Here is a 48,588-nt window from a genome sequence, read left to right on the forward strand (position 1 = left end):
CAAGCAGCGGTCAGCGCCTCCCTTAAGCCGCATTCTTTTCCCCTTTCTTGGCGGGACAAGAAAGGGGCCCCCGGAGGGACCCAACCTATGGAAGGACAGGGCAATCGGTTTAGGTTAAGGAGAGAATAGATGCCTCTGTAAAATATAATACCAGAAAAAACAGGTATCCGGAAAACCGAATACCTGTTTGGAAAGCATTTGGGATTACACCAGCTCGATGACAGCCATCTCAGCAGCGTCGCCCCGACGCTCGCCGGTGCGGGTCACTCTGGTGTAGCCGCCGTTGCGGTCAGCATACTTGGGAGCGATCTCCTTGAACAGCTTGTGTGCAACGTCTTCCTTGGTGATGAAGGACAGAGCCTTGCGGTAAGCGGCCAGGTCGCCCTTCTTGCCCAGGGTGATCATCTTCTCGACCACGGGCTGCACTTCCTTAGCACGATAGAAGGTGGTTTCCATCTTGCCGTTTGCCAGCAGATCGGTGACCTGCTGACGCAGCAGGGCCTTTCTCTGTGCGCTGGTCTTGCCCAGCTTACGAGTGCCAAACATTCGCGTTTCCTCCTCTTTAAGCGTTAGTTGTTGCTGCCAGAATCTTCACTGGCCAGGGACAGGCCCATCATTTCCAGCTTCTTCTGAACTTCGTCCAGGGACTTCTTGCCCATGTTGCGGACCCGCATCATGTCCTCACCGGTCTTGTCGATCAGGTCGGCAACGGTGTTGATGTTGGCACGCTTCAGGCAGTTGAAGCTCCGGACAGACAGATCCAGCTCATCGATGGTCATGGAGAGCTTTGCATCCGGATGATCGGCCACCTTTTCCACAACCGTAGAACTGCTGGTAACAGCATCGCTCAGATTGGTGAAAACAGTCAGATGGTCGCTCAGGATCTTTGCGCCCAGGGACACGGCATCCTTTGCGGAGATAGTGGAATCTGTCCAGACCTCAAGGGTCAGTTTATCGAAATCGGTTCTGTCACCGACACGAGTGGGCTCCACAGCATAATTCACCTTGGTTACAGGGGAATAAATGGAGTCGATGGGAATCACGCCGATCACGGTCTGGGGTGTCTTGTTCCGGTCAGAGGAAACATAGCCCCGTCCCTGAGAAAGAGTGATCTCCATGTTGAAAGTGGCATCCTCGCCCAGCGTGCAGATATGCAGGTCAGGGTTCAGGATCTCAACGTCCGCGTCAGCCTTGATATCGCCGGCGGTCACTTCGCAGGGACCGACCGCATCGATATGCACGGTCTTGACACCGGGAGTGTGCAGCTTGGGAATGATCCGCTTCACTGCCAGCACGATTTCGGTCACATCCTCGGTCACGCCGGGGATGGTAGAGAACTCATGCTGTACACCCTGGATTTTAACAGAGGTGGCAGCGTAGCCGGGCAGACTGGACAGAAGAATCCGTCTCAGGGAGTTGCCCAGGGTCATACCGTAGCCGCGCTCCAGAGGCTCTACGACGTACTTGCCGTAAGAGGGATCCTCGGCGGAATCAAAGCAGCTGATACGGGGCTTTTCAATTTCTACCATGAATCAAAACCCTCCTTAGATGGGTGGGGAGCAGGCTCCCCACGATAGCTTGCGTACGAACAGGGTCAGAGGATTACTTGGAGTACAACTCGACGATGAGGTGCACAGCGATATCGAAGTCGATATCGGCCTTGGTAGGCATCGCAATGACCTTGCCCTGGAGGGTGTTCTTGTCACGGTCCAGCCACTTGGGGGCAGCAACAAAAGCGTCGTCTTCCTTCAGCTTCTTGAAGAAAGCATTGGAAGCGCTCTTCTCGGAAACAGCGATCACGTCGCCGGACTTCACCAGGTAGCTGGGGATGTTGACCCGGCTGCCGTTGACAGTGAAGTGGCCATGGTTCACCAGCTGCCGGGCCTGACGGCGGGAGTTGGCGAAGCCCAGACGGTAAACCACGTTATCCAGGCGGCGCTCAACCAGGGTCAGCAGGTTCTCACCGGTGTTGCCCTCGGCACGAGCGGCCTTGTCATAGTAGTTCCGGAACTGCTTTTCCTGGATACCATATACGAATTTGACCTTCTGCTTTTCGGTCAGCTGAGTAGCGTACTCAGACTTCTTAGCTCTTCTCTGGCCGCCGGGGTTCTTGTTGGAAGTCTTGGAATAACCCATTGCGGCAGGAGAAACGCCCAGCGTTCTGCAACGCTTCAGCACGGGCTGCATATTCTTAGCCATTTCGCAAAATTCCTCCTATACCTAAATCAGACTCTACGTCTCTTGGGGGGACGGCAGCCATTGTGAGGAATGGGAGTGACGTCCTTAATCATAACAACTTCCAGGCCGGCAGTCTGCAGGGCGCGGATCGCAGCCTCACGTCCCTGGCCGGGGCCCTTCACATAAACCTCAACGGTCTTCAGGCCATGCTCCATAGCAGCCTTGGCAGCGGTCTCAGCCGCGGTCTGGGCAGCGTAGGGGGTAGACTTTCTGGAACCACGGAAGCCCAGTCCGCCGGAGGAAGCCCAGCTCAGGGCATTGCCCTCCAGGTCGGTGATGGTGACCATGGTGTTGTTGAAGGAGGAGCGGATATGTGCCGCACCCTTCTCGACGACTTTGCGCTCGCGACGGCGCTTAACAACCTTCTTAGTAGCTTTGGTAGCCATTTACATATCCCTCCTTACTTCTTCTTGTTCGCAATGGTCTTCTTGGGGCCCTTGCGGGTACGGGCGTTGGTCTTGGTGCGCTGACCGTGAACGGGCAGGCCGCGGCGATGACGCAGGCCGCGGTAGCAACCGATTTCGCTGAGGCGCTTGATGTTCATAGCGGTCTCACGGCGCAGGTCGCCCTCGATGATATAATGATGCTCGATGGCTTCACGAAGCTGTGCTTCCTGCTCCTCGGTCAGGTCCTTCACACGGGTGTCGGGGTTAATACCGGTCTTTTCCAGTACCTCGGCGGCCCGGGCGGGTCCAATGCCGTAGATATAGGTCAGGGCAACTTCGATCCGCTTGTCGCGGGGAAGATCAATACCAGAAATACGTGCCATATTCTTTCAGCACCTCCTATTAGCCTTGTCTCTGCTTATGCTTGGGGTTTTCGCAAATTACCATAACGCGACCCTTGCGCTTGATGATCTTACACTTTTCGCACATGGGTTTAACGGACGGTCTTACCTTCATACTGTTTAACCTCCATATGAGAATGGGTTCTCTTAGTTTACTTGCTTCTCCAGGTGATCCGACCCTGTGTCAGATCATAAGGAGACATTTGAACGGTTACCTTGTCACCGGGCAAGATCTTAATGAAATTCATTCGGAGCCTGCCGGAAATGTGTGCCAGAATGGTGTGTCCATTGCCAATGTCCACTTTGAACATTGCGTTCGGCAGTGCATCGGTTACGATGCCCTCAAGTTCAATTACGTCGTCTTTTGCCAAGTCATTAACCTCCCAGGTTGTTTGCTTGCATGGCCCGGCTCAGGGAAGCCAGGTCTCTTCGTAATTCGCCGTTGAGCACTTTGTCGCCGGAACGGATCTTCTCGGCAACTCTGGTCTCAGATCGAAGTACCTTTTCTACGTGTTTGCGTTTTTTCCGCTTGGGCTTTTCCACAGGTCTGTTCTTCCCGTTGACCAGCGTCACAAATTGGCCGTCGGTGTCAGCGACATAGAACAGTTCTCCCTGATCTCTGCCCGCCGTGGAGATCACCACGTCCGCAACGGATATGGGGTTCTCTGGGTCCATAGTCAAAGTCCTTCGGTGACGGTGAGTATTTCCGGCTCGCCGTCGGTGATGAGTACAGTATTTTCATAGTGGGCTGCCAGCTTGCCGTCGGCGGTAACCGTCGTCCACTTGTCCTTCAGGACATTCACCTCATAGGTGCCTTGGCACACCATGGGTTCGACGGCGATGACCATACCGGGCAGCAGTCTGGGCCCTCGGCCGGGATTGCCAAAATTGGGAACCTCCGGCTCCTCATGCAGCTGCCGTCCTACGCCGTGACCCACGAAAGAACGGACAACTGAAAAACCGTTAGACTCCACGTACGTCTGTACGGCATGGGAGATATCCTGCACGCGGTTGCCCTTTTTGGCGAAAGCAATGCCTTCAAAGAAGGACTGCTTCGTCACATCGATCAACCGCTGTGCTTCGGTGCTGATGGCACCGCAGGCAAAGGTAGCCGCACAATCTCCATGAAATCCCTTGTAGAAAGCACCCACATCCACAGAGACGATATCGCCTTCCTTGAGGATGTATCCGCCGGGGATGCCGTGGATAACCACCTCATTAACGGAAATGCAGGCGCTTGCAGGAAAGCCGTAAAGGCCCAGGAACGAGGGCTTCGCTCCGTGGCTGACAATAAAGTCATGAATGGCCCGGTCAATTGCTTTGGTCGATACGCCGGGCTTTACCAGCTCCCCAGCCAGGGAGCGGGCGGCAGAAGTAATTCTGCCTGCCTCGCGCATGGCCTCAATTTCATGAGAATTCTTGATTGTAATCATGCCTTTGCCCCGATTGCTTTCAGGATCTCCTCGTTGGCGCCCTCAATGGACTGATTGCCGTTGACAGTGTGCAGCCGGCCCAGCTTGGCATAGAAATCCTTCAGCACCTCCGTAGAAGCGTGATAGACCTCCAGCCGCTTGAGCACGGTTTCGGGAGCGTCGTCCTTCCGGATAATCAGCTCACCGCCGCAGCTGTCGCAGATACCTTCAACCTTGGGGGGCTTGGCGACAACATGATAGCTGGCACCGCACTTGGAGCAGACCCTACGGCCGCCCATACGCTGCGCGATATCATGGTCGTCCACCTCGATGGAAACCACATGATCAATACGGACGCCCTTAGCTTCCAGAGCCTCGGCCTGGGCCAGCGTGCGGGGCACGCCGTCCAGGATGAAGCCGTTTTTGCAGTCGGGCTGGGCTACCCGCTCCGCGACGATGCCGAGAATCAGATCATCGGGAACCAGGCCGCCTTCGTCCATATACTTTTTTGCCTCTTTGCCCAGGTCAGTGCCGTTGGCAATGGCCTCGCGAAGCATGTTCCCGGTAGAAATGGCGGGGATTGAGAGCTTGTTGACAAGCAGCTCAGCTTGGGTCCCCTTTCCGGCGCCGGGAGCGCCCAGTAGAATGAGATTCATCCTGCCATACCTCCTCTTAATCCAGGAAGCCCTTGTAGTGCCGCATAAGCATCTGAGCCTCCAGCGCCTTCACAGTCTCCAGGGCTACGCCCACAACGATGATGACGGAGGTACCGCCGATCGCCAGGTTCCGGACACCGCTCATGAGGTTGCCGGCGACGATGGGCAGCAGGGCCACAATGCCGAGATAAACAGCACCAAAGACAACAATCTTGTTGATAACCTTCTGGATGAAGTTGGCGGTAGGTCTGCCGGGACGGAAGCCCGGGATGAAGCCGCCGTTCTTATTCAGGTTGTTGGCAATCTCCACAGGATCGTACTGGATCGTGGAGTAGAACCAGCTGAAGAAGAAGATCATCAGGAAGTACATCACGGCGTAGAACCAGCTGGAAGAGCTCCACACATTGTTATACCACCAGCCGCTGGTCTTGCCGGTGAAGGCGCAGATGGTAGCGGGCAGGGAGCAGATAGACTGTGCGAAGATGATGGGCATAACGCCGGACATGCTGACCTTGATAGGCAGGTTGGTGTTCTGGCCGCCGTAGACCTTCCGGCCGACAACGCGCTTGGCATACTGAATCTGAATCCGGCGCTCAGCATCATTGATGAAAATGATGAACAGGACCAGAGCCACCATGCCGACCAGGACGATGATGATCTGCCACCAGACCATGGAGAACAGGGTACCGATCATACCGGGGATACCGGAGATGATGTTGGCAAACAGGATCATGGAGATGCCGTTGCCGATACCGAACTCGGTGATCTGCTCACCCAGCCACATCACGAAGGCAGAGCCTGCGGTGAAGGTCAGAATGATGACCATGGCGGGCACGAAGCCCTTCTCGGTGACGATGGAGAAGCCGGAAGCGGTGTAGTTGACGAGCATCTGGTGGTACGCCCAGCCCATCAGCAGGCCCAGACCAACGGTGGTATACCGGGTAATCCGGGCAATCTTCTTCTGGCCTTCCTCCCCCTCCTCCTTTGCCATCCGCTCCAGAGCGGGAATGGCAATGGTCAGCAGCTGGATGATAATGGAAGCGTTGATGTAGGGCTGAATGCTCAGCGCGAAAATCGTAGCTCTGCTGAAAGCGGAGCCGGACATTGCGTTGTACAGTCCCAGAATCGTGGAAGACAGCACGCTGTCAAAGTAGTTGGTAAGTGTAGCCGTATCGATATACGGGACAGGAATCACGTTGCCTGCCCGGTAAATCAGCAGAATGAACAGTGTGAAGATGATCTTCTTGCGAAGCTCAGGGATCTTCCACGCATTCTTGAGGGTCTCTAACACTTACACCACCTCGGCCTTTCCGCCTGCCTGCTCAATCTTTTCCTTGGCAGAAGCAGAGAAAGCGGCGGCCTTAACGGTGAGCTTCTTGGTCAGTTCGCCGCCGGCCAAGACCTTCAGGCCGTAGGGGCACTTGGCAATGATGCCGGCCTCCATCAGAGCGGCTGCATCCACAACGGCGCCATCTTCAAAACCGTTCAGCAGGCACACATTGACGGAGGTCAGAGGCTCTGCGAAGATGTTGTTGAAGCCGCGCTTGGGGATACGACGGGCCAGAGGCATCTGGCCGCCTTCAAATCCGGCACGGACCTTGCCGCCGGAGCGGGCCTTCTGGCCCTTATGGCCACGGCCGCCGGTCTTGCCGTTGCCGGTAGCGATGCCGCGGCCCTTGCGCTTGCCCACAAAAGTGGAACCTGCGACAGGAGAGAGTTCATGGAGCTTCATTTCTGTTCTCCTCCTTATTCAACTTCGGTAACCTGCAGCAGGTAGCCGATCTGGGCGATCTTGCCGCGGGTCTGGGTGTTGTCCGGCTGGATGGAAGTCTGGCCGATCTTGCGAAGGCCCAGGCTCGCAGCTGTAGCGATGTGCTTTTCCAGACGGCCATTCAGGCTCTTAACAAGCGTAATTTTCAGGTTTGCCATGTTAATTGCCCTCCTTAACCAACGATTTCTTCCACGCTCTTGCCGCGGATGGCAGCAACCTGCTCAGGAGAACGCAGAGAAGTCAGGCCGGCCATGGTGGCCTTGACAACGTTCTGAGGGTTGTTGGAACGCAGGCACTTTGCGCAGATATTCTTGATGCCGACAGCCTCCATAACGGCACGGACAGCGCCGCCGGCGATAACGCCGGTGCCCTCGGGGGCGGGCTTCAGCAGAACGGTGCCGGCACCGAAGATGCCGATCACATCGTGGGGGATGGTGTTGCCGGCCAGGGAAACCTTGACCATGTTCTTCTTGGCATCGGCGATGCCCTTCAGAATAGCCTCGGAGACCTCAGCAGCCTTGCCCAGGCCGTAACCCACGGTACCCTTGCCGTCACCAACGACCACCAGAGCGGAGAACTTCATAACACGGCCGCCCTTAACGGTCTTGCTGACACGGTTCAGGTAAACGACCTTCTCAATGAGCTCAGGAGCTTCATTGTTCGGAGTCTTATTGTAAGCCATTTGATTTCCTCCTCTTCCTTAGAACTCGAGACCGCCCTCGCGAGCACCCTCAGCCAGAGCAGCAACACGGCCATGGAAAATATAGCCGCCGCGGTCGAAAACGACCTCGCTGATGCCCTTTGCCTTGGCACGCTCTGCCAGGACAGCGCCCACCTTCTTGGCACCTTCGCAGTTGCCGGTGAGACCCTCAAATTCCTTCTCCAGCGTATTGGCGGAAGCCAGAGTAACGCCGTTCACGTCATCGATAATCTGGGCGTAGATGTTCGCGTTGGAACGGAACACGTTCAGACGGGGACGCTCGGGAGTGCCGGAGATTTTGCCACGAACGCGGACATGCCGCTTCAGGCGCATTGCATTCTTATCAATTTTGCTGACCATTTCGGCACACCTCCATTACTTCTTACCACCGGTCTTACCAACCTTGCGGCGGATGACTTCGGTGGTATACTTGATGCCCTTGCCCTTGTAGGGTTCGGGGGGACGCTTGCTGCGGACTTCGGCAGCGAACTGGCCGACAGCCTGCTTGTCAATGCCCTTGATGATGATCTTGTTGGGGGTGGGCACTTCGATGGTAATGCCGGGGATCTCATCCACAAAAACCTCGTGGGAGAAGCCCAGACGCATGACCAGCTGGCTGCCCTTCTTCTCGCAGCGGTAGCCGACGCCGTTGACGTCCAGCTCCTTGGAGAAGCCCTTTTCAACACCCTCTACCATGTTGTGCAGCAGGGTGCGGGTCAGGCCGTGAAGGCTCTTGTGCAGATGCTCCTCATCGGGACGGTCAACGATCAGCTCGTTGCCCTCGACCTTCAGGATCATGTCGGGATGGAAGGTGTAGTTCAGAGTGCCCTTGGGGCCCTTCACGGTAACGTTGTTGCCTTCGGCAATGTCAACCGTGACGTTTGCCGGAATGATAACCGGCTTTCTACCAATTCTAGACATTTCTGAATCCTCCTTACCAGACGAAAGCAAGGACTTCGCCGCCGATGTGGTTTTCGCGAGCCTTCTTGTCGGTCATAACGCCCTTGGAAGTGGAGACGATGGCGATGCCCAGGCCCTTCAGAACCTGAGGCAGCTCCTCGGCGCCGGCATACACTCTCAGGCCGGGCTTGGAGACGCGGCGCAGACCGGTGATGACCTGCTGCTTCTTGGCCAGGTACTTCAGAGTGATGTGAATCATGCCCTGGTTGCCGTTGTCAACCACAGTGTAGGACTTAATGTAGCCCTCTTCCAACAGGATCTGGGCAATCGCCTTCTTCAGGTTGGAAGCGGGGACATCCACGGTTTCGTGCTTTGCAGAATTCGCGTTCCGGATACGGGTCAGCATATCTGCTACGGGATCGGTGATTTGCATGTTAATATCCTCCTTTAAGAAGTTACGGGCTTAACCCGTTAAAGTTTGGGGGTATCCGGGGAATGCGAAGCGCCTGAGCGCTTCCATCTTCCCGGGACTTCCCAAATCTTTTCACATTGTTGTCGACCTAAGCGAGCAGATTACCAGCTGGCCTTGCGGACTCCGGGGATCTGGCCCTTGTAGGCCAGCTCACGGAAGCAGATACGGCAAACGCCGTAGTTGCGCAGGTAAGCATGGGGTCTGCCGCAGATCTTGCAGCGGTTATAGCGGCGGGTAGAGAACTTGGGCTCAGCCTGCTGCTTCAGGATCATAGACTTCTTAGCCATTTACGTAATCCTCCTAATCAAGCGGTGAAGGGAGCGCCCAGCTGGCTCAGCAGCTCTTTGGCTTCCTCGTCGGTGGTAGCGGTGGTGCAGATGCAGATATCCATACCACGGATCTTGTCCACCTTGTCGTACTCGATCTCAGGGAAGATCAGCTGCTCCTTCAGACCAAAGGCGTAGTTGCCGCGGCCGTCGAAGGAGTTGGGGTTGATGCCGCGGAAGTCGCGGACACGAGGCAGGGCCACGTTGAACAGGCGGTCCAGGAACTCGTACATCTTGTCGCCGCGGAGGGTAACCTTCACGCCGACGGTTTCACCCTCACGGACCTTGAAGTTTGCAACGCTCTTGCGGGCCTTGCAGGTGATGGGCTTCTGGCCGGTGATGGTGGCGATATCCTTGCAGATGGCCTCAATTTCCTTGGCATTGTTCTTGCTCTCGCCGCAGCCGACGTTCACAATCACCTTGTCCAGCTTGGGGATCTGCATAACGCTCTTGTAGCCGAACTTCTTGTTCAGAGCAGGAGCGATCTCAGCAACATAACGGTCTTTCATTCTGTTAGCCATAATTCAAAAGCTCCTTTCTCAGATTTCGGCGCCGCACTTGCGGCAGATACGGGTCTTCTTGTCACCGTCCATCTTGTAGCCCACGCGGACGCCCTTGCCGCACTTCTCGCAGTACAGGGCAACCTTGCAGGTACGGATGGGGGTCTCGCGCTTGACGATGCCACCGGTCTCGCCCTGACGGCGGGGCTTGGTGTGGCAGGTAGCGACGTTGACCTTCTCGACAATGACCTTGTTCTCGCTGGGCATAGCCACCAGGACCTTGCCCTTAACACCCTTGTCCTTGCCGGACAGGACGATAACGGTATCGTTCTTCTTAATATTCATTCTTCGGTTCCCCCTTAGATGACTTCGGGCGCCAGGGAGAGGATCTTCATGAAGTCTCTCTCACGCAGCTCGCGGGCCACCGGTCCAAAGATACGGGTGCCGCGGGGATTCTTGTCGTCCTTGATGATGACGGCGGCATTCTCGTCGAAACGAACATAGCTGCCATCCTCACGGCGGACGCCCCGCTTGGTGCGGACGATGACGGCCTTGACGACCTCGCCCTTCTTCACAGTGCCGCCGGGAGCAGCCTTGCGAACGGAAGCAACGATGATGTCACCGATGTTGCCGGTCTTGCGCTTGGAGCCGCCCAGGACACGAATGCAGTGAATTTCCTTAGCGCCGGTGTTGTCGGCAACCTTCAGGTAGCTTTCCTGTTGAATCATTCTCTGCCGACCTCCTTACTTAGCCTTTTCGATAATTCTGACCAGTCTCCATCTCTTGTCCTTGGACAGGGGACGGGTCTCCATGACCTCAACGGTATCGCCGATGCCGCACTCGTTGTTCTCGTCGTGGGCCTTCAGCTTGTAAGTCCGCTTCATGGTCTTCTTGTACAGAGGATGCTGCACGCTGTCCTCGATCGCAACCACAATGGTCTTGTCCATCTTGTCGGAGACAACCTGACCGATTCTGGTTTTGCGGAAAGCTCTGGTATTTTCAGTCATACTTGGTTCCCTCCTCAGACGTTGGTCTCTTTCTCACGAATAATGGTCTTGATGCGGGCAATGTCCTTCTTGGCAGCGGCAAGACGCATGGGGTTGTCCAGCTGGTTGGTGGCATGCTGCATGCGCAGCATGAACAGATCCTTCTTCAGCTCGTCCAGCTTCTTGTTCAGCTCTTCAACAGACAGATTCTTGAGTTCCTTTGCCTTCATCATTATTCACCACCAATCTCAGTTTCTGCTTCCTTGGTGATGATCCGGGTCTTGATGGGCAGCTTGTGCTGCGCCAGACGCAGAGCCTCGCGGGCAACCTCTTCGGAAACACCGCCGATCTCAAACATCACCTTCTGGTTCTTAACAACAGCTACCCAGCCTTCGGGAGCGCCCTTACCGGAACCCATACGGGTGCCCAGGCCCTTCTTGGAATAAGGCTTGTCGGGGAAAATCTTGATCCAGACCTTACCACCACGCTTGGTGTAACGGGTCATGGCAATACGGGCAGCTTCGATCTGGTTACCGGTGATCCAGCCGGGCTCCAGAGCCTGGATACCGAACTCACCGTAGGAAACCTTGTTACCGCGGGAAGCAACGCCGGTCATACGACCACGCTGTACCTTGCGGTACTTTGCTCTTTTGGGCATCAGCATCAGCGGTTACCTCCTTCTCTGCGGGAATTGTTTCTGTCGCCCTGGCGGCGGTCACCGCTGGGCCGACGGTCGCCGTTGCGGCGGTCGCCCTGACGGCGGTCACCATTGCGGCGGTCCCGGCGCTCACGGGGAGCGGGTTCGGGAGCGGCGGCGCGCAGGGTGGTGTTCAGGACCTCACCCTTGTAGATCCAAACCTTCACGCCGATGCGGCCATAGGTAGTGGCAGCCTCAGCGAAGCCGTACTCGATGTCGGCACGGATGGTCTGCAGAGGAATGGTGCCCTCATGATAGCTCTCGGAGCGGGCGATTTCAGCGCCGCCCAGACGGCCGCCGCAGGTGACCTTGATGCCCTTGGCACCCAGGCGGGTGGCCTGCTGCATGGCCTTCTTCATGGCCCGGCGGAAGGAGATACGCTTCTCCAGCTGCTGGGCAATGTTCTCAGCAACCAGCTGTGCGTTCAGGTCAGGAGACCGAACCTCAACGATGTTCAGGTTCACGCTCTTGCCCAGCTTGGCCTCTACGTCCTTGCGCAGATTCTCGATCTCGGCACCGGCCTTGCCGATGACGACGCCGGGACGGGAGCAGTGAATGTTGATCTTCACCTTGCCGTTGGAGCGCTCGATCTCAATCTTTGCGACGCCAGCCGCGTACAGCTTGTTCTTCAGATACTTACGGATGTTGTAATCTTCAACGACCAGGTCGCCGACCTTCTCCTCGCGGGCGTACCAGTGGGAATCCCAGTCCTTGATTACGCCAACACGCAGTCCATGGGGATTAACTTTCTGTCCCATAGCTACCTCCTGATTAAGCCTTCTCGCTCACACCGATGGTGATGTGAGTGGTTCTCTTATTGATCCGAACGAAACCACGACGGGATGCGATGCGGCCGCGCTTCAGGATGGGGCCGGGGTTAGCGATCGCAGTGGAGACGTACAGGTTCTCAGCGTTCATTTCGTGATTGTGCTCGGCGTTTGCCACAGCGCTCTTCAGCAGCTTCGCCATAGGCTCGCAGGCAGCCTTAGAGGTCTGGCTCAGGTACGCGGCAGCGGTCTTCACGTCCTGGCCCCGGATCATGTCGCAAACCAGCTTGACCTTACGGGGAGACATCCGGACGTACTTTACATGTGCAAATGCTTCCATATTCGTACCTCCTTACTTGGCATTGGCGGTCTTGCTGCCAGAGTGACCACGGAAGGTTCTGGTAGGCACGAACTCGCCCAGCTTGTGGCCGACCATATCCTCAGTGATATAGACGGGAACATGCTTACGGCCGTCATGGACGGCGATGGTGTGACCAACGAAGGAAGGGAAAATGGTGGAGGCTCTGGACCAGGTCTTCAGAACCTTCTTTTCACCGGCCTTGTTCAGCTCTTCAACGCGCTTGTACAGCTCAGGAGCTACGAAAGGGCCCTTTTTGATACTTCTGCTCATTTCATTTCCTCCTTACTTGCTGTTTCTGCGCTTGACGATGAACTTGTTGGTGGGGTTCTTGCCCTTCCGGGTCTTATAACCCATAGCAGGCTTGCCCCAAGGAGTGACAGGGCCGGGACGACCGACAGGTGCGCGGCCCTCGCCGCCGCCGTGAGGATGGTCATTGGGGTTCATGACGGAGCCGCGGACGGTGGGACGGATACCCATATGGCGGGTACGGCCGGCCTTACCGATGTGGACATTCTCATGATCCAGGTTGCCAACCTGACCGATGCAGGCGGTGCAGTTCATGCGGACATAGCGGACTTCGCCGGAGGGCAGACGGACCTGAGCCAGCTCGCCTTCCTTAGCCATCAGCTGCGCGGCGGTACCGGCAGAGCGGACCAGCTGTGCGCCGTGGCCGGGCTGCAGCTCCACATTGTGGATCACAGTACCCACGGGAATGTTGGCGATGGGCAGGCAGTTGCCGGGCTTGATATCAGCGGCAGCGGAGGAGACGACCTTGTCGCCGGCCTTCAGGCCGTAGGGAGCCAGGATGTAGCTCAGGGTCTCGTCCTCGTACTTGATGAGAGCAATGAAAGCGGAGCGGTTGGGATCGTACTCAATGCGCTGCACAGTAGCGGGCATGTCCAGCTTCTGGCGCTTGAAGTCGATCACGCGGTACTTACGCTTGTTGCCGCCGCCGCGATGGCGGACGGTGATGTGACCATAGCTGTTGCGACCTGCATTCTTCTTGAGGCTCTCAACCAGGCTACGCTCAGGTTTTGCCTTCTTGTCTACGCCGTCGAAAGCGGAAACGGTCATGTTTCTGCGGGACGGGGTATAAGGCTTAAAAGTATTAATAGCCATTTGCGTTTCTCTCCTTTATTGAGATTGGTTAGACCATGCCTTCGAAGAACTCGATGGTCTTGGAGTCAGCGGTCAGGGTGACGACAGCCTTCTTGTAGGCAGCGCGTCTGCCGGCGGGATAAGCGCCGGTGCGCTTGACCTTACCCTGCATCCGGACAGTGTTGACCTTGGCGACCTTTACACCGAAAGCCTGCTCAACGGCAGCCTTGATTTCGGTCTTGTTGGCGTCCACGTCAACCATGAAGACATACTTCTTATCAGCGACAGACTCCATGGACTGCTCGGTGATAACGGGTCTTCTGATGATGTCATAAACGTTCTTCATTACGCGAATACCTCCTGGATCTTCTGGAGTGCGGCCTGGTCAACAACCAGCTTGTCGGCGTGCAGCACGTCGTAGGTGTTCAGCAGGTTGGCGAAGGTCACTTCGCAGCCGGCGATGTTCCGGCCGGAACGAACGACGTTCTGGTCAGCGGCAGCGGTGACGACCAGGGTCTTGGAGGTGCAGCCCACAGCGTTCAGGAAGGCCGCGAAAGTCTTGGTCTTGGGAGCGTCCATCTTGATCTCGTCGATCACGACCACATTCTGCTCGGAAGCCTTGGCGGACAGAACGCTCTTCAGAGCCAGCCGCTTGGCCTTCTTGTTCAGAGTGTAACTGTAATCCCGGGGCTTGGGAGCAAACACGATGCCGCCGTGGGTCCACTGGGGAGCGCGGGTGCTGCCCTGACGAGCCCGGCCGGTGCCCTTCTGCTTCCAGGGCTTACGGCCGCCGCCGGAAACCTCAGCGCGGGTCAGAGCGCTCTGAGTGCCCTGCCGCAGGTTGGCCAGGTGGTTCTTGACCACTTCGTGGACAACAGCGCCGTTGGGATCAATGCCAAACACAGCTTCGGGCAGTTCGATCTCGCCAACCAGCTTGCCGGACATATTGTAAACATTCGTCTTAAGCATGATTTAAGATCTCCTTTCCTTAGCCTCTTGCGGAAGCCTTCTGGGGATTTCTGCCGGAAGCCTTCTGCGGGTTCTTGCTGATGCCGGTCTCCACGTTCTTGACGCGGTTGTTCTTGACGGTGTTGCGGATGTAAACAAGACCGCCCTTGGGGCCGGGGATGGCGCCGCGGATAACGATCATGTTCAGCTCTGCGTCAACCTTCACAACGTCCAGATTCTCGATGGTAACCTGGTCGCAGCCCATCTGGCCTGCGCCGATCTTACCCGGGAAAATACGGGACTGGTGAGAGGAAGCACCCATAGAACCGGCGTGACGGTGGACAGGGCCGCCGCCGTGGGTCATGGGGGTCCGGCCGGCGCCATAGCGCTTCACAACGCCCTGGTAGCCGTGGCCTTTGGTGATGCCGGTGACGTCGATCTTGTCGCCGGCAGCGAAGGTGTCAGCCTTGACCTCATCGCCGACGTTCATGTCAGCGGCGGATTCCAGCTTGAACTCCTTCAGGTACTTCTTGGGGGCAACGCCAGCCTTCTTCAGGTGGCCTGCCTCGGGCTTGCTCAGCTTGTGCTCCTTGATGTCGCCAAAGCCGAGCTGGACGGCGGTGTAGCCGTCGGTCTCAACGGTCTTCTTCTGGGTAACGACGCAGGGACCTGCTTCCACAACGGTAACAGGAATGACCTTGCCGCTCTCATCGAAGATCTGGGTCATGCCCACTTTTTTGCCGATGATTGCTTTTTTCATGGTTGCGTTTTCTCCTTTTTAGGTTATTGGTTGACAGCGCATTGGGAACGCCGCCAACATGACCCGTCCGCCCGATGCCAGACAGTGCGGGCAGCGGTAAAAGCTCGATAGAATGTCAGGCTCTTACAGCTTTATCTCTATCTCAACGCCAGCGGGCAGATCCAGGCTCATCAGAGCCTCAATGGTCTTCTGGTTGGGGTTGAGGATATCGATCAGTCTCTTGTGGGTTCTGCGCTCAAACTGCTCACGGCTATCCTTGTACTTGTGGACAGCCCGAAGGATGGTGACGACTTCCTTCTTGGTGGGCAGGGGGATGGGGCCGGAAACCTGGGCGCCGTTGCGCTTTGCGGTTTCAACGATCTTTGCCGCGCTGGAGTCGATCAGCTGGTGATCATAAGCCTTCAGCCGAATGCGGATCATCTGGTTTGCCATGTTGTTGTTTCCTCCTTGATGTATCGTACTCAGTTTGCGTAGTGTCTGGGTACGGTCGAACTGGTGTTCACGCCTCCGTGCGTATCACTTCGGGCCATGAAAATAGGCCGACAAGCGCCGACCATTCTCCTGCCCCGGCGATATACGCCAGCGTAACAGAAGCAGTTCAGCCGCCCGATGACCGGACATACTCCGCAGAAGTTACCGCCTTCCGGCGCAATCTCCTGCATCATCGCATAGCTGTGCGCTTATTTCCCGCACAACCTGAGTTATGATACCACTGCTTTCCTGTTTTGTCAAGTTCTTTTTCAGAGTTTTTTACAAAAATTCAGAGAGATTTTTGTTGAAACGGGAGAAAAACACATGTCTGCACGGAATAGACATATGGGGGTGTGCGAACCTCTCTCCCCCACGGAAGCCGTGCTTCCCGGGAGCAACGGGCAGATACACTTCCACTCTCACTATCACTATCATTCTAACAATTACTCTCACTATTACTATAAGCTTGATTTGCTTAAGCAAATCAAGCAATTGCCGCCACAGCGCAGGGAAGCACATAACCTTGCAGCCGTCCCGGTTTTTTCGAACCGGGAACTTCCATTGGCGCAGGACAGGACTGCGGTAATTGTACGAAGCATGGCATATGTGCCGTTCCCTACCGCATTACTTCCAATTTCAATTCGTCCCGAAGGGACACCATAATTGTCAATTATCAATTGTCAATTGTCAAGCAAAAAACGCAGCAGGCCGTTTTGAAGTGACCCTCAAAGCGGCCTGCTGCGTTTCTTACTTATGTTCCCACTCTTTGTATTGAGCGGCCTTTTCGTAGAGTTTCAGATAGCTGTCATACCGGGTTCTTTCAATGTCCCCCGCCTCCGCGGCTTCGCGGATGGCACAGCCGGGTTCTTTTCTATGGGAGCAGTCGTGGAACTGACATTTGCCAAGATAGGGGCCGAAATCCGGGAAGGCGTACTGAAGGTTCTCCTTCAATATAATATCCATCTGGTCCGTATCAAAGGAGGAAAAGCCCGGGGTATCCATGACGAAGGTCTCCGGATCCAGCGTAAACAGCTCCACATGACGGGTGGTGTGCCGTCCCCGGCCCAGCTTCTCGGAGACCTCTCCGGTGGGCAAGGCCAGCTCCGGGCAGAGCGCGTTCAGAATGCTGCTCTTGCCCACGCCGGAATTTCCGGTAAAGGCGGTCAGCTTTCCCTGAAGCGCTTCCCGCAGATCCTCCACCCCAGCGCCCGTTTCGGCGCTGGTGGGAATCACCCGGAAGCCCGCGTGGGTGTAAACGCGGCACAGCTCCTCCGCCCCGTCCAGATCCGTTTTGTTCACGCAGAGAACGCACTCCACGCCCTTATTCCCCGCAATAGCCGCCACCCGGTCAATCAGGAACGGCTCCGTAATGGGGTTGACGTTGGCGGCGAAGATCACCAGAGCATCCACATTGGCCACTGCCGGCCGGACGAAGCTGTTCTTCCGGGGCAGAATCGCTTCTACCATGCCCTTGCTCCCCTGCCGGGTCACCCGGGCCAGATCTCCTGTCAGCGGGGACTGCCCCTCCCTGCGCAGGATGCCTCTGGCCTTGCAGGTCAGCACGCCGTCCGGCAGCTGCACGTCATAAAACCCGCTGAGGGAGCGGATAATGCGTCCGACTTCTGTTTTCTCAGCCATCAAATGTCACTCTCTGGGTCACGTATTTCTCTCCGTTGATATAGAGGTCGTATTCCTTGGTGCCGGACCCCGTCAGGGTCAGGTAGTAGTCCGTACAGCCCGCCGGAATTTTTTCATCCTCCACAATGACGCTGCCGTCCTGCAGAATGGTCAGCAGGTATTCCTCATCCCGTCTGGGAATGGAGAAGCGGACAGACACGGTGGTCTCCGTCTTCTCCGTGGTCTCCGTAGTGGCTTCCGTCTCGGTGGGCTGGGTCACGCCGCTCTCATCGGAAAGGCTCAGCACGATCTCGTCCCCAAGTTTCAGCTGGGTGCCCTTCTTCACGGACTGGGCAACCACCTCACCCTTGGGCCGGTCGCTGCGGACGGTTTCCGTGCGGATATTGGCAAAGCCCAAATCCGTAAGCTGCTTTTGGGCGGTCTCGCTGTACAGGCCCACCACATTGGGCATTTCCGCGGAAGCAGGACCGGAGGAGATGTAGACGACCACATTCTGCCCATCCTCCAGTACGGTGCCCACCTTGGGATCCGTCCGGGTCACATTGCCCTTGGCCACATAGTCGCTGGCCTCGGTCTGCTCCACGATGCGGATATCCCGAATATCCTGCAAAAGTTTCAGAGCCGCCTCCCGGGTCATATCCACCACATTGGGCATCGTCACGCTCTCCGGGCCGGTGCTGACCCAGATGCTGACGGTCTGGCCTTCGGTCAGCTTTGTGCCCTTGGCCGGGTCGGTGCGGATGACCTTTCCTTCTTCAACGGTGTCGCTGGCCTCCTGACGGATCAGAGTCCGGAAGCCCTGCCCCTGCAGGAAGGACTCCGCCTCCGCTTGGGTCACATCCGTCAGATCCTCCATGACCTTCTCCGCAGGCTCCTCGCCCAGGCTCACGGTGATAACGATCTCCGTGCCCTTGGTGACTTTACTGCCGCCCGCCGGTTCCTGTGCCATGATCTGGCCCTTGGCATAGTTGCTGTCATACTGCTGGGGTTGGAATCGGATGGTAAAGTCCGGATACCGGTCAGCGAGGTCATCGGTATACTCCGTACCCACAAGATAGGGCACTTCCACCAGTTTTTTATCCTTGTTCAGCAGCGCTCCGTTGAACACGGCAATGAGGAACGCGCCGATGGCGACGATAGCCACCACGCTGCACACGATCACCGCAATGGTAGCGATGCGGTTCCGCTCCTCCCGCTTGCGCTGTTCTTCCTTTTTGCGCTGCAAAGCCGCCCGGCGCATGGCCTCGGTATTCTGGCTGACGGTCTGCCGTCTCTGCTCCTGCTGCCGCCTTACCTGTTGGGTCTGCTGGGGCAGCCGTCCGGTTGTCTGCCGCTGGGGAGGCTGGGGATTGCTGCTTCTGGATGCCGCCACCCGCTCGGCGGTAGTCGCCTTGGGGTAGGTCTGGGGCATGCCCTTGATGGCGATGGGATGCTCTGAAGGCGCGGATGCCTTATACTGGAAGTCAACGGAGGGATTCTTTCGGAATTCCTCCATATCCTGGATCATCTCCGTGGCAGAGGCGTACCGGTCCTTGGGATCCAGAGCCATGCCCTTGAGGATGATTTGCTCCAGGCCCACGGGGATATTGGGATTCAGTGTGGAAGGTCTGGGCGCTCCGCCGTTGATATGCTGAATGGCCACCGCCACAGGGGATTCCCCGTCAAAGGGCGGGCGGCCTGTCATCATCTCGTACATGACCACGCTGAGGGAGTAGATATCGGACCGGGAATCCGTATAGCCGCCCTTCGCCTGCTCCGGGGAGATATAATGGACGGATCCCAGTGCCTCCTTGGTCAGGGTGTTGCTCTTGCTCATGACCCGGGCAATGCCGAAGTCCATGACCTTCACGCTGCCGTCTTTCAGCACCATGACATTGTGGGGCTTGATATCCCGGTGGACGATGCCCCTGCTGTGGGCGTGCTCCAGACCCTTGGCGATCTGCATGGCGAAATGCAGGGTTTCCTTCCAGTTGAGAACGCCCTTGACCTCCATATACTGCTTCAGGGAAATGCCGTCGATCAGCTCCATGACGATGTAGTTCGCCGCGTCCGAGGACGAAACGTCAAAGACCTGAACGATATTGGGGTGGCTCAGCATGGCAACGGCCTCGCCCTCCGCCCGGAAGCGGCGGCGGAACTCCTCATCCCCCGAGAATTCGTCTTTCAGAATTTTTACGGCCACCTGCCGGTTCAGCCGGTGGTCCAGCGCTTTATATACCACGGCCATGCCGCCGGTGCCGATGACCTCCAGGATCTCGTACCGGTCATCCAGCAGCCGTCCAATATATTGATTCACGTTGGCACTGCTCCTTTCAAATCGATACCAGAATGCTGGTCACATTGTCGGGGGATCCCCGCAGCTTGGCGATATCCAGCAGACGCTTGCAGCATTTTTGTTTGTTGACCCCGTGGACGACCTCAAAGAGCATCTCCTGATCGTCCAGCATATTGCTCAGGCCGTCCGTACACAGCAGCAGGTAGCTGCCCTTTTCCAGTTCCTGCCGGTAGAGGTCCGAGATGATCGTTGGCTCCGTACCAACGGCCCGGGTGATCAGATTCTTGCCCGGGTAGGTCTTGGCAGTCTCCGGCGTCAGTTCGCCACGGTCCACCATCATCTGCACCACGGAGTGGTCCTTGGTGATCTGCCGGATACTGCCGTTGGAAATGCCGTAGCACCGGCTGTCGCCCACATTGACGATGGATGCCTGATTTTTTCGGATCAGGGCCGCCACAAGCGTGGTGCCCATTCCCTCGAACTCTTCAAATTGATTGGCCTGATCATAGACCGTGAAATTGGCCAGCTTCACGGCGCCGCGCAGAATCATATCCGTCTTGTCCCAATCGGCAGCGCTGGACCAGCTGCGCTTGACCTCCTGAACGAACACATCCACGGCCAGAGAACTGGCCACATTGCCGGACTTGGCGCCTCCCATGCCGTCGCAGACCACGCACAGCAGCGCCCCCCGTCCCAGTTTTTCAATATGAAACGCGTCCTGATTCTGTTTCCGGACGCACCCAACATCTGTCAGGCCCCAGCCCTGCATAGAAAACACCTCTCTTTTTCAATTGACAGTTGACAATGGACAATTGACAATTATGCGCGGCGCGGAGAGCCCCTGTGAATCCTTTCACCGGTTCCGCATCGGTCTCGTAATTTGAATCAATTTCCCGGGACTGCACGAAAAATTGTCAATTGTCAACTGTCAATTGTCAATTTTTATTTCGCTTGTTCTTTTGTAAATTTCCGTCTCAGCTGTCCGCAGGAAGCGTCGATGTCGCCGCCCAGAGTCCTGCGGACTGTAGCCGGGATGCCGCCGTCTTCCAGAATCTTCTGGAAAGCCGCTACAGCCTCCCGGGTGCTTGGCTTCAAGGGACTTTCCTCCACATGGTTCAGAGGAATCAGATTAAAATGGCAGGGCAGACCCTTCATCCGCCGCAGCAGCTCTCTGGCGTCCTCCGGCCGGTCGTTGACCCCGTTTATCATGGCGTACTCAAAAGAAATGCGCCGGGAAGTGGCCGTATAGTACCGGCGGCAGGCATCCAGCAGTTCCTGACTGGGATAGGCTCTGTTCACCGGCATAATGGTATCGCGGACGGCATCATTGGGCGCGTGGAGGGAGACAGACAGGGTAAGCTGCAAATTGCGCTTTGCCAGCTCATCGATTTTCGGCACCAGACCGCAGGTGGAGAGGCTGATGTGCCGCATGGAGATATGCATTCCCTCCGGGCTGTTCACCAGCTCCAGAAAACGCATTACATTGTCAAAGTTATCCAGCGGCTCTCCGATGCCCATGAGTACAATATGGGAAATGGGCTGGCCGGAATCCACCTGCGTGAACAGGACCTGGTCCAGCATCTCAAATGGCTCCAGCCGCCGGACCAGACCGCCCAGGGTAGACGCGCAGAAGGCGCAGCCCATGCGGCAGCCGACCTCCGTGGAAATACAGACCGTATTGCCATAGTGATAGCGCATGAGCACCGTTTCCACGCAGTTGCCGTCGGAGAGCTGCCAGAGGTACTTGATGGTGCCGTCTCTCTGGGATTCCTGCTTCCGGACTACCTGGGGCGCATGGATGGGATAGTCCCCCGCCAGCCGCTCCCGCAGGGGCTTGGGGAGATTGGTCATCTCGTCATAGCCGCGGACGCCCTTATGAAGCCAGGTATAGATCTGCTTTGCCCGAAAGGCAGGCTGTCCCATCTCTTTGAAAAGCTGGGTCATCTCCCCCAGGGTCATGGATTTCAGATTCATGATTTCCTCCGCATTCTGGAAATAAAGAAGCCGTCCGTATCGTGCCGGCCGGGAAGCAGGGTCAGATACCCCGTTTCGTTCCCCGGAAACTCCTCCGGCAGGGGCAGCTTTTCCAGGATAAACTCCGGGTGGGCCTTCAAAAAGGCATGCACCACATCCTCATTCTCTCTGGGAAGCAGGGTGCAGGTGGAATACATCAGGATCCCGCCTTTTTTCACATACCTTGCCTGATTCCAGAGGATCTGTTTCTGCAATTCCGGCAGGGTTTCTGTTTCCTTCAGATCCCGGTATCGGATATCCGGTTTTTTCCGGATAATGCCAAGGCCGGAACAGGGGGCGTCTACAATCACAGCGTCAAAATGCTCTTCCCAATTTGGGACAAAGACGGAGGCATCCTGCAATTGGGCCTTCAGATTGGAAATCCCCAGCCGGGCAGCCCCGCTTTCGATCAGCGGAATCTTATGGGCGTGAACATCGCAGGAGGTGATGCTTCCCTGCCCGCCCATGGCCATGGCCGCCGCAAAGCTCTTGCCGCCGGGGGCGGCGCAGCAATCCAGCACGGCCATGCCCGGTTTCAGTTCGGCGCACAGCACGCTGAGCCTGCTGGCCGGGTCCTGGACATAGTAGAATCCTTCCCGAAAAGAGGGCAGCTGTTCCAGACTGCCGGTGCCGGAGAGCACCAGGCAGTTTTCCATCCAGCAGTGCGGACGGCTCTGAACGCCCTCCGCTTCCAGACGTTTTACAAGGCTGCCCATGTCCGTTTTCAGGGTGTTCACCTGAATTACGGTATCCGGTGCTTCATTATCCGCTTTCAGCACCGATTCCAGCGTTCCCTTTGGAAGGGCGGTCTTCAGCAGCGCCACCAGCTCCGCCGGATGGCTGTATTTGTCTTCATAAGAAGTGGGTTCTTTCAAAACACCCTTGGTGCGGACCGCATTGCGCAGCACACCGTTTACCAGTTTATCACAGCCGGCCGGGCCGTATTTTCTTGCCAGACGAACGGACTCGTTCACCGCCGCGCTGTCCGGAATCTTATCCAGCTCATAGATCTGGTAAAGACCCAGGTGCAGAATATCCCGCACCGCCGGGTGGAGCTTTTTCAGAGAGCCCTTCAAAAGCTGGGCAAGGTAAAAATCCAGTTTTCCCCGGTTCTGCACCACGCCATAACAAAGTCTGGTGGCAAGCGCCGCGTCCCGGGCATCCAGAGCGTCCCGGCGGATGTACTTTTTCAGCACGGCATTGCTCCAGCCCTGCTCCATCCGGCAGGCGATCAGCGCGTTCAGCGCCGTTTCCCGGGCGCCCATTTAACCTTCCAGCGGATGGCCCCGGAAATAATCCGGCGCGTTCATCCGCTTGCCGCCCTCGGCCTGCAGGACCCGAATCTCCACAGCCCCTTCGCCGCAGGCGATCCGCAGTCCCGTCTTTGTCAGGCCCAGTTTTTCGCCGGGCTTACCGCTGCCGGAGACCACCCGAGTCTCGTGGACCTTAAAAATCTTTCCCTGCAATTCCATGGTCGCCACGGGCCAGGGCTGTAAGCCCCGGACATGGTCGTGGACCTGCCGGGCGCTCTTCGTCCAGTCAATGGGGCACATGGTCTTTTCCAGCATGGGGGCATAGCTGACTTTGGTCTCATCCTGCTTCCGGGCAGGCAGCTTTCCGTTTTCGGCAAAGCGGGTCAAAGTTTTGCTCAGCAGGTCTGCCCCCAGCACCGCCAGCCGATCCAGCAGTTCTCCGGCGGTCTCATTTTCGCCGATGAGGGTCTTGGAAACGTCAATGATGTCTCCGGCATCCATCTCCCGGACCAGATACATGGCGGTGACGCCGGTCTCCTTCAAGCCATCCAGCACCGCCCACTGGTAAGGAGCGGACCCACGATAGGCGGGCAGCACGCTGGCATGGATATTGATGCAGCCCAGCCCCGGCACGTCCAGCACCTTCTGAGGCAAAATCCGGCCATAGGCCACAACGGCGCAGATATCCGGCTTCAGGTCCCGCAGCTGCTGAACCGTTTCTTCCTCCCGAAAGTTCTCCGGCTGGAACACCGGAATCCCGGCAGCCAGTGCCGTCTCTTTCACAGGAGAAGCCGTCAGCTTCATGCCCCGCCCCTTGGGCCGGTCCGGCTGGGTATAGACGCCCACGACCTCGAAGCCCTCCGTCAGAATCTTTTTCAGACAGGTGGCCGCGATGTCCGGGGTTCCCATAAATACCACGCGCATACTCAGGCCTCCTCGTTCAGCTCTTCGTCGGTCAGATAGCGCTCCATGATCTCCGTATAGACAATGCCGTCCAGATGGTCCAGTTCATGACAGAAGCACCGGGCCATCAGCTCCTCACCCTCTACCTCGAATTCATTGCCGTCCCGGTCATAGGCCCGGACCTTGGCGTAGTTGGGCCGCTTGACAATGCCGTACTTGCCGGGGACGCTGAGGCAGCCCTCGCTGCCTACCTGCTCGCCGCTGGTTTCCAGCAGCTCCGGATTCACCAGCTCCAGTATTTCCTCCCCGGTGTCCACAACAACGACCCGGCGAAGAATGCCCACCTGGGGAGCCGCCAGACCCACGCCATTGGCGTCCACCAGCGTCTCCTTCATATCGTCCAGCAGCTTGTGCAGCTTCTTGTCAAACTTCTCCACCGGGCGGCAGACCTTGTGCAGGCAGGGTTCCTTCACCGTCATGATTTTCCGAATTCCCATTTCTTTTCTCCTTATCCTTCAAAACCGTTCACATCAATATAAGCGCTGACGCCCCGCATAGCCATGTCCTTTCCGAACGCGGACAGCAGATACGCAAGCGCCGCGCGGATATTCTTATCCAGACGGCACCGCAGGGTCAGCCGGTAGCGGTACTGATAGTTAATCTTCGGTACCGGGCTGGGGGCCGGGCCTAACAGCTCGTAGCCGCCCAAAGTGCCCTGTCTGCCCAGAGCCAGCAGACTGTCCCGGAATTTGGCAGAACCCAGCAGCACCTGAGGCTCCTGCAACCCCTGAAAGGCAATCAGCACCTGGTCGGCAAAGGGGGGCGCGTGCTGCACCTGCCGCAGCCGAATTTCCAGATCATAAAACCGATCATAGTTCTGCTCTGCCGCGAGACGAATCAGTTCATGGCTGGGGGCCATGGTCTGAATGACCGCCCGGCCCTCACAGTCGCCCCGGCCTGCCCGGCCTACCACCTGTGTCAGCATATCAAAGGTGGTCTCCCCGGCCCGGAATCCTCCGGTAAACAGGCTCAAATCCGCGTCCAGCACTCCGACGAGGGTCACGTTGGGCAGATCCAGGCCCTTGGCAACCATCTGCGTGCCGAGCAGAATCTGCTGCTCTCCCCGGCGGAACCGGGAGAGAATGGCCTCGTGGGTGTTGGTGGCGCTGACGGTGTCCGCGTCCATGCGGGCCACTTCCACATCGGGGAACAGCTCCGCCAGCTCCTGCTGCACCCGCTGGGTGCCTGTGCCCAGGGTCTTCAAAGGGCCGCCGCATTTGGGGCAGCGGTCCGGCACCGGCATGGAGTAGCCGCAGTAGTGGCACAAAAGGCGGTTGTTGGCGCTGTGGTAGGTCAGCCGCTCGCTGCACCGGGGGCACTCCGGGGCCTCCCGGCAGTCCACACAGACCAATGCCCGGCTGTTTCCCCGGCGGTTGAGAAGCAGAATCACCTGCTTGCGCGCCGCCAGCGTATCATGGACGGCCTGCCGCAGGGGGTAACTCAAAGTACCGTCATTTCCCAGCTTCAGTTCTTCACGCATGTCCACAATCCGGGTCTCGGGAAGCGGGCGGCCATTGTAGCGGTTTTGCAGCCGATAAAGCCGGTAAGTTCCCTGCTTCGCGTGGTACATGCTCTCTACGGACGGGGTGGCCGAGCCAAGAAGCACCAGCGCCCCCTCCTTCACGCCCCGCCACATGGCCACCTCCCGGGCGGCATAGCGGGGCGCGTTTTCAGACTTATAGGAATGCTCCTGCTCCTCATCCAGAATGATAAGTCCCAGCTTTTCGCAGGGGGCAAACACGGCGCTCCGTGTCCCCACAATCACCCGGGCGCTTCCCTCTCTGGCACGCTTCCACTGGTCGCACCGTTCTCCGTCGGAGAGGCTGGAGTGGAGCACCGCCACCTGATCGCCGAACCAGGCGGCCATCAGTCCCAGAAGCTGGGGTGTCAAAGCAATCTCCGGCACCAGAAGGATGGCGCTTTTGCCCTCCTCCAGCGTCTGCATGATCAGGCGGATATAAACAGAGGTCTTACCGGATCCGGTAACGCCGTAGAGCAGCGCCACGCCGGGATCTTCCTCCCGGGACTGGGCCAGAAGTCCCTCAAAGCAGCGCTGCTGCTCCTCATTCAGGACCAGCGGCTTTGTGACTCTGGCCGGTTCAATCTCCCGGCACCGCAGCACCGGGCGTTCGGACAGTTCCACATACCCCAGCTTTTCCAGCCGGGCAACAGTCTGAGAAGATGCCCCCGTGTAATAGCAGATGTCCTTCACGCTGGCACAGCCAACGCCGCAGAGCAGCCGCAGAACGCTTCTCTGCATGGCCGCGCCCTTGGGGCGGCTCATGGCAAACTCCATGGCCTGCTCCGCCGGGACTGCCAGCGCGGCAATTTTTTCCGTCCGGTCAGAGGTCTTCCGCAAAAGCTCCGCCTGGGCGGTGATCCATTTCTTCCGGGCGAGATAGGCAAGTGCCTCCCGCCGCCTGTCCCCATCCGGGACACAAGCGCTGAGTGCCGAATCCCGGCACGCACCGCCCAGATCCCGCATGGTCTCCAGGATCTCCCGGGCTCCCTCCTTGCGGATGACGGCGCTTTCCCAGCTCCGGTCTTCCGTCAGGGTAAAGGTATCCCTCTGGCGGAACCAGAGTCCCGCCGGGAGCATCGCTCTGGCAGCATCGTAAAAGGTGCAGAAGCAGCGCTCCCGCAGGAACGCCGCCAGCCGCAGCTGCAAAGGGGTCAGCAGCGGGGTCTCCTCCAGGCACTGGGCAACGGCCTTGAGTTTTTCCTCGCTGCCTTCTCCCACCGTCACCACGATGCCTTCGGCGGCGGTATTGCCCCGGCCAAACGGCACCTGGACCCGTTGGCCGGGCTGGAGCGCCATTCCTGCCGGAATGCGGTAGGAATAGAGCTTATCGATGGCAAAATTCGCCGCCGAAACGGCAATTCCCGCAACCATACCCATTCCTCCCGTCTCCGCAGGGCAGCGCTTAGTGCTTGTACTCTTCCTTGATGGTGGCGCTGAGCTTTCCGTCCGCGACCTCCTGGATGGCCATGGTCACAGGCTTCTCCGGCAGGTCCTCATGGAATTCCTCGGCCTCCGCAGCGATCTGGCGGGCCCGATGGGCAACCAGATTCACCAGCAGGTAACGGCTCTCAACTTTCGTCAGCAAATCAGCAACAGGTGGATACAGCATAGTTTTGATTCCTCCAAAAAACAGTAACTACAATCTATCTTTCACGCCGCAGGGGGCGATGCCCACATCGCCCCGCCTCCGGGCGCCCCATGCATTCCGGGCACTTTCGCAGTGTCCCGGGACGATGTGGGCATCGTCCCCCGCGGAATATTTACTTCTCGATCAGGCTTAGAATCTCTTCCGCGCAGCGCCCGGCGTCGTCGTTGACCACCACATGGTCATACCAGGTCCGCTGCGCCATTTCCCATTTTGCCCGCTCCATGCGGATGGCGATCTGGTCCTCCGGTGTGTCGTTGCGGCCCCGCAAACGGCGTTCCAATTCTTCCACAGAGGGCGGCATGATAAACACCAACTCCGCTTCCGGGTAGTTGTTCTTCACATTTCTGGCGCCCACCGGCTCGATGTCCAGCAGCACATGGCCCTTGGCCCGCTTCTCTTCGACCTGCGCTCTGGGCGTGCCGTAGAAATTCATGTTGTGCTCGTCGTATTCCAGCATTTCCCCCCGGCGGATCATCTCCTGGAAGCGCTCCCGGGTCACGAAATAATAGTCCTTCCCATCTACCTCGCCGGGTCTGGGAGGCCGGGTCGTTGCGGAGACGGAAAAATAAAGATCCTTCCTCCGGGCCATCATCTTCTTGACCACCGTTCCCTTGCCCACGCCGGAGGCGCCGGAAATCACGATCAGTTTACCCACTTACTCTCTCTCCTCTTCATCTGCCGCCTCAGAGTCTGACCACCGCGCGGTCAGACTTTCCGGAGTCAGCGCGGACAGAATTACATGATCCGTGTCCATCAGAATGACGGACTTTGTCTTTCGGCCGTAGGAAGCGTCGATCAGCATTCCCCGGTCCTTGGCCTCCTGCATAACGCGCTTGATGGGCGCGGAATCCGGCGCCAGAATGGAAAGCACCCGCTCCTGGGAAAGCATGCTGCCGAAGCCGATGTTCAGAAGCTTCATATTTCCCGCTCCTTACTCAATGTTCTGCGTCTGTTCCCGGATCTTTTCCAGCTCGGCCTTGATTTCCACAACCACCCGAGCCAGGCGTACATCCGAGCACTTGGAGCCGATGGTGTTGGCCTCCCGGTTCATCTCCTGCAGCAGGAAGTCCAGCTTCCGCCCGATGGGACCGCCGGCATCCAGCATGGTATTCATCTGGTTCAGGTGGCTGCGCAGCCGCACCGTTTCCTCGTCCACAGCGACCTTATCGGCAAAGATGGCTGCCTCGGTGAGGATGCGGCTCTCATCAATGGCGGTATTCGCCAGAACCTCTTTGAGCTTGGCCTCCAGCCGGGCCCGGTAGTCCGCCACTGTCTGGGGGCTGCCCGCCTCCACCTGCTCTACCAGAGAGAGGATGGTCTCCCCTCTTCCCCGCAGGTCCGCAGCCAGCGCCGTACCCTCGGCGCGGCGCATGGCGTCGAAATTCGCCAGAGCCTTTTGGACAACGCTCAGGAAATCCGCCAGAAGCTGCTCCTCATCCACAGGGGGCTTGTCCAGCAGGAACACATCCGGAAGTCCCGCCAGCATGGAGACCGTGATCTCTCCCGCCAGGCCGTACTCCTGCCGCATCTGCCGCAGGACTGCCAGATAGCCTTCCGCCATGGGCTTATTCAGGCTCACGGCGGTCTCCTGGGCGCCCTCGCTGCGGACGGACACAAACACATCCACCTTCCCCCGGGAAATGGAAGTTTTTACCGCCTGTTTGACGGCGTCCTCCCCGAAGGACAGGTTTCTCGGCAGCTTTACCGTGCAGTCCAGGTAGCGGTTGTTGACGCTTCGCACTTCAACCGTGAACTCCCTGCCGTTTACCGTCTCCACGGCACGGCCGTAGCCGGTCATACTTTTCACCATGGTCATGCTCTCCTTCTATTTCACCGCTTTTGAACACGGCAAATCATTTCTCTGCCAAATCGATCTTTGCGGAAACAGGCTCCGCCTTCAGAGTCCCCAGAGCCTTATAGTCATCGCTGATGCTGACCGTCGCCTTGAATGTGGAGGTGCCCACCTCCGCGCCGGTGAAGTCCACAATAACCGCCACATCCTCCGGGGTCACCGTGGAAATCAGCGTCGTGGGGCCCCGCAGGGTAACGGTGAGCTTTTCCGTGATCAGCTCCACTGACAGCCCCTCGGGAATATTGATGCTCTGGATGTTGGTAACGGTCAGCTCCTTGGTAGCCAGACCGTGGAAGGACACGTCCGCCGTGACCTCCGTAATACCGGTCAGATTGGTGATTCCCTCGGGCAGGGCGATGGCGAAGGTCAGACTGGTCGAGCTCTTGGTGATGTCCGCCAGATTGATGGTGCCGATGCTGAGGGTATCGCCCAGGTTCTCCAGAGCCGCCTCGCTGCCGGAAACCCGGATGGTCTCGGCACTGAGCTTGACAGTGGTGTTATCCTCGTCCGCGCCGCCGCCGGGTACCAGATTATAGGTCAGCCGCAGATCCTTCACCCGCCGGATGGACACATCCAGGCGGATCTGCTCCACATCCGTGGTAATCAGCCGGGCATCTACAGGCTTTCCCTGATCGTCACAGAGGGTGTAATTGTAGCTCTCGCTGATGGATTCCCGCCGTCCGTCCAGATCCACGGAGATGGTGGCCATGGCAATGGAATTGACCACGGACTCCGGGCCCGTGACCGTGACCTCCGGGTGATCCAGCGTCTTATTCTCCCGGTCGATCATAAAGCCCTCGGCGGTGGAGCCTACCCAGACCACCTCCACCGGCACGGTCTTGCTGACGCGCTTGACCACAGTCACATAGATCGTGTCCGGCTCCTTGGTCTCAATAACGAAGGCATTGCTGGCTACCTCACCGGGGAAAGTCGGGGTGGAATAGTTGATGGGAATCTGGGTGCCGGGTTCCCGGATTTTCGAAAGATCCGCCTTAATGGTAATGTTCGCGGAATTGACCTTGCTCAGGTCCGAACGGTTGCCGGACAGGCGCAGGTTCACCGTATTGGAGGAGACCGCCGTGACCATCAGGCCGTTTTCATTCAGGACGGATTCCCCCTCCCAGACGATGGGGATGTTGTAATAGGTATCCGAGGAGCCGGGACTTACCGTGGTGATGACGTACAGCCAAAGTCCGAAGGCAATGGCCAGGGACAGCAGCATATATCCGATTTTACGCTTCATGATCCTGGTCCTCCTTTCCGGGTCTTGCCAGCTTCTGCCGCAGGATCTGACCGATGTTCCGGTTCTCCTGCTGGTTCTCCTCAGGACACAGGGCATTGTGCAGCAGCTTTTCCAGCGTCTTGGGGGCCAGATGGCGCTTGAGCATGCCGCCCATGGCTACGGAGATGGTGCCGGTCTCCTCAGAGACAATGACCACCACGGCGTCGGAATTCTCACTCATGCCCACGCCCGCGCGGTGCCGGGTGCCCAGATCCGCCGCCAGCCGGTCGCTGGTGGACAGGGGCAGCACGCATCCCGCCGCCTTGATCTTGCCCTCCCGGATAATCATGGCCCCATCGTGCAGGGAAGCCTTCGGGAAGAAGATATTCCGGATCAGCTGCTCGGAGACCCGGCCGTCAATGGTCGTGCCGGTTTTCACATAGTCGTCCAGACTGGCCTCCCGGGTGAAGACGATCAGCGCGCCCACCTTTTCCCGGCTCATGCAGTCGCAGGCAGCCACAGTCTGGCTGATGACCATATCCATCTCCGCCACCGGCTTGACCCCGCCGAACAGAGCCCCCAGGCGGACGCTTCCCAGATGGTCCAGCATCCGCCGCAGCTCCGGCTGGAACAGGACGACCAGTGCCAGCAGTCCGATGGACAGGAACTGATTGATGAGGAAACTCAGGGTATACAGGTGCATCACGTCCGTCATGGCCGCGATGACCACCACCACGATCACAGCCCGGGCCACACGCATGGTACTGGGTGTACGGATCAGGGGCAGCAAACGATATATAATAAACGTGACAACTAAAATATCCAGGTAATCGGACCACTGCATCCGCATGACCTGCTGCAATAAGCTGTGCAATGCTTCCATGCTCGAACCCTCTTTTATGTCAACTTTTTCAGATCGCACACGACCTTATGGTATACTTATCTATTATCCGGTTTATTATAGCGGATTCTTCCCCGGTTGGCAATAGATATTCTGCATAAAATTCTTTCCGGCGCCGTGTCCTCTTTCTCCCCTTTTCGGCATCCGAAACCGGGCTTTTCCCTCCATTCTCTCTCATTCCGCCCCAAACACGAATTTTCCCGGGAAAGCGGACCCTTCCCGGGAAATGTAAACTTTCCGTGCTCACGCGCCCAGTGCCCGCAGCAGAGCGTTTGTCTGGGCCGGGGACGCGTCGTGGCCGAAGCTGATCCGGACGGTGCCTTTTTCCAAAGTCCCGGCGCTTTCATGGGCCAGAGGCGCGCAGTGGAGCCCCGCCCGGACGGCGATGCCCCGGCTGCCCAGAGCCTCCGCGATCTCCTCGCAGTCAGCTTTTCCCTGAAAAGAAAGCGTCATGGCCTGATGCGGCCCTGTAAACACCCGATAGCCCATCTCTTCCAACGCCCTCCCGCAGGCCATGGTCTGGCCATGGCCCCGGGCAAAGATTTTCTCCGGGGTCATACCGCGGACCAGACGGATGCCCGCCGCCAGTCCCGCCGCCCCGGGCACATTCACAGTCCCCGCCTCCAGCCGTTCCGGCAGGTCCTCCGGCATGGTTTTCTCCCGGGACAGGGTGCCGGTGCCGCCGAAAAGCAGGGGTTTTCCGGGGTCGCCGCAGAGCAGAAGGCCCGTACCCTGGGGGCCTAACAGGCCCTTGTGGCCGGGCATGGCAATGAATTCCGCCCCCAACGCCCCAAAATCCACCGGCAGGCTCCCGGCGGACTGGGCGGCGTCCAGAACAAAGGGGACGCCTGCCGCCCGGCATTCCGCCGCCATTTCGTTCACCGGCAGGATATAGCCGAACACATTGGACACATGGGTAAATACCGCTCCGTCCACCCCCTGCCGCAGCTCCCGCCGGAAGGAATCCAGAAGTTCCTCCCAGCAGAACAGCCGCCGTCCGGCGATTTTCACCTTGCAGCCCCGGGCGTACAGGGGTCTTGTAACCGCGTTGTGCTCAAAACCGGAGATCAGCACCCGGCTTCCGTCCCCGAACAGACTGCCAATGGCAATATTCAGTCCGTGGGTGCAGTTGGCCGTCAGCACCACCTGCTCCGGTTTGCAGGAAAACAGCGCCGCCGCCTGCTCCCGGCAGTCAAAAACGATTTCCGCCGCCGCCATGGCCGCTTTGTAGCCGCCCCGGCCCGGGTTTGCCGCCCGAACCATGGCCTCCTCTGCCGCCCGGACCACCTGGGGCGGCTTGGGAAACGAGGTGGCCCCGTTGTCCAGGTAGATCATAGGGCAATCTCCTGGTATTTTCCGTTTTCCAGCACATAGACCCTTCGCCAGCTCACCCCGTCCTGCCGCAGGGCATCCACCGCCCTGTAGATGTTGGCACCGCGCAGAGTCAGGCCGTAGCCGCAGCCCTGCTGCTCCATCCACTTGGGCGTCCGGCTCAGGCTGCCGGAAATCCCCCGTCCCCCAAGGCTTCGCTCCCCCCGCTGGGCGTAGGTCACCGAGCGGAAGGTAATCAGATATTGCTTCATAAAAAATTCCCTCCCGGGCACATTCTATGCCCGGGAGAAATATTTTGTCATTTTTCTTCCAGCAGGCACACCGCATGGCAGGCCATGCCCCGGCCCTCGCCGGTAAAGCCCAGATGCTCCTCGGTGGTGGCCTTGACATTGACCCTGTCGGGATGGATGCCCAGCCGGGCGGCAATGTTTTCTTTCATGGTGTCAATATAGGGCCGCAGCTTGGGCCGCTGGGCGATCATGGTCACATCGATGTTCCCCACCCGGAAGCCCGCGGCACGGATTTTTTCGCCCACACATTCCAATAGCTTTCCGGAATCCGCCCCCTTGTACCGGGCATCCGTATCCGGGAAATGGAGACCGATGTCCCCCAGCCCCGCCGCCCCCAGAAGGGCATCCATAACGGCGTGGAGCAGCACGTCCGCATCGCTGTGGCCGTCCAGCCCCAGCTCATAGGGAATGTTCACCCCGCCCAGAATCAGATTCCGTCCGGGAACCAGGGCGTGTACATCATAACCGTGTCCGATTCTCATGGCTTTTCCTCCAACAGCAGTTCCGCGATTTTCAGGTCCAGGGGGGTGGTGACTTTCAGGTTCCGCTCCTCCCCCTCTACCAGCCGGATTTTCATCCCCAGACGTTCCACGGCGGAGCAGTCATCCGTTACCTCTGCCCCATCGTTCCGGGCCTTTTGCAAGGCTCCCCGCAGCAGGTCAAAGTCAAACACCTGGGGGGTCTGCACCGCCCGGAGCGTGCTTCTATCCGGGGTAGATTCAATCAGGCCGCTTTTCTCCACCTTGATGGTGTCTTTTACCGGGATGGCCGGTGCCGCCGCCCCGTAGCTGTGTGCCGCACGGACGGTCCTGTCGATAAGCGCCGGGGTCACCAGCGGCCGGGCCCCATCCTGTATTGCCGCCAGCTCCATGCCTTTGGACAGGGCGTTCAGCCCCAGCCAGACGGATTCCTGCCGGCTCCCACCGCCAACCACCACAGCCTTTACCTTGTCCAACCCGGCGCACAGGTCCGAAACAGGCATGATCAAATTCTCCCGGGTAACGATAACGATCTCCCGGATGGCGTCCGTCTCCTGAAAGGCCCGGACCGTCCGCAGGATCACAGGTTCACCCCTCAGGGGGGCCATGACCTTATCAATGCCCCCCATCCGGGAAGCGGAGCCAGCCGCCACGATCACCGCGCCGCAGCGCTTCAGGGGCAGCACTTTCCGCATGCCCTGAGAAATCCGGGTCAATTCCATGGTCACAGCTCCTTTACAAGTTTCTTAAAGTACTGGCCCCGAACCATGAAGTTCTTAAACTGGTCAAAGGCTGCGCTTGCAGGACTCATCAGCACCACATCCCCCGGCTCTGCCACCTGGGCCGCTGCCAGAGTGGCCTGGGTAAAGTCGCCGCAATCCACGATTTCCGGCACACCGGGCCGGTACGCCGGTGCGTTTTCCACCGCTGCCCGAATTTTAGGGCCGGTGGCACCGCCCAGAAACAGCTTTTTCACATGGGCGCAGATTTCCGGACCCAGGACATCATAGGGGATATGCTTGTCGTAGCCCCCCGCAATGAGGATTACCTTTTCCGGGAAGCTGCGCAGACCCGCAATGGTCCGGCTGGGAGAGGAGGCAATGGAGTCATTGTAATACCGGACCCCGTCTTTCACCCGCACCAGCTCAATGCGATGCTCCACCCCGCCAAAGTTCCGGGCAACCTGCCGGATGGCGTCGTCGGTGGCCAGCCCCTCCACCAGGGCAATGGCCGCCATGTAGTTTTCAATATTGTGGGTGCCGGGAATGAGGATTTCTTTGGTTTCCAGCAGCCGCTCCCCCCGGCGGTAAATCACGCCGTTTTCTTCCCAGACGCAGTTGGTTTTCTGCTTTCTGGAAAAGAACCGGGTTTCCCCGTTGCCCCGGAGAGAAGCGGTAATGGCATTGTCGGCATTCAGCACCAAAATGCCTGTTTCATCCTGGAACCGATAGATGTTCTTTTTGGACTCCACATATTCTTCCATGTCCTTGTGAATATCCAAATGGTTGGGGGCCAGATTGGTGATGAGGGCCCGCTGGGGACTGCGGCGCATATCCATCAGCTGGAAAGAACTGAGCTCCACCACCGCAAAGTCCTCTTTTTTCATCTGGCGGCACAGGGGCAGCAGGGGCGTGCCGATATTGCCCCCCAGCCACACGGTTTTCCCGGAGGCTTTCAGCATTTCGCTGACCAGAGTGGTGGTGGTGGTTTTTCCGTCAGAGCCGGTGACGGCAATGAGATTGCAGGGGCAGACCTCAAAAAACACTTCCATTTCCGAAGTCACCTGGGCCCCCCGCTGCCGCAGGGCCTCAATGGCCGGATTGTTGGGGTGCATGCCGGGGGTGCGGAACAAAATCTCTGCCTGCACCCCTTCTAGGTAATCAGGCCCCACATGGAGCTTGCAGCCCAGCTTTTCAAGCTCCAATACCTCCTCGTCCAGCTCTTCCCGGGGGGTTTTGTCACAGCCCGTTACCTGGCAGCCGAATTCCAGCAGCAGTCGCACCAGGGGCCGATTGCTGACCCCCAGGCCCAGAACGGCAATGGACTTGTCCCTGAGTCCTCCAAAATAGTTTTCAAAAGCATCCATAACGATACCCGCCTTTTCTCCAATTCTATGTTCAATAGTATATCCCACCGGAAAAGATTTTGCAAGATGTTTGACAATTGTCCATTCTTAGAGTACAATATGTTCGCGACTGGGCTGGACAGCCGCGGATGGGTACCGAAAGGTCCCAGATGAGGAAAGTCCGGGCTCCATAGGGCGAGGATAACAGGTAACGCCTGCCGGGGGTGACCCCAGGACAAGTGCAACAGAGAGATACCGCTGGCCGGTTTCAAACCGTCAGCAAGGGTGAAAAGGTGTGGTAAGAGCGCACCCAGCCCATGGCAACATGGGTTTTATGATGTAAACTCTATCCGGAGCAACACCGTGTGGGGGACAACAGGCTTGCCCGGCCGTCCCCAAGAGGTGGCTTGACCCTGCGAGCGATCACAGGGCTAGATAGATGGCTGTCAAAACAGAACCCGGCTTATAGGCCCAGTCGTACCAAAAAGCTGTCCCGAAGCGGAACGTTTGTGTTCCCTCCGGGGCAGCTTTTTCTTTTCTTAGGTTTACGGTGTCGGAACAGGCAGCTTGGTGCCGTCGGCAAAGAGAATGTAGTCTACACTGTCCAGGTCAAGGGGTTTCGCAAAAGCCTGATTCAAAACATCCACCTCGGTGCCGTCTTTCAGAACCGCCTTGTTACCGGTAGAGCCGAGCCAGAAGAAATCCGCATAGGTTTTCTCTCCCACATCTGCCGTCAGGAGAATGCAGTTGCGGCGCAGCTTGACGGAAGTCACCGGGAAGGACTCTAGCGCAGCTTTTCCGGTTTCATCATAGCTCACGGCGGCTTTCATCGTGATGGGCTTTTGTACCAGTTCTAGTTCCCGGTAATCCCCGTTTTCACCGTCAAAGGAAATGGGGATCATCCACTCTCCCTCGGCCAGCGTGTCCCGGATGATACCGCTTTCCGCGTTCCAGGCGGAATACACAATATCAACGAGATACAGATTCCAGGTCGTTCCGGCTGTGAAGGGGGCGCTGCCGCCCTCCATAGCACGGTTCCGGATCAGCAGCAGGTCCGCCGTATTGCTTTTTCCGTCTCCATCGTCCACCGGCTCAATGCTGAAAGCCCCCATAGCCTCGACGCCATTCTCGTCCACCAGCGTATCCTCGGCAAAAATGAGATTGCCATCGGTCGGAAATGCCGTCCCCTCCGGGGCGGCGAGGCTCAGCAGGATCCGCGCCACATAGCCGTCAGTCTCCACGCCCTTCAGCGTCAGGGTATAACCGTTCTGAGTGGCCTCCCGAGGAACCGCGCTCTGGGCGTCCACATCGGCTTGCGTGAGGATTCTGGGCTGAACGGAAAAGTCTATGGCGTCCGCCACCAGCTCCAGCTGTCTGTCCGTCATGCGCACAAATTCAGAGGAGAACACACCGTAGTCTTCTTCGCTGAGATGCTCAATATTGGCATTAAACACCAAGGCCATCATCGCCTCGCCCCGGTCGCAGAGGACCAGACCGGTCTCCTGGCTGGGGGAATGGAGGATCAGCACCTGGCTTCCGGAAGCGGTTGTATAATTCTTCTCGATCCAGTCGCCGCTGTCCGTGATCGTCAGATAGTCCCGGCTGAAGCAGTCCTTCCGGTTCCAGGCAAGCGTGCCGGGACTTCTCAGAACCTCATACCCCTTATCCTCCGGGAATGCAAAGTCCATGTTCAGCCAGAAATTGCCCGTATCATAGCAGCCGCCGCCATTGATGTTTACGCTGATGTCCGGGTTGCTGCGGTCAAAGCGTTCCACGTCCAGAGCGTCGCAGAGATTCCGGTTCGTGCGGAATTCCAGGAGCTTCCCCTCCGGCTTCAGGCCGTACTTCTCTGCCAGCTCCCGGGCCTTGGCATTCATAACATCGCTGTAGGTTTCCCAATAGTCCTCTGGCACCGTGCCGTTTTCGGCCATTTTTTCCACGTTGGCGGTGTATTCCTCCTGGAAAACGTAGAAGTCCGCGCAAGCCTTGTAGGCGTCGGAACCTTCCAGCCCCGCCAGGGTCAGGGTGGTGGTATTCACCGTGTGGGGGGCCTTCACGTACACCCCGTCCACCAGAGAATAGTCCCGCTGTTCCGTTCCCGCGCTGATTTTGATCTTTTCCAGATTCAGCACATAGGCCACCGCGCAGCCCACCAGCAGAAGCGCCGCGCCAATCAGTGCCGCCGCCAGCAGAGGCCGCCGGATGGCGCGGCGGGGTCTCCCGTTCTTTCCCGTGTCCGTGGAAAACTGTCCGAATTCCGCGTTTTCCACAAGATCGTCACCAATATATTGCAGTCCAAAAAGCATGTTTTTCCCGTTCATACCTGAATGCCCTCCTTCGCAAGATAGGCGGATAGCCTGTTTTTCGTCCGATTCAGCCGCATGTGCACGGCGCTTTCGCTGATGCCGTACCGGGCAGCGATTTCCCCGATGGTGTCCGCGTACCAGAATCTGCGCAGAAATACCATCTGATTATCCGGCGTCTGGGTCCTCAAGAAAGCGTCCAGCAGCCTGCCCAGCTCCCGGGCGTCCAGCTCATTTTCCCGGGCTGTATCCGGAATGCAGCTCTCCATCTCCTGGGTCAGGGCCACAATTTCCGCCTTTCGCTTCTGGGCGTTTTTCCAATCCAGCTTTTTAAGGGCGAAGTTCCGGCAGATTTTGGCGATATAGGCATAGAAATGGGTAGGCCGCTGGGGCGGAATGGTATTCCACGCCTGCAAATAGGTATCGCTGACGTTTTCCTCCGCATCCTGATCGTTTTGCACGATCCGTTCCGCCAGACAGAACAGCCGCCGCCCATAGGCCGCGTCCGTGTGCCGGATGGCGTCCTGATTTCTGGCGAAGAACAGCGCGATTATTTTGTTGTCGTCCATTTGAGATCACCTCATTCGTTTTTGTTCCTCACCCTGATAGACCGATTTCATAGTCAAAACCTCACACCCCATAATGGTTTTTCTTGCATTTTTTGCCGGAACCCGCTATACTGAGCCTATCGATCAAGACAAAGAAGGTTTTTACACTATGAATATGGATTTCAAGCGCAAGCTGACCATTCCTTATGACCTAAAGCAGGAATATCCCGTCACCGCCGATATGGCCCAGGTATTTGAGCGGCGGGACCGGGAATTGAAGGATATTCTGGGCGGCCGGGATCACCGGCTGGCCCTGATCATCGGCCCCTGCTCGGCAGACCGGGAGGACAGTGTGCTGGATTATATCTCCCGGCTGGTGCCTATTCAGGAGAAAGTGGCCGACAAACTCCTGATCATCCCCCGGGTCTATACCAACAAGCCCCGGACCACCGGCGCAGGCTACAAGGGTATGCTCCACCAGCCGGACCCCAACGCCGCCCCGGATATGCTGAAAGGTCTGATTGCCATCCGGGAACTGCATATGCGGGTGCTGCGGGAGACGGGCTTTTCCTGCGCCGACGAAATGCTCTACCCGGAAAACTATAAATACCTGGACGATGTGCTGGCCTACGTTGCCGTAGGGGCCAGGTCTGTAGAAGACCAGCAGCACCGGCTCACCAGCTCCGGCATCTCCGTTCCCGTGGGCATGAAAAACCCCACCGGCGGCGACCTGTCCGTGATGATGAACTCCATCAACGCCGCCCAGCATGGCCATACCTTTATCTACCGTGGCTGGGAGGCCACCTCCCGGGGAAACCCCTACGCCCACGCCATTCTCCGGGGCTACACCAACAAGCACGGCGACCCCCGGCCCAACTACCACTACGAGGACCTGCTTTTCCTCCACAAACTCTATGAAGAACAGGGCCTCCAAAACCCAGCCGTCATCATCGACGCCAACCACGCCAACTCCGGTAAAAACCCCTACCAGCAAGGCCGAATCATCCGGGAAGTCCTGCAAAACAGAACCTATGATACAGGCATCCACGCTCTTGTCAAGGGCTTCATGGTAGAAAGCTACATAGAAGACGGCAACCAGAAGGTTGACGGCGGCACCTACGGCAAATCCATCACCGACGCCTGCCTAGGCTGGAAAAAAACGGAACGGCTGATTTACGACATTGCGGAAATCGTTTAGGGGTTTCCGTCCGTTGGCCTTTCTCAAAAGCATCGTCTTTTATCGTCCATATAAGGAACACGGTGTACCACCTCAAAATCGGTACACCGTGTTCCTTTTTAATTGTCAAATTGATTCATTTCCTGACTGGGAACTTCCATGCTCAGAGGAAAGCCATCATCTGTCACGCCGTCTATTTTCAAGGATTTTCACATACTGCGCCATTTCATCCCGCAGTTCCGGGCTAAAGTCCGCCAAATCGTCCAGTGTGATGGCATCATCTCGCAATAGGCCCATGATGTTGTCCCGCAGCCAACTTCTGCGCATATTGGCCTGAACGCCGGGATTCTGCTTGTCGCTGTTGATCCGTTTTTCCAATGCCCGGAATCGCTCGGATGCCCGTCCGTCAGAGTCCAGGATGCTTCTGTATTCATCCAGCAGCTTTTCCATATAGGCTTCCTGCCAACCCGGAAGTCTTTTCCGAAACAGCTTCCAGTCCGATTCCAGGCAGTCTACATTTGGGTATTCTCCCATGATATTTCCTCCTTGGCGAAAAAGCCTTTCCCTTATTTGTACAGGAGTTTTCCGATTTTCTCCACAATTTCGCCGGACTGTTCCGTCAGCGATCCGTCATCGGTCAGGATTGGGACATCCAGCACCGCTTTTACAGAGCCTGCATTGCTGGCGGCGGCCATGATGACCTTTTTGGATTCCGGGGAATAGGTGCGGTAATCTGTTCCTTCCTTTGCGATAATATCCTCCATTTGCCAGACCAGCGGCAGCAAATAGGTATCCAGATGGGCCAAAAGGCTATAAAACAGGTACGCACGTCTGCGGATGGCGGAACACTGGTCGGAGGCGGCATGCAGTGCTTCCATGATTTCCTCTGCCTGGGCCTTGTTGATCAATGCCTGGTCCAGCTTCTCCTGGGATTTTGCGCCGGTGATCAGCCCCATAACCAGGAGCGCAGGACCTGCCACCAGACCGCCCAGGACCATCATACCGCCCGCCATTCCCAGGCCACCGGCTGCCAGGGAACCGCCGCCGAAGAAAGCAAGGGTTGCATTGGTGGCGGCGGCACCGCTCAAGGAGGCAATGGCCGTTCCGGTAGAAGCCGCCGCAAAGGTTTGGGCCGCACCGTAGGCACCGATGGCCGTAAGGGCACCACCGGCTGCTCCGGCTGTCACGCCTCCGGCAACCTGAATGGCAAAATTGCCCAGTTCTTTGAGTTCCTCAAAATCTTTCTGATCGATGTGCAGCTTTTCCAATTCCTCCAGGCCCACCGAAGAAGTAAAATCAATGTTCTTGATTTTCTCAAAAGCAGACACAAAAGAGGTTACCGTACCGGCGAGAATTTGCAGCTTCTCCTCACCCAGCTTTTCAAGGGACCGGGCAACCGCTCCTCTTTGCTGCTCCAGACGCTTTCTGGCGTTGTCCACGCCCTCGTTGGCTGCGGTATTGATTCTATTGGCATTGGTGTTATCCACAACGGCCTTTACAGTTTTCCCCGCCCCGGCAAGACCCGTGGCGGCGGCGATTCCAATAAACAATAATGGCAACGGCATAATTCTCCCTCCTATCAGTCCCCAATCAGGTCATGGACGGCCTGTACAATGGCGGCATTTCGCTCGGCCAGTTCCGTCAGCACAGGTTCTACCGTGCCAAAGGGTCTGTCCGTATTTTTAAGCCACTCCATTTCGTTTTCAATGGCCAGCATGGCCCGGAGCGCATGTTCCATTTCCGGAGCAATGCTCTTGTCAATTTCCAGATGTCTGGCAATATAACGGATCAGCTTCGCTTCCTCCTCCTGATAGCAGCTGTCGCTTTGGGCAACCACCAGAAGATTCCACAGCAGCAGCTTCACAGGCACCGTTGCCCCGGAAGCATGAAGCGATTCCTGAATCACATCCCGGACAACATCATGGAGTTCTTCCCGGTAGTTCTCTGTATCCAGCTTTTCCACAAGGGCTGTGCATTCTTCCACAGTCTTCTCCTGATACTCCGGGAAGTGTTCATCCAATTCGTTCCCGATTTCCTGAAGTTGGCCAAGCTCCTGTTTGGAAATGTCCCCATCGGCAGCCATCATCATACACATCAGCTTGACGGCACCCTGAGCGGTGATAAACCCTCGGGCCTCCTCTTTTTTCCTGACGGCCTGGGAAACTGCCTGAACCGTTTCATCGGTTTTCTGTTTGAAGTATTCCGCCGCGTCTTTTCCTTTGGTCATCACATCACCGGCGGCTGTCTTTATATCAAATCCTTTCACCGCATCCTGGGCTTTTTGCGCGCCGGTTTTCAGCTTATCCGCAGAATCATTGACCAGCTTCTTAAAATCAAATTTTGCCATTGCTCCCCCTCCTATAGTACGAACGCCGCATCTCCATCCATCAATGCGTCAAATTCATTCTGATTGCGGAACTGAACATGGTAGTTCAGGATTTCCTGAATCGTTACATTTCCACGGATAAATCCCTGTGCATCCCCATCCAGAATAGCCCGGTCCATTGCGGCGATACCCGCATTGAACGTCTCCGCATGGATATACAGGCAGTCGGAGACGGCAGCATTCATTTTCTCCCGGTAGGCCCGCATCTGCGCAACGCTTCTGGCGCATTCTTCTTCAATGCGCAGCCGATTCTCCCGCATGAGGGCCGCATCCTGCAAGGATGCTTTCAGGATTTTATACGCCGCCGCAGAGGCATAGAAAGATACCAGCAAAGCACTGACGCCTGTTGCTTTTTCTCCCAATGCGCCCTGGATCTGTTCCTTTATTTCGGCGGGGTCAATGCCCGCCGCCCGGAGAAAACTGTCCCTTATTTCCCCAACGCCGGACTGGTTCAGGCGACTGATAAAATCCTCCTCTCTGATTTTTCCATGGCAGTAATCGGACACCGTTTTTTCCAGAGTTTTTGCAACCTCTACAATTTTCCGGGCAAGTTCTTCTGTCCCCTCCTTGGAAAAATCCAGTTCCTCCTGCTGCTCAAGGCCGGTCTTCACGGCAAATACCCCAAAGGCATTCAAATAAACCTCCATCGGTTTTTTGTACTTTTGGGCCAACTGCTTTGCCGCCCTGGCTGCCGCCTCTTGCCGATGCTCTTTTTCCTCCCAAACGGAAACAACCAGAGAAATCAGCTCATTCACTTCCAGTTTGGGCATACATTTTTCAGCCTCTCCCATAGCCGCCGCATTCCCCTGTCTGGCCATATCAAGAATTGTTGCCGCGCTTGCATTCATAAACCGTTCCTCCTATTCAGCAAAACCGCCGGGTTTTCTCTTGCTTCATAGTATAAACTGTTTTCTTTGCGAATGCAATAGCATGGAATTTCAAAGATCACTCTGCATTGCCCGGGTTGGCCGGGAGAGGACGGGCGGGCGGATTTGCGAAATTGCGCAGGGGGTGTATTTCCCGCTTGACAGTGTATATTCTCCGCTGTATAATCGCATAAAAACCTGGCGACAGAGAGAAGGATGAGGAACCATGAACACACCCATTGATATTACCGGCATCACCTTGCACACCCCCCGCATGACCCTGCGGCCCTGGCGGGAGAGCGACCTGGAGGACTTTTACGCCTACGCGAAAGTAGACGGCGTGGGCCAGATGGCCGGGTGGACGCCCCACAAGAGTATCGAAGAATCCCGGACCATTCTGAATAACTTTATCGCCCATAAGAAGACCCTTGCCCTGGAGTATGAGGGCCACGTCATCGGCTCTTTGGGCATCGAGGAATATAACGAAGAACATTATCCGGAGCTTGCCTGGCTCCGTGGCCGGGAGCTGGGCTATGTGCTCTCCAAGGACTACTGGGGCCGTGGGCTGATGCCTGAGGCCGTGAAAGCCGTAACTGCCTATCTGTTTGACACCGCCGGATTGGACTTTCTTCTGGTAGGGCATTTTGATTGGAACCGTCAGTCTGCCCGGGTCATCCAAAAATGCGGCTTCCGGTATATCAAAAACTGTAACTATGAGACCCGGTACGGCACCGTTGAAAATTCTGAAGAATCCATTCTCTATAATCCCAAGGGCCGCCGTCTGCTGGCCCACAAGGGCAGCCAAACCATGGAAACGCCCCGTCTGCTCCTGCGCCGGGCAGAGGAAAGCGACGCGGAACCCATGTACCGCAACTGGGCTTCCAGCCCGGAGGTGACGAAATTTCTGACCTGGCCGCCCCATGCCAGCCTGAATGTTACAAAACAGGTTATAAACAGCTGGATCGATGAATGCTCCTCCCCGAAGAACTACAACTGGATGATCGTCCTCAAATCCCTGGGAGAACCCATTGGGAACATCACCGCCCGCCAAGTGGATGATAAAATCGGCTCCACCGAAATCGGCTACTGCATCGGGGAACACTGGTGGCACTGCGGCATCATGTCCGAAGCCCTGGAGGCCGTTCTGGGTTTTCTCTTTGAGGAAGTGGGCTTCAACCGCATTGAGTCCCGCCACGACCCCCACAATCCCCACTCCGGTGATGTCATGCGCAAATGCGGCATGATCTACGAAGGCACCGCCCGGGAGGCGGACTGGAACAACCAGGGCCTGTGCGACACCGCACACTACGCGATCCTGCGCCGGGAATGGCTGGCCCGTCACTGATTTGCCATGGAAAACCAGGAGAGCGGTTTCATATCCATGGCCAGAGGGGTGTATTGACTGCAGATTGCCTTTGCCTCTAATGTGGATATGGGCGTCCAAAATCCGGCGTTCTTCGGATTTCGCCTCACAACGGACACCCTGCCTTTGGCTAAGTCTTCCCGCTGCCGAGTGACTTCGGGACTTTCACCCTGGAGAACGTGCGCTCATCGGGCGCATCAAAAAATCAGGCTGTCGCATTCGTGCGACAGCCTGATTTAACATACGTCTTCGGCAAATGAATTAGTTCTGATCCAGTGCGGACTGAATTTGTTTCATTAGTTGCTCATAGTTGGATTGATCATTGATTCCACCCATGAACGGTTCGCCAATGATATTTCCGTCTTTATCTACAAGAACCGTTGTCGGGAACGCCATAATGTTTCCTGCATATTTTCCAACTGTCGAATCGGAATCGACAGTCAGGTTTTTGTAGGAAGCTCCCTGAGCCTTCAGAATTTCCTTCGCCTCTTTGATTCCATCCTGATTGTTATCTAATGTATCTGTATTGATACCAACAACTTCGCCGCCCATTTTCTTAATTTCATCATTTAATTCATTCAGTTTGGAAAGCTCTTCGACACAGGGCTTGCATCCGCTGAACCAGAAGTTTACAACCGTAACTTTATTTTGTGCGAAAAGGCTTTCATCTACATCGTTACCGTCCAGATCTTTCCCTTTGAAATCCTGGAACACACCTGCAGCGTCAGCTGAGTTGGAGGAGCTGCTGCCGGAAGAATCCGATGCGGCAATTTCTTTTTCAAGTTTCGCAATTTCCTCTTCAATGCCTCGAATTGTTTCAACGTCTTTACTCAGAGTTGCGTATTCTTCTTCGGAGAAGGAGTCTTTGTTTGATTCAATTATATTTGCAAGAAAGTCCGCATAGTTTTCATTCAAGGTATCATCGTCCATGTTCTTGCTCATGAAGCCAAATGCTTTGTTCCATGCATTTTGGTGATCCGCAAAGATCTGGTTCTCCTGTTGGTAGAGGTCGTCCAGCTTTTCTTTCGCCTCAGCCAAACTGCCTGAAGTTGCGGAAGCATCTTCCTGCCTCTGGCTTTCAGTTGCCGCGGAACCGGATGAAGTTCCGCACCCCGTGAACGCAAGAAGAATGAGAATGGCAAGAGATGCCGCGATTGCTTTTTTCATTGCGTTTGCTCTGCTTGTTTTGCTTTTCATGATTTTTAATCTCCTTTTGAATCGTTTTAACTTCATTTTCGCTTACTTTTTGTCAGCCTGTTTCCTGCTTGAAAATCCGTAATGATAGCAGATTGCGTTTGTAGGACAGGCCTTCATACATGCTCCACATCGAATACACTCCGGGTGATTTGGTGTGTCTACTACATTTACATCCATTTTGCATGCACGGCTGCATTTCTGACAGCCAACACATTTTTCAGAATCTACCCTGATTTTAAGAAAAGATACTTTGTTAAACAGCGAGTAGATGGCGCCAAGTGGGCAGATCCACTTACAGAATGGACGGTAAAACAGAATGCTCAGGATGATTACAAGCACAAGGATTGTAAACTTAAACGTAAATAAGTGTCCGAGTGCCCCACGGATCCCCGAATTAGCAAGTGACAGTGGAATTGCGCCCTCAAGTACGCCTTGTGGGCATATGTATTTGCAGAAGAATGGATCTCCCATACCCAGCGAATTGGTTGCAAGTGCCGGAAGTAGTATAACAAAAACGACCAGAATCGCGTATTTCAGATACCGCAGGGGTTTTAGCTTCGCGGTAGACAGTTTCTTACCGGGAATTTTATGCAGCAGATCCTGAAACCATCCAAACGGGCAGAGAAAACCGCAGATAAATCGTCCTAACAGAACGCCCAGCAAGATAAAGAATCCGGTGATATAGTAGGTGAACTTGAATTTGGATGAACCGACTACGGCCTGGAAAGCCCCAATCGGGCAGGCGCCTGTGGCAGCCGGACAAGAGTAGCAGTTCAGCCCGGGGACACATATTGTTTTTACCTTTCCCTGATAAAGTTTCCCCTTAAACAGATTAGGAATATGAGGATTGGTCAGCAGTGTTGCAGCTGCCTGAAACCATCCGCGGAAGCGAACCAGGAAATTCTTGTTTGATTTCTTATCCAATTCCGACACACTCCATACATAGTTTTATTGCCTTACTGAGTACAACCGCAGCTTCTCCGCGAAAAATGCCAACAAGGAAAAATATAAAACCAGCTGCAAGTAGGATAATCTGTGCCGCTTTTTCTGATTTCATCAAGATACCCCTTGTTACCGTAAATAGTAACTGCTCCTTTCGTTTTTTTTGCCCGAAGTCGGCCTATTGACCGCTCGATGGTTGTATTATATAATATGGGGTGTAAATTCCCTGTTAAGAAAATGGAGAAAAAACAAATTGAGATTATTAATTGTTGAAGACGAGAAAAAATTATGTGAAATGATTGCGAAAAGTCTGCACCTGGCAGGTTATGAAGTGGATATGTGTAATGACGGAGAGCAAGCACTGGATATGATCTATGCGGAACTGTACGACCTGATCGTGCTTGATCTCAATCTGCCCGGGTTGGATGGGATGGAGATTCTGCGGGAACTTCGCAAAGAAAACGAAGAGACAAAAGTATTAATCCTGTCCGCGAGAAGCCAGATTGCGGATAAGGTAGAGGGACTGGATTCCGGCGCAAATGATTATATGGAAAAACCATTTCATCTGGAGGAGCTGGAAGCTCGCGTGAGAAGCCTGACGAGGAGAAAATTTGTACAAAAAAACATCTGCCTGAAATGTGGAAATCTTCGATTTGATACGAGAGAAAGGGTTGCGTATGCAAAAGATAATCCGGTTGCGTTGACGAGAAAAGAAAATGGAATTTTAGAATATCTCCTCTTAAATCAAGGAAGACCGGTCAGTCAGGAAGAACTGATTGAGCATGTCTGGGATTCTTCTGTGGACAGTTTTAGCGGTTCAATCCGGGTGCATATGTCTTCTTTGAGAAAAAAATTAAAAGCAGGACTCGGATATGATCCAATCGTAAACAAAATCGGCGAGGGCTATAAGATAGGAGGAGATAGCAAAGCATGAAAAAAATATCACTCCAATGGAAATTAACACTTCTTACTACAGTGTTGATTACAATATTATGCGGATTTCTTACCTTTTTCCTATATAAAAACGGAGTCTATTATTTCGATACGCTTCAGGAGTCTGTCACGGAGCAGGGCGCAGCGCCGGAAGCGCTGTACATTGATATTCCGGATGATGCGTGGGATGACTTTGTGGCACAGTTTTCCATGAAGGTTTATAACTCTAAATCAGATTATAGAAGCAGAAGCCTTCTGATTACTGTTATTGTAGCGCTGATTGGCGGCGCAGCGACATATTTTATCAGTGGACGGGCCTTGAAACCACTCCGGGAATTTTCAGAGACAGTGGAAAAGGTTCAGGCACAGAACCTGACAGATTATACAATCGAAGAGAATAAGATTGCAGAGCTGGACAGACTTCGCAAATCTTTCAATAAAATGCTTATGCGGCTTTCAGTATCATTTGAGACGCAGCGTCAGTTTACGGGAAATGCGGCACATGAGTTACGTACTCCGCTGGCATTAATCCAGGCACAACTGGATCTATACCATGCAGCAGAACATCCGGAGAGTACAACAGCGGCAGAAGAGACAATTCAGATGGTAACGGAGCAGAATGAACGTCTTAGCAAGTTGGTCAGAACGCTTTTGGATATGAGTGAATTACAGACAGTGGCGCGAAATGACAGAATTGAGCTCCATGGTCTGATTGAGGAAGTGCTGACAGATTTGGAACCGCTGGCACAGGAAAAAAACATTGAATTGATACAGAAATCACATAGGGGAGGAGAAAAGGCAGATGAAGAATTATTCTTGACAGGGAGTGATATTCTGATTTACAGAATGCTATATAATCTTGTGGAAAATGCCATTAAATATAATCAAAAAGATGGAACCGTTACGGTATCTGCAATAAAGGAGAAGAACGAAGTTGTTCTAACAGTTTCCGACACAGGAAACGGAATTGATGAAGCATTCAGAAAGCAGATCTTTGAACCGTTCTTCCGTATAGATAAGTCAAGAAGCCGGGAACTTGGCGGTGTGGGGCTTGGACTTACAATGGTACGAGAAGTTGTACGGGTTCATGACGGTACGATTGAAGTTTATGCAAATAAGAATAAGGGGACGACATTCGAAGTGAAAATGCGTTTAGGGGCGGAAAAATAAGTATATCGATAAGCGCTCAATAATCACCCGCCAATAAAACACCGCCCGAAATTCGGACGGTGTTTGCTCAGAAGCCATTTTTCACCCAAATGCCCCAAAACGGCCTTGCTTCAATCATGCCCAAAAGTTAGAAAAATCCCGGTATTCAAAGCGAATACCGGGTATTTCTCTGGCTCCCCCTGTATGGTAAAGATGGACTCGCTTTGCTGCGGCAAAGCCCACGGCGGTTGCAACACTCCGGTGGAGTGTTGCTAAGAGCCGCCTTTCGAGTCCAACAGGGGGGAAATACAGATTACCAAATTTATGGGCACACAAAAAACAGAGGGGCTGTTAGAAAACTCCCCCTATCAGCACAGTAGCCAGTGCCACCCGGCACTGGCTACAAAAAGTATTAAGAAAC

At 56.2% G+C, this 48,588-nt stretch carries 64 protein-coding genes and 1 other RNA gene; 5 read left to right on the top strand and 60 right to left on the bottom strand.

Annotated features, from left to right (window positions below; translation table 11 throughout):
• Positions 1 to 204: 204 nt before the first annotated feature.
• The 51 genes from rplQ to murD form a co-directional block, all read right to left on the bottom strand.
• Positions 205 to 546, bottom strand: a complete 342-nt coding sequence (gene rplQ, locus KQI10_RS06170; protein ID WP_216566537.1) for a 50S ribosomal protein L17 — start codon at positions 544 to 546, stop codon at positions 205 to 207.
• Between the two features lie 23 nt (positions 547 to 569).
• Entirely contained in the window at positions 570 to 1,529 is a 960-nt protein-coding gene (locus KQI10_RS06175) for a DNA-directed RNA polymerase subunit alpha (RefSeq protein ID WP_216566538.1), read from the bottom strand.
• Positions 1,530 to 1,602: 73 nt separating this feature from the next.
• The gene (rpsD, locus tag KQI10_RS06180; protein WP_216566539.1) at positions 1,603 to 2,199 is read right to left on the bottom strand and encodes a 30S ribosomal protein S4; all 597 of its coding nucleotides are present in this window, start codon (positions 2,197 to 2,199) and stop codon (positions 1,603 to 1,605) included.
• A gap of 26 nt (positions 2,200 to 2,225) precedes the next feature.
• On the bottom strand, positions 2,226 to 2,624 hold the full coding sequence (rpsK, locus tag KQI10_RS06185) for a 30S ribosomal protein S11 (protein WP_216566540.1): 399 nt from the start codon (positions 2,622 to 2,624) through the stop codon (positions 2,226 to 2,228).
• A gap of 14 nt (positions 2,625 to 2,638) precedes the next feature.
• Positions 2,639 to 3,007 carry a 30S ribosomal protein S13 gene (gene rpsM / locus KQI10_RS06190; protein ID WP_216566541.1) on the bottom strand — a complete coding sequence of 123 codons (369 nt, stop codon included), beginning with the start codon at positions 3,005 to 3,007 and terminating at the stop codon, positions 2,639 to 2,641.
• Positions 3,008 to 3,026: 19 nt separating this feature from the next.
• The gene (gene rpmJ / locus KQI10_RS06195; RefSeq protein ID WP_021886689.1) at positions 3,027 to 3,140 is read right to left on the bottom strand and encodes a 50S ribosomal protein L36; all 114 of its coding nucleotides are present in this window, start codon (positions 3,138 to 3,140) and stop codon (positions 3,027 to 3,029) included.
• A gap of 37 nt (positions 3,141 to 3,177) precedes the next feature.
• Positions 3,178 to 3,396, bottom strand: coding sequence for a translation initiation factor IF-1 (infA, locus tag KQI10_RS06200; RefSeq protein WP_216566542.1), 219 nt, complete (start codon positions 3,394 to 3,396; stop codon positions 3,178 to 3,180).
• Between the two features lie 4 nt (positions 3,397 to 3,400).
• Positions 3,401 to 3,700 carry a KOW domain-containing RNA-binding protein gene (locus tag KQI10_RS06205; protein ID WP_216566543.1) on the bottom strand — a complete coding sequence of 100 codons (300 nt, stop codon included), beginning with the start codon at positions 3,698 to 3,700 and terminating at the stop codon, positions 3,401 to 3,403.
• A gap of 2 nt (positions 3,701 to 3,702) precedes the next feature.
• Positions 3,703 to 4,458: a type I methionyl aminopeptidase gene (gene map / locus KQI10_RS06210; RefSeq protein ID WP_216566544.1), complete on the bottom strand. Its 756-nt coding sequence runs from the start codon at positions 4,456 to 4,458 to the stop codon at positions 3,703 to 3,705.
• The gene (locus KQI10_RS06215; RefSeq protein WP_216566545.1) at positions 4,455 to 5,093 is read right to left on the bottom strand and encodes an adenylate kinase; all 639 of its coding nucleotides are present in this window, start codon (positions 5,091 to 5,093) and stop codon (positions 4,455 to 4,457) included. Before KQI10_RS06215 ends, map begins: the two co-directional genes overlap by 4 nt.
• 16 nt (positions 5,094 to 5,109) lie before the next feature.
• Positions 5,110 to 6,384: a preprotein translocase subunit SecY gene (secY, locus tag KQI10_RS06220; protein WP_216566546.1), complete on the bottom strand. Its 1,275-nt coding sequence runs from the start codon at positions 6,382 to 6,384 to the stop codon at positions 5,110 to 5,112.
• Positions 6,385 to 6,825 (bottom strand): 50S ribosomal protein L15, encoded by a 441-nt coding sequence (rplO, locus tag KQI10_RS06225; protein WP_216566547.1) that lies wholly within the window; start codon positions 6,823 to 6,825, stop codon positions 6,385 to 6,387.
• A gap of 14 nt (positions 6,826 to 6,839) precedes the next feature.
• Positions 6,840 to 7,022 carry a 50S ribosomal protein L30 gene (rpmD, locus tag KQI10_RS06230; protein ID WP_216566548.1) on the bottom strand — a complete coding sequence of 61 codons (183 nt, stop codon included), beginning with the start codon at positions 7,020 to 7,022 and terminating at the stop codon, positions 6,840 to 6,842.
• A 14-nt stretch (positions 7,023 to 7,036) separates the two neighbouring features.
• Positions 7,037 to 7,546 carry a 30S ribosomal protein S5 gene (rpsE, locus tag KQI10_RS06235; protein WP_216566549.1) on the bottom strand — a complete coding sequence of 170 codons (510 nt, stop codon included), beginning with the start codon at positions 7,544 to 7,546 and terminating at the stop codon, positions 7,037 to 7,039.
• Positions 7,547 to 7,564: 18 nt separating this feature from the next.
• Positions 7,565 to 7,924 (bottom strand): 50S ribosomal protein L18, encoded by a 360-nt coding sequence (gene rplR / locus KQI10_RS06240; RefSeq protein WP_216566550.1) that lies wholly within the window; start codon positions 7,922 to 7,924, stop codon positions 7,565 to 7,567.
• 15 nt (positions 7,925 to 7,939) lie between these two features.
• The gene (gene rplF, locus KQI10_RS06245; protein WP_216566551.1) at positions 7,940 to 8,485 is read right to left on the bottom strand and encodes a 50S ribosomal protein L6; all 546 of its coding nucleotides are present in this window, start codon (positions 8,483 to 8,485) and stop codon (positions 7,940 to 7,942) included.
• 13 nt (positions 8,486 to 8,498) lie between these two features.
• Positions 8,499 to 8,897 (bottom strand): 30S ribosomal protein S8, encoded by a 399-nt coding sequence (gene rpsH, locus KQI10_RS06250; protein ID WP_216566552.1) that lies wholly within the window; start codon positions 8,895 to 8,897, stop codon positions 8,499 to 8,501.
• Positions 8,898 to 9,037: 140 nt separating this feature from the next.
• Positions 9,038 to 9,223 carry a type Z 30S ribosomal protein S14 gene (locus KQI10_RS06255; protein ID WP_216566553.1) on the bottom strand — a complete coding sequence of 62 codons (186 nt, stop codon included), beginning with the start codon at positions 9,221 to 9,223 and terminating at the stop codon, positions 9,038 to 9,040.
• A 17-nt stretch (positions 9,224 to 9,240) separates the two neighbouring features.
• Positions 9,241 to 9,783, bottom strand: coding sequence for a 50S ribosomal protein L5 (rplE, locus tag KQI10_RS06260; protein WP_216566554.1), 543 nt, complete (start codon positions 9,781 to 9,783; stop codon positions 9,241 to 9,243).
• A gap of 18 nt (positions 9,784 to 9,801) precedes the next feature.
• Positions 9,802 to 10,107 carry a 50S ribosomal protein L24 gene (gene rplX, locus KQI10_RS06265; RefSeq protein ID WP_216566555.1) on the bottom strand — a complete coding sequence of 102 codons (306 nt, stop codon included), beginning with the start codon at positions 10,105 to 10,107 and terminating at the stop codon, positions 9,802 to 9,804.
• 14 nt (positions 10,108 to 10,121) lie between these two features.
• The gene (gene rplN / locus KQI10_RS06270) at positions 10,122 to 10,490 is read right to left on the bottom strand and encodes a 50S ribosomal protein L14 (protein ID WP_216566556.1); all 369 of its coding nucleotides are present in this window, start codon (positions 10,488 to 10,490) and stop codon (positions 10,122 to 10,124) included.
• Positions 10,491 to 10,505: 15 nt separating this feature from the next.
• Positions 10,506 to 10,769, bottom strand: a complete 264-nt coding sequence (gene rpsQ / locus KQI10_RS06275) for a 30S ribosomal protein S17 (RefSeq protein WP_216566557.1) — start codon at positions 10,767 to 10,769, stop codon at positions 10,506 to 10,508.
• A 14-nt stretch (positions 10,770 to 10,783) separates the two neighbouring features.
• Positions 10,784 to 10,978, bottom strand: coding sequence for a 50S ribosomal protein L29 (rpmC, locus tag KQI10_RS06280; protein WP_216566596.1), 195 nt, complete (start codon positions 10,976 to 10,978; stop codon positions 10,784 to 10,786).
• Positions 10,979 to 10,980: 2 nt separating this feature from the next.
• Positions 10,981 to 11,412, bottom strand: coding sequence for a 50S ribosomal protein L16 (gene rplP / locus KQI10_RS06285; protein WP_216566558.1), 432 nt, complete (start codon positions 11,410 to 11,412; stop codon positions 10,981 to 10,983).
• Entirely contained in the window at positions 11,412 to 12,203 is a 792-nt protein-coding gene (gene rpsC, locus KQI10_RS06290) for a 30S ribosomal protein S3 (protein WP_216566559.1), read from the bottom strand. Before rpsC ends, rplP begins: the two co-directional genes overlap by 1 nt.
• Positions 12,204 to 12,216: 13 nt before the next feature.
• Positions 12,217 to 12,552, bottom strand: a complete 336-nt coding sequence (rplV, locus tag KQI10_RS06295) for a 50S ribosomal protein L22 (protein ID WP_216566560.1) — start codon at positions 12,550 to 12,552, stop codon at positions 12,217 to 12,219.
• Between the two features lie 12 nt (positions 12,553 to 12,564).
• Entirely contained in the window at positions 12,565 to 12,843 is a 279-nt protein-coding gene (gene rpsS, locus KQI10_RS06300) for a 30S ribosomal protein S19 (protein ID WP_216566561.1), read from the bottom strand.
• Positions 12,844 to 12,855: 12 nt separating this feature from the next.
• Complete coding sequence (gene rplB, locus KQI10_RS06305) at positions 12,856 to 13,692, bottom strand: 50S ribosomal protein L2 (protein ID WP_216566562.1); 837 nt, start codon at positions 13,690 to 13,692, stop codon at positions 12,856 to 12,858.
• Positions 13,693 to 13,720: 28 nt separating this feature from the next.
• The gene (rplW, locus tag KQI10_RS06310; protein WP_216566563.1) at positions 13,721 to 14,017 is read right to left on the bottom strand and encodes a 50S ribosomal protein L23; all 297 of its coding nucleotides are present in this window, start codon (positions 14,015 to 14,017) and stop codon (positions 13,721 to 13,723) included.
• A complete protein-coding gene (gene rplD, locus KQI10_RS06315) occupies positions 14,017 to 14,640 on the bottom strand; it encodes a 50S ribosomal protein L4 (RefSeq protein ID WP_216566564.1) in 624 nt (207 codons plus the stop codon). Before rplD ends, rplW begins: the two co-directional genes overlap by 1 nt.
• 19 nt (positions 14,641 to 14,659) lie before the next feature.
• Positions 14,660 to 15,379 carry a 50S ribosomal protein L3 gene (rplC, locus tag KQI10_RS06320; RefSeq protein WP_216566565.1) on the bottom strand — a complete coding sequence of 240 codons (720 nt, stop codon included), beginning with the start codon at positions 15,377 to 15,379 and terminating at the stop codon, positions 14,660 to 14,662.
• A gap of 123 nt (positions 15,380 to 15,502) precedes the next feature.
• Entirely contained in the window at positions 15,503 to 15,811 is a 309-nt protein-coding gene (gene rpsJ / locus KQI10_RS06325; RefSeq protein ID WP_216566566.1) for a 30S ribosomal protein S10, read from the bottom strand.
• 786 nt (positions 15,812 to 16,597) lie between these two features.
• Positions 16,598 to 17,488, bottom strand: coding sequence for a ribosome small subunit-dependent GTPase A (gene rsgA, locus KQI10_RS06330; RefSeq protein ID WP_216566567.1), 891 nt, complete (start codon positions 17,486 to 17,488; stop codon positions 16,598 to 16,600).
• Entirely contained in the window at positions 17,481 to 19,784 is a 2,304-nt protein-coding gene (pknB, locus tag KQI10_RS06335) for a Stk1 family PASTA domain-containing Ser/Thr kinase (protein WP_216566568.1), read from the bottom strand. Before pknB ends, rsgA begins: the two co-directional genes overlap by 8 nt.
• Positions 19,785 to 19,800: 16 nt before the next feature.
• Positions 19,801 to 20,532 (bottom strand): Stp1/IreP family PP2C-type Ser/Thr phosphatase, encoded by a 732-nt coding sequence (locus KQI10_RS06340; protein ID WP_216566569.1) that lies wholly within the window; start codon positions 20,530 to 20,532, stop codon positions 19,801 to 19,803.
• A gap of 173 nt (positions 20,533 to 20,705) precedes the next feature.
• Positions 20,706 to 21,737: a 23S rRNA (adenine(2503)-C(2))-methyltransferase RlmN gene (gene rlmN, locus KQI10_RS06345; protein ID WP_216566570.1), complete on the bottom strand. Its 1,032-nt coding sequence runs from the start codon at positions 21,735 to 21,737 to the stop codon at positions 20,706 to 20,708.
• Positions 21,734 to 23,041: a 16S rRNA (cytosine(967)-C(5))-methyltransferase RsmB gene (rsmB, locus tag KQI10_RS06350; RefSeq protein WP_216566571.1), complete on the bottom strand. Its 1,308-nt coding sequence runs from the start codon at positions 23,039 to 23,041 to the stop codon at positions 21,734 to 21,736. The genes rlmN and rsmB overlap by 4 nt, the downstream gene beginning before the upstream one ends.
• On the bottom strand, positions 23,042 to 23,953 hold the full coding sequence (fmt, locus tag KQI10_RS06355; protein WP_216566572.1) for a methionyl-tRNA formyltransferase: 912 nt from the start codon (positions 23,951 to 23,953) through the stop codon (positions 23,042 to 23,044).
• Positions 23,954 to 23,955: 2 nt separating this feature from the next.
• Positions 23,956 to 24,429, bottom strand: coding sequence for a peptide deformylase (gene def, locus KQI10_RS06360; RefSeq protein WP_216566573.1), 474 nt, complete (start codon positions 24,427 to 24,429; stop codon positions 23,956 to 23,958).
• An 11-nt stretch (positions 24,430 to 24,440) separates the two neighbouring features.
• Positions 24,441 to 26,885: a primosomal protein N' gene (gene priA, locus KQI10_RS06365; RefSeq protein WP_253285180.1), complete on the bottom strand. Its 2,445-nt coding sequence runs from the start codon at positions 26,883 to 26,885 to the stop codon at positions 24,441 to 24,443.
• A 31-nt stretch (positions 26,886 to 26,916) separates the two neighbouring features.
• A complete protein-coding gene (gene rpoZ, locus KQI10_RS06370) occupies positions 26,917 to 27,123 on the bottom strand; it encodes a DNA-directed RNA polymerase subunit omega (RefSeq protein ID WP_216566575.1) in 207 nt (68 codons plus the stop codon).
• Between the two features lie 151 nt (positions 27,124 to 27,274).
• Positions 27,275 to 27,817 carry a guanylate kinase gene (gmk, locus tag KQI10_RS06375; protein ID WP_216566576.1) on the bottom strand — a complete coding sequence of 181 codons (543 nt, stop codon included), beginning with the start codon at positions 27,815 to 27,817 and terminating at the stop codon, positions 27,275 to 27,277.
• Positions 27,818 to 28,081, bottom strand: coding sequence for a DUF370 domain-containing protein (locus KQI10_RS06380; protein WP_216566577.1), 264 nt, complete (start codon positions 28,079 to 28,081; stop codon positions 27,818 to 27,820).
• Positions 28,082 to 28,093: 12 nt separating this feature from the next.
• Entirely contained in the window at positions 28,094 to 28,978 is an 885-nt protein-coding gene (locus KQI10_RS06385) for a YicC/YloC family endoribonuclease (protein WP_371818371.1), read from the bottom strand.
• A 37-nt stretch (positions 28,979 to 29,015) separates the two neighbouring features.
• A complete protein-coding gene (locus tag KQI10_RS06390) occupies positions 29,016 to 30,257 on the bottom strand; it encodes a YbbR-like domain-containing protein (protein WP_216566578.1) in 1,242 nt (413 codons plus the stop codon).
• Positions 30,247 to 31,119: a diadenylate cyclase CdaA gene (gene cdaA / locus KQI10_RS06395; RefSeq protein ID WP_216566579.1), complete on the bottom strand. Its 873-nt coding sequence runs from the start codon at positions 31,117 to 31,119 to the stop codon at positions 30,247 to 30,249. Before cdaA ends, KQI10_RS06390 begins: the two co-directional genes overlap by 11 nt.
• 261 nt (positions 31,120 to 31,380) lie before the next feature.
• Positions 31,381 to 32,472, bottom strand: coding sequence for an aminotransferase class V-fold PLP-dependent enzyme (locus tag KQI10_RS06400; protein ID WP_216566580.1), 1,092 nt, complete (start codon positions 32,470 to 32,472; stop codon positions 31,381 to 31,383).
• Positions 32,469 to 32,720: a DUF3343 domain-containing protein gene (locus tag KQI10_RS06405; protein WP_216566581.1), complete on the bottom strand. Its 252-nt coding sequence runs from the start codon at positions 32,718 to 32,720 to the stop codon at positions 32,469 to 32,471. Before KQI10_RS06405 ends, KQI10_RS06400 begins: the two co-directional genes overlap by 4 nt.
• A 47-nt stretch (positions 32,721 to 32,767) precedes the next feature.
• Positions 32,768 to 33,241, bottom strand: a complete 474-nt coding sequence (gene ispF / locus KQI10_RS06410) for a 2-C-methyl-D-erythritol 2,4-cyclodiphosphate synthase (protein ID WP_216566582.1) — start codon at positions 33,239 to 33,241, stop codon at positions 32,768 to 32,770.
• On the bottom strand, positions 33,238 to 33,960 hold the full coding sequence (gene ispD, locus KQI10_RS06415; protein WP_216566583.1) for a 2-C-methyl-D-erythritol 4-phosphate cytidylyltransferase: 723 nt from the start codon (positions 33,958 to 33,960) through the stop codon (positions 33,238 to 33,240). The genes ispF and ispD overlap by 4 nt, the downstream gene beginning before the upstream one ends.
• Positions 33,961 to 33,962: 2 nt before the next feature.
• Positions 33,963 to 35,324: a UDP-N-acetylmuramoyl-L-alanine--D-glutamate ligase gene (gene murD, locus KQI10_RS06420; RefSeq protein ID WP_216566584.1), complete on the bottom strand. Its 1,362-nt coding sequence runs from the start codon at positions 35,322 to 35,324 to the stop codon at positions 33,963 to 33,965.
• 106 nt (positions 35,325 to 35,430) lie between these two features.
• On the opposite strand from murD, the gene rnpB reads away from it, so the two are divergent.
• Positions 35,431 to 35,785, top strand: an RNA gene (gene rnpB / locus KQI10_RS06425) — RNase P RNA component class A.
• A gap of 63 nt (positions 35,786 to 35,848) precedes the next feature.
• Here the strand turns inward: rnpB and KQI10_RS06430 are convergent.
• A complete protein-coding gene (locus KQI10_RS06430) occupies positions 35,849 to 37,624 on the bottom strand; it encodes a hypothetical protein (protein WP_216566585.1) in 1,776 nt (591 codons plus the stop codon).
• Positions 37,621 to 38,175 (bottom strand): RNA polymerase sigma factor, encoded by a 555-nt coding sequence (locus KQI10_RS06435; RefSeq protein WP_216566586.1) that lies wholly within the window; start codon positions 38,173 to 38,175, stop codon positions 37,621 to 37,623. Before KQI10_RS06435 ends, KQI10_RS06430 begins: the two co-directional genes overlap by 4 nt.
• 148 nt (positions 38,176 to 38,323) lie before the next feature.
• Here KQI10_RS06435 and KQI10_RS06440 point away from each other — a divergent pair, with 148 nt between their 5' ends.
• The gene (locus tag KQI10_RS06440; RefSeq protein WP_216566587.1) at positions 38,324 to 39,352 is read left to right on the top strand and encodes a 3-deoxy-7-phosphoheptulonate synthase; all 1,029 of its coding nucleotides are present in this window, start codon (positions 38,324 to 38,326) and stop codon (positions 39,350 to 39,352) included.
• Positions 39,353 to 39,508: 156 nt separating this feature from the next.
• On the opposite strand, the gene KQI10_RS06445 is transcribed toward KQI10_RS06440, so the two are convergent.
• Genes KQI10_RS06445 through KQI10_RS06460 form a run of 4 tightly spaced genes read right to left on the bottom strand, consistent with a single transcriptional unit; the run spans position 39,509 to position 42,565 of the window.
• A complete protein-coding gene (locus tag KQI10_RS06445) occupies positions 39,509 to 39,865 on the bottom strand; it encodes a multidrug transporter (RefSeq protein ID WP_216566588.1) in 357 nt (118 codons plus the stop codon).
• 32 nt (positions 39,866 to 39,897) lie between these two features.
• Positions 39,898 to 40,896 (bottom strand): hypothetical protein, encoded by a 999-nt coding sequence (locus KQI10_RS06450; RefSeq protein ID WP_216566589.1) that lies wholly within the window; start codon positions 40,894 to 40,896, stop codon positions 39,898 to 39,900.
• Positions 40,897 to 40,910: 14 nt separating this feature from the next.
• Positions 40,911 to 41,678: a TerB family tellurite resistance protein gene (locus KQI10_RS06455; protein WP_216566590.1), complete on the bottom strand. Its 768-nt coding sequence runs from the start codon at positions 41,676 to 41,678 to the stop codon at positions 40,911 to 40,913.
• Between the two features lie 11 nt (positions 41,679 to 41,689).
• Positions 41,690 to 42,565, bottom strand: coding sequence for a hypothetical protein (locus tag KQI10_RS06460; RefSeq protein ID WP_216566591.1), 876 nt, complete (start codon positions 42,563 to 42,565; stop codon positions 41,690 to 41,692).
• A gap of 244 nt (positions 42,566 to 42,809) precedes the next feature.
• Here KQI10_RS06460 and KQI10_RS11935 point away from each other — a divergent pair, with 244 nt between their 5' ends.
• A complete protein-coding gene (locus tag KQI10_RS11935; protein WP_371818372.1) occupies positions 42,810 to 43,928 on the top strand; it encodes a GNAT family N-acetyltransferase in 1,119 nt (372 codons plus the stop codon).
• Positions 43,929 to 44,207: 279 nt separating this feature from the next.
• On the opposite strand, the gene KQI10_RS06475 is transcribed toward KQI10_RS11935, so the two are convergent.
• The 3 genes from KQI10_RS06475 to KQI10_RS11690 are packed head-to-tail and all read right to left on the bottom strand — an operon-like array spanning position 44,208 to position 46,200.
• Positions 44,208 to 45,143, bottom strand: a complete 936-nt coding sequence (locus KQI10_RS06475; protein ID WP_216566592.1) for a TlpA disulfide reductase family protein — start codon at positions 45,141 to 45,143, stop codon at positions 44,208 to 44,210.
• Positions 45,144 to 45,185: 42 nt separating this feature from the next.
• Entirely contained in the window at positions 45,186 to 46,067 is an 882-nt protein-coding gene (locus KQI10_RS06480; protein WP_216566593.1) for a 4Fe-4S binding protein, read from the bottom strand.
• The gene (locus tag KQI10_RS11690; protein ID WP_253285181.1) at positions 46,060 to 46,200 is read right to left on the bottom strand and encodes a CD1871A family CXXC motif-containing protein; all 141 of its coding nucleotides are present in this window, start codon (positions 46,198 to 46,200) and stop codon (positions 46,060 to 46,062) included. Before KQI10_RS11690 ends, KQI10_RS06480 begins: the two co-directional genes overlap by 8 nt.
• Positions 46,201 to 46,338: 138 nt before the next feature.
• Between KQI10_RS11690 and KQI10_RS06485 the strand changes: the two genes are divergently transcribed.
• Positions 46,339 to 47,019 (top strand): response regulator transcription factor, encoded by a 681-nt coding sequence (locus tag KQI10_RS06485; RefSeq protein WP_216566594.1) that lies wholly within the window; start codon positions 46,339 to 46,341, stop codon positions 47,017 to 47,019.
• Positions 47,016 to 48,188, top strand: a complete 1,173-nt coding sequence (locus KQI10_RS06490; protein ID WP_216566595.1) for a cell wall metabolism sensor histidine kinase WalK — start codon at positions 47,016 to 47,018, stop codon at positions 48,186 to 48,188. The genes KQI10_RS06485 and KQI10_RS06490 overlap by 4 nt, the downstream gene beginning before the upstream one ends.
• Positions 48,189 to 48,588 lie beyond the last annotated feature (400 nt).

Source organism: Pseudoflavonifractor sp. MSJ-30, assembly GCF_018918045.1.
Lineage (GTDB): Bacteria > Bacillota > Clostridia > Oscillospirales > Oscillospiraceae > Faecousia.

Excerpts from the sequence above, each read along its gene's own strand:
- rplQ (WP_216566537.1), bottom strand. The coding sequence starts at position 546 with ATGTTTGGCACTCGTAAGCTGGGCAAGACCAGCGCACAGAGAAAGGCC.
- KQI10_RS06175 (WP_216566538.1), bottom strand. The coding sequence starts at position 1,529 with ATGGTAGAAATTGAAAAGCCCCGTATCAGCTGCTTTGATTCCGCCGAG.
- rpsD (WP_216566539.1), bottom strand. The coding sequence starts at position 2,199 with ATGGCTAAGAATATGCAGCCCGTGCTGAAGCGTTGCAGAACGCTGGGC.
- rpsK (WP_216566540.1), bottom strand. The coding sequence starts at position 2,624 with ATGGCTACCAAAGCTACTAAGAAGGTTGTTAAGCGCCGTCGCGAGCGC.
- rpsM (WP_216566541.1), bottom strand. The coding sequence starts at position 3,007 with ATGGCACGTATTTCTGGTATTGATCTTCCCCGCGACAAGCGGATCGAA.
- rpmJ (WP_021886689.1), bottom strand. The coding sequence starts at position 3,140 with ATGAAGGTAAGACCGTCCGTTAAACCCATGTGCGAAAAGTGTAAGATC.
- KQI10_RS06205 (WP_216566543.1), bottom strand. The coding sequence starts at position 3,700 with ATGGACCCAGAGAACCCCATATCCGTTGCGGACGTGGTGATCTCCACG.
- map (WP_216566544.1), bottom strand. The coding sequence starts at position 4,458 with ATGATTACAATCAAGAATTCTCATGAAATTGAGGCCATGCGCGAGGCA.
- KQI10_RS06215 (WP_216566545.1), bottom strand. The coding sequence starts at position 5,093 with ATGAATCTCATTCTACTGGGCGCTCCCGGCGCCGGAAAGGGGACCCAA.
- rplO (WP_216566547.1), bottom strand. The coding sequence starts at position 6,825 with ATGAAGCTCCATGAACTCTCTCCTGTCGCAGGTTCCACTTTTGTGGGC.
- rpmD (WP_216566548.1), bottom strand. The coding sequence starts at position 7,022 with ATGGCAAACCTGAAAATTACGCTTGTTAAGAGCCTGAATGGCCGTCTG.
- rpsE (WP_216566549.1), bottom strand. The coding sequence starts at position 7,546 with ATGGCTTACAATAAGACTCCGAACAATGAAGCTCCTGAGCTCATTGAG.
- rplR (WP_216566550.1), bottom strand. The coding sequence starts at position 7,924 with ATGGTCAGCAAAATTGATAAGAATGCAATGCGCCTGAAGCGGCATGTC.
- rplF (WP_216566551.1), bottom strand. The coding sequence starts at position 8,485 with ATGTCTAGAATTGGTAGAAAGCCGGTTATCATTCCGGCAAACGTCACG.
- rpsH (WP_216566552.1), bottom strand. The coding sequence starts at position 8,897 with ATGCAAATCACCGATCCCGTAGCAGATATGCTGACCCGTATCCGGAAC.
- KQI10_RS06255 (WP_216566553.1), bottom strand. The coding sequence starts at position 9,223 with ATGGCTAAGAAGTCTATGATCCTGAAGCAGCAGGCTGAGCCCAAGTTC.
- rplE (WP_216566554.1), bottom strand. The coding sequence starts at position 9,783 with ATGGCTAACAGAATGAAAGACCGTTATGTTGCTGAGATCGCTCCTGCT.
- rplX (WP_216566555.1), bottom strand. The coding sequence starts at position 10,107 with ATGAATATTAAGAAGAACGATACCGTTATCGTCCTGTCCGGCAAGGAC.
- rplN (WP_216566556.1), bottom strand. The coding sequence starts at position 10,490 with ATGATTCAACAGGAAAGCTACCTGAAGGTTGCCGACAACACCGGCGCT.
- rpsQ (WP_216566557.1), bottom strand. The coding sequence starts at position 10,769 with ATGACTGAAAATACCAGAGCTTTCCGCAAAACCAGAATCGGTCAGGTT.
- rpmC (WP_216566596.1), bottom strand. The coding sequence starts at position 10,978 with ATGAAGGCAAAGGAACTCAAGAATCTGTCTGTTGAAGAGCTGAACAAG.
- rplP (WP_216566558.1), bottom strand. The coding sequence starts at position 11,412 with ATGCTGATGCCCAAAAGAGCAAAGTACCGCAAGGTACAGCGTGGTCGT.
- rpsC (WP_216566559.1), bottom strand. The coding sequence starts at position 12,203 with ATGGGACAGAAAGTTAATCCCCATGGACTGCGTGTTGGCGTAATCAAG.
- rplV (WP_216566560.1), bottom strand. The coding sequence starts at position 12,552 with ATGGAAGCATTTGCACATGTAAAGTACGTCCGGATGTCTCCCCGTAAG.
- rpsS (WP_216566561.1), bottom strand. The coding sequence starts at position 12,843 with ATGAGCAGAAGTATCAAAAAGGGCCCTTTCGTAGCTCCTGAGCTGTAC.
- rplB (WP_216566562.1), bottom strand. The coding sequence starts at position 13,692 with ATGGCTATTAATACTTTTAAGCCTTATACCCCGTCCCGCAGAAACATG.
- rplW (WP_216566563.1), bottom strand. The coding sequence starts at position 14,017 with ATGAAGAACGTTTATGACATCATCAGAAGACCCGTTATCACCGAGCAG.
- rplD (WP_216566564.1), bottom strand. The coding sequence starts at position 14,640 with ATGCTTAAGACGAATGTTTACAATATGTCCGGCAAGCTGGTTGGCGAG.
- rplC (WP_216566565.1), bottom strand. The coding sequence starts at position 15,379 with ATGAAAAAAGCAATCATCGGCAAAAAAGTGGGCATGACCCAGATCTTC.
- rpsJ (WP_216566566.1), bottom strand. The coding sequence starts at position 15,811 with ATGGCAAACCAGATGATCCGCATTCGGCTGAAGGCTTATGATCACCAG.
- rsgA (WP_216566567.1), bottom strand. The coding sequence starts at position 17,488 with ATGGCTGAGAAAACAGAAGTCGGACGCATTATCCGCTCCCTCAGCGGG.
- KQI10_RS06340 (WP_216566569.1), bottom strand. The coding sequence starts at position 20,532 with ATGCAGGGCTGGGGCCTGACAGATGTTGGGTGCGTCCGGAAACAGAAT.
- rlmN (WP_216566570.1), bottom strand. The coding sequence starts at position 21,737 with ATGAATCTGAAATCCATGACCCTGGGGGAGATGACCCAGCTTTTCAAA.
- rsmB (WP_216566571.1), bottom strand. The coding sequence starts at position 23,041 with ATGGGCGCCCGGGAAACGGCGCTGAACGCGCTGATCGCCTGCCGGATG.
- fmt (WP_216566572.1), bottom strand. The coding sequence starts at position 23,953 with ATGCGCGTGGTATTTATGGGAACCCCGGACATCGCGGCCACCTGTCTG.
- def (WP_216566573.1), bottom strand. The coding sequence starts at position 24,429 with ATGGGAATTCGGAAAATCATGACGGTGAAGGAACCCTGCCTGCACAAG.
- priA (WP_253285180.1), bottom strand. The coding sequence starts at position 26,885 with ATGGTTGCGGGAATTGCCGTTTCGGCGGCGAATTTTGCCATCGATAAG.
- rpoZ (WP_216566575.1), bottom strand. The coding sequence starts at position 27,123 with ATGCTGTATCCACCTGTTGCTGATTTGCTGACGAAAGTTGAGAGCCGT.
- KQI10_RS06380 (WP_216566577.1), bottom strand. The coding sequence starts at position 28,081 with ATGAAGCTTCTGAACATCGGCTTCGGCAGCATGCTTTCCCAGGAGCGG.
- KQI10_RS06385 (WP_371818371.1), bottom strand. The coding sequence starts at position 28,978 with ATGACCATGGTGAAAAGTATGACCGGCTACGGCCGTGCCGTGGAGACG.
- KQI10_RS06390 (WP_216566578.1), bottom strand. The coding sequence starts at position 30,257 with ATGAAGCGTAAAATCGGATATATGCTGCTGTCCCTGGCCATTGCCTTC.
- cdaA (WP_216566579.1), bottom strand. The coding sequence starts at position 31,119 with ATGGAAGCATTGCACAGCTTATTGCAGCAGGTCATGCGGATGCAGTGG.
- KQI10_RS06400 (WP_216566580.1), bottom strand. The coding sequence starts at position 32,472 with ATGATCTACCTGGACAACGGGGCCACCTCGTTTCCCAAGCCGCCCCAG.
- KQI10_RS06405 (WP_216566581.1), bottom strand. The coding sequence starts at position 32,720 with ATGAAGCAATATCTGATTACCTTCCGCTCGGTGACCTACGCCCAGCGG.
- ispF (WP_216566582.1), bottom strand. The coding sequence starts at position 33,241 with ATGAGAATCGGACACGGTTATGATGTACACGCCCTGGTTCCCGGACGG.
- ispD (WP_216566583.1), bottom strand. The coding sequence starts at position 33,960 with ATGGAATTGACCCGGATTTCTCAGGGCATGCGGAAAGTGCTGCCCCTG.
- murD (WP_216566584.1), bottom strand. The coding sequence starts at position 35,324 with ATGGATGCTTTTGAAAACTATTTTGGAGGACTCAGGGACAAGTCCATT.
- KQI10_RS06430 (WP_216566585.1), bottom strand. The coding sequence starts at position 37,624 with ATGAACGGGAAAAACATGCTTTTTGGACTGCAATATATTGGTGACGAT.
- KQI10_RS06435 (WP_216566586.1), bottom strand. The coding sequence starts at position 38,175 with ATGGACGACAACAAAATAATCGCGCTGTTCTTCGCCAGAAATCAGGAC.
- KQI10_RS06440 (WP_216566587.1), top strand. The coding sequence starts at position 38,324 with ATGAATATGGATTTCAAGCGCAAGCTGACCATTCCTTATGACCTAAAG.
- KQI10_RS06445 (WP_216566588.1), bottom strand. The coding sequence starts at position 39,865 with ATGGGAGAATACCCAAATGTAGACTGCCTGGAATCGGACTGGAAGCTG.
- KQI10_RS06450 (WP_216566589.1), bottom strand. The coding sequence starts at position 40,896 with ATGCCGTTGCCATTATTGTTTATTGGAATCGCCGCCGCCACGGGTCTT.
- KQI10_RS06455 (WP_216566590.1), bottom strand. The coding sequence starts at position 41,678 with ATGGCAAAATTTGATTTTAAGAAGCTGGTCAATGATTCTGCGGATAAG.
- KQI10_RS06460 (WP_216566591.1), bottom strand. The coding sequence starts at position 42,565 with ATGAATGCAAGCGCGGCAACAATTCTTGATATGGCCAGACAGGGGAAT.
- KQI10_RS11935 (WP_371818372.1), top strand. The coding sequence starts at position 42,810 with ATGAACACACCCATTGATATTACCGGCATCACCTTGCACACCCCCCGC.
- KQI10_RS06475 (WP_216566592.1), bottom strand. The coding sequence starts at position 45,143 with ATGAAAAGCAAAACAAGCAGAGCAAACGCAATGAAAAAAGCAATCGCG.
- KQI10_RS11690 (WP_253285181.1), bottom strand. The coding sequence starts at position 46,200 with ATGAAATCAGAAAAAGCGGCACAGATTATCCTACTTGCAGCTGGTTTT.
- KQI10_RS06490 (WP_216566595.1), top strand. The coding sequence starts at position 47,016 with ATGAAAAAAATATCACTCCAATGGAAATTAACACTTCTTACTACAGTG.